Annotated in this window: 59 protein-coding genes, 3 tRNA genes and 1 pseudogene (1 of these 63 running past the window's edge); 29 read left to right on the top strand and 34 right to left on the bottom strand. The window is 54.8% G+C overall.

The features are described from left to right. The 17 genes from acs to ACILP4_RS07480 form a co-directional block, all read right to left on the bottom strand. Nucleotides 1-480 carry the beginning of an acetate--CoA ligase gene (acs, locus tag ACILP4_RS07560; protein WP_395620124.1) on the bottom strand. Its footprint begins 1458 nt before the window's first position, so the window shows 480 of its 1938 coding nt (coding positions 1-480); the start codon lies at nucleotides 478-480; its stop codon lies off the left edge, out of view. Between the two features lie 46 nt (nucleotides 481-526). Next, nucleotides 527-1261 carry a prepilin peptidase gene (locus ACILP4_RS07555; RefSeq protein WP_395620123.1) on the bottom strand — a complete coding sequence of 245 codons (735 nt, stop codon included), beginning with the start codon at nucleotides 1259-1261 and terminating at the stop codon, nucleotides 527-529. A 38-nt stretch (nucleotides 1262-1299) separates the two neighbouring features. Continuing rightward, complete coding sequence (gene gspN / locus ACILP4_RS07550; RefSeq protein WP_395620122.1) at nucleotides 1300-1995, bottom strand: type II secretion system protein N; 696 nt, start codon at nucleotides 1993-1995, stop codon at nucleotides 1300-1302. Further along, nucleotides 1992-2468 (bottom strand): type II secretion system protein GspM, encoded by a 477-nt coding sequence (gene gspM, locus ACILP4_RS07545; RefSeq protein ID WP_395620121.1) that lies wholly within the window; start codon nucleotides 2466-2468, stop codon nucleotides 1992-1994. The genes gspN and gspM overlap by 4 nt, the downstream gene beginning before the upstream one ends. Beyond that, entirely contained in the window at nucleotides 2465-3550 is a 1086-nt protein-coding gene (gspL, locus tag ACILP4_RS07540) for a type II secretion system protein GspL (RefSeq protein WP_395620120.1), read from the bottom strand. Before gspL ends, gspM begins: the two co-directional genes overlap by 4 nt. After that, nucleotides 3547-4533, bottom strand: a complete 987-nt coding sequence (gene gspK, locus ACILP4_RS07535) for a type II secretion system minor pseudopilin GspK (RefSeq protein ID WP_395620119.1) — start codon at nucleotides 4531-4533, stop codon at nucleotides 3547-3549. Before gspK ends, gspL begins: the two co-directional genes overlap by 4 nt. Then, complete coding sequence (gene gspJ / locus ACILP4_RS07530) at nucleotides 4530-5174, bottom strand: type II secretion system minor pseudopilin GspJ (RefSeq protein ID WP_395620118.1); 645 nt, start codon at nucleotides 5172-5174, stop codon at nucleotides 4530-4532. Before gspJ ends, gspK begins: the two co-directional genes overlap by 4 nt. Next, a complete protein-coding gene (gene gspI, locus ACILP4_RS07525) occupies nucleotides 5171-5554 on the bottom strand; it encodes a type II secretion system minor pseudopilin GspI (RefSeq protein WP_395620117.1) in 384 nt (127 codons plus the stop codon). Before gspI ends, gspJ begins: the two co-directional genes overlap by 4 nt. Next, a complete protein-coding gene (locus ACILP4_RS07520) occupies nucleotides 5544-6038 on the bottom strand; it encodes a GspH/FimT family pseudopilin (protein WP_395620116.1) in 495 nt (164 codons plus the stop codon). The genes gspI and ACILP4_RS07520 overlap by 11 nt, the downstream gene beginning before the upstream one ends. Continuing rightward, nucleotides 6010-6483 (bottom strand): type II secretion system major pseudopilin GspG, encoded by a 474-nt coding sequence (gene gspG, locus ACILP4_RS07515; RefSeq protein ID WP_395620115.1) that lies wholly within the window; start codon nucleotides 6481-6483, stop codon nucleotides 6010-6012. The genes ACILP4_RS07520 and gspG overlap by 29 nt, the downstream gene beginning before the upstream one ends. A gap of 3 nt (nucleotides 6484-6486) precedes the next feature. Continuing rightward, a complete protein-coding gene (gspF, locus tag ACILP4_RS07510; protein ID WP_395620114.1) occupies nucleotides 6487-7704 on the bottom strand; it encodes a type II secretion system inner membrane protein GspF in 1218 nt (405 codons plus the stop codon). After that, on the bottom strand, nucleotides 7697-9166 hold the full coding sequence (gene gspE, locus ACILP4_RS07505; RefSeq protein WP_395620137.1) for a type II secretion system ATPase GspE: 1470 nt from the start codon (nucleotides 9164-9166) through the stop codon (nucleotides 7697-7699). The genes gspF and gspE overlap by 8 nt, the downstream gene beginning before the upstream one ends. Nucleotides 9167-9252: 86 nt before the next feature. Further along, on the bottom strand, nucleotides 9253-11436 hold the full coding sequence (gene gspD, locus ACILP4_RS07500) for a type II secretion system secretin GspD (RefSeq protein ID WP_395620113.1): 2184 nt from the start codon (nucleotides 11434-11436) through the stop codon (nucleotides 9253-9255). Beyond that, entirely contained in the window at nucleotides 11436-12224 is a 789-nt protein-coding gene (locus tag ACILP4_RS07495; protein ID WP_395620112.1) for a type II secretion system protein N, read from the bottom strand. The genes gspD and ACILP4_RS07495 overlap by 1 nt, the downstream gene beginning before the upstream one ends. A 207-nt stretch (nucleotides 12225-12431) precedes the next feature. Beyond that, a complete protein-coding gene (locus tag ACILP4_RS07490) occupies nucleotides 12432-15110 on the bottom strand; it encodes a TonB-dependent receptor domain-containing protein (RefSeq protein ID WP_395620111.1) in 2679 nt (892 codons plus the stop codon). 79 nt (nucleotides 15111-15189) lie between these two features. Next, entirely contained in the window at nucleotides 15190-16482 is a 1293-nt protein-coding gene (locus tag ACILP4_RS07485; protein WP_395620110.1) for a hypothetical protein, read from the bottom strand. Nucleotides 16483-17088: 606 nt separating this feature from the next. Then, a complete protein-coding gene (locus ACILP4_RS07480) occupies nucleotides 17089-17469 on the bottom strand; it encodes a tetratricopeptide repeat protein (protein ID WP_395620109.1) in 381 nt (126 codons plus the stop codon). A gap of 425 nt (nucleotides 17470-17894) precedes the next feature. On the opposite strand from ACILP4_RS07480, the gene ACILP4_RS07475 reads away from it, so the two are divergent. After that, the gene (locus tag ACILP4_RS07475) at nucleotides 17895-18665 is read left to right on the top strand and encodes a UDP-2,3-diacylglucosamine diphosphatase (RefSeq protein WP_395620136.1); all 771 of its coding nucleotides are present in this window, start codon (nucleotides 17895-17897) and stop codon (nucleotides 18663-18665) included. After that, on the top strand, nucleotides 18662-19720 hold the full coding sequence (locus ACILP4_RS07470; RefSeq protein ID WP_395620108.1) for a glycosyltransferase family 4 protein: 1059 nt from the start codon (nucleotides 18662-18664) through the stop codon (nucleotides 19718-19720). Before ACILP4_RS07475 ends, ACILP4_RS07470 begins: the two co-directional genes overlap by 4 nt. Before the next feature lie 133 nt (nucleotides 19721-19853). Here the strand turns inward: ACILP4_RS07470 and ACILP4_RS07465 are convergent. Next, nucleotides 19854-19939, bottom strand: a tRNA-Tyr gene (locus tag ACILP4_RS07465). Nucleotides 19940-20084: 145 nt separating this feature from the next. On the opposite strand from ACILP4_RS07465, the gene rlmB reads away from it, so the two are divergent. From rlmB to ACILP4_RS07450, 3 genes are all read left to right on the top strand, one after another. Continuing rightward, entirely contained in the window at nucleotides 20085-20846 is a 762-nt protein-coding gene (rlmB, locus tag ACILP4_RS07460; protein ID WP_395620107.1) for a 23S rRNA (guanosine(2251)-2'-O)-methyltransferase RlmB, read from the top strand. A 9-nt stretch (nucleotides 20847-20855) separates the two neighbouring features. Further along, nucleotides 20856-21479, top strand: a complete 624-nt coding sequence (locus ACILP4_RS07455; RefSeq protein ID WP_395620106.1) for a DNA-3-methyladenine glycosylase family protein — start codon at nucleotides 20856-20858, stop codon at nucleotides 21477-21479. 77 nt (nucleotides 21480-21556) lie between these two features. Beyond that, nucleotides 21557-22375 carry an SDR family oxidoreductase gene (locus tag ACILP4_RS07450; RefSeq protein WP_395620105.1) on the top strand — a complete coding sequence of 273 codons (819 nt, stop codon included), beginning with the start codon at nucleotides 21557-21559 and terminating at the stop codon, nucleotides 22373-22375. On the opposite strand, the gene ACILP4_RS07445 is transcribed toward ACILP4_RS07450, so the two are convergent. Beyond that, nucleotides 22365-22658: a 4a-hydroxytetrahydrobiopterin dehydratase gene (locus tag ACILP4_RS07445; RefSeq protein WP_395620104.1), complete on the bottom strand. Its 294-nt coding sequence runs from the start codon at nucleotides 22656-22658 to the stop codon at nucleotides 22365-22367. The two genes, ACILP4_RS07450 and ACILP4_RS07445, sit on opposite strands and share 11 nt — an antisense overlap. A 49-nt stretch (nucleotides 22659-22707) precedes the next feature. Here ACILP4_RS07445 and ccmA point away from each other — a divergent pair, with 49 nt between their 5' ends. Together ccmA and ACILP4_RS07435 are read left to right on the top strand one after the other, a co-directional pair. Next, entirely contained in the window at nucleotides 22708-23319 is a 612-nt protein-coding gene (ccmA, locus tag ACILP4_RS07440) for a heme ABC exporter ATP-binding protein CcmA (protein WP_395620103.1), read from the top strand. Then, nucleotides 23316-23963: a heme exporter protein CcmB gene (locus ACILP4_RS07435; RefSeq protein ID WP_395620102.1), complete on the top strand. Its 648-nt coding sequence runs from the start codon at nucleotides 23316-23318 to the stop codon at nucleotides 23961-23963. The genes ccmA and ACILP4_RS07435 overlap by 4 nt, the downstream gene beginning before the upstream one ends. Nucleotides 23964-23974: 11 nt before the next feature. Here ACILP4_RS07435 and ACILP4_RS07430 read toward each other — a convergent pair whose 3' ends face one another. After that, nucleotides 23975-24799 carry an SDR family NAD(P)-dependent oxidoreductase gene (locus tag ACILP4_RS07430; RefSeq protein WP_395620101.1) on the bottom strand — a complete coding sequence of 275 codons (825 nt, stop codon included), beginning with the start codon at nucleotides 24797-24799 and terminating at the stop codon, nucleotides 23975-23977. A gap of 97 nt (nucleotides 24800-24896) precedes the next feature. Here ACILP4_RS07430 and ACILP4_RS07425 point away from each other — a divergent pair, with 97 nt between their 5' ends. The 11 genes from ACILP4_RS07425 (at nucleotide 24897) to ACILP4_RS07375 (ending at nucleotide 32802) form a co-directional block, all read left to right on the top strand. Next, complete coding sequence (locus ACILP4_RS07425; RefSeq protein ID WP_395620100.1) at nucleotides 24897-25472, top strand: NifU family protein; 576 nt, start codon at nucleotides 24897-24899, stop codon at nucleotides 25470-25472. Nucleotides 25473-25499: 27 nt separating this feature from the next. Then, nucleotides 25500-26090, top strand: coding sequence for a malonic semialdehyde reductase (locus ACILP4_RS07420; RefSeq protein WP_395620099.1), 591 nt, complete (start codon nucleotides 25500-25502; stop codon nucleotides 26088-26090). 21 nt (nucleotides 26091-26111) lie between these two features. Next, complete coding sequence (tsaB, locus tag ACILP4_RS07415) at nucleotides 26112-26720, top strand: tRNA (adenosine(37)-N6)-threonylcarbamoyltransferase complex dimerization subunit type 1 TsaB (protein WP_395620098.1); 609 nt, start codon at nucleotides 26112-26114, stop codon at nucleotides 26718-26720. After that, a complete protein-coding gene (gene rimI, locus ACILP4_RS07410; RefSeq protein ID WP_395620097.1) occupies nucleotides 26717-27172 on the top strand; it encodes a ribosomal protein S18-alanine N-acetyltransferase in 456 nt (151 codons plus the stop codon). Before tsaB ends, rimI begins: the two co-directional genes overlap by 4 nt. Nucleotides 27173-27272: 100 nt before the next feature. Beyond that, entirely contained in the window at nucleotides 27273-27707 is a 435-nt protein-coding gene (locus ACILP4_RS07405) for a MucR family transcriptional regulator (RefSeq protein ID WP_395620096.1), read from the top strand. Nucleotides 27708-27797: 90 nt separating this feature from the next. Further along, on the top strand, nucleotides 27798-28220 hold the full coding sequence (locus ACILP4_RS07400) for a Fur family transcriptional regulator (protein WP_295492172.1): 423 nt from the start codon (nucleotides 27798-27800) through the stop codon (nucleotides 28218-28220). Beyond that, nucleotides 28192-28992 (top strand): lysophospholipid acyltransferase family protein, encoded by an 801-nt coding sequence (locus ACILP4_RS07395; RefSeq protein ID WP_395620095.1) that lies wholly within the window; start codon nucleotides 28192-28194, stop codon nucleotides 28990-28992. The genes ACILP4_RS07400 and ACILP4_RS07395 overlap by 29 nt, the downstream gene beginning before the upstream one ends. 9 nt (nucleotides 28993-29001) lie before the next feature. After that, nucleotides 29002-30336 (top strand): tRNA (N6-isopentenyl adenosine(37)-C2)-methylthiotransferase MiaB, encoded by a 1335-nt coding sequence (gene miaB, locus ACILP4_RS07390; protein WP_395620094.1) that lies wholly within the window; start codon nucleotides 29002-29004, stop codon nucleotides 30334-30336. Continuing rightward, nucleotides 30337-31332 carry a PhoH family protein gene (locus tag ACILP4_RS07385; RefSeq protein WP_395620093.1) on the top strand — a complete coding sequence of 332 codons (996 nt, stop codon included), beginning with the start codon at nucleotides 30337-30339 and terminating at the stop codon, nucleotides 31330-31332. It begins immediately after the preceding gene. Then, the gene (gene ybeY / locus ACILP4_RS07380) at nucleotides 31325-31843 is read left to right on the top strand and encodes an rRNA maturation RNase YbeY (RefSeq protein ID WP_395620092.1); all 519 of its coding nucleotides are present in this window, start codon (nucleotides 31325-31327) and stop codon (nucleotides 31841-31843) included. The genes ACILP4_RS07385 and ybeY overlap by 8 nt, the downstream gene beginning before the upstream one ends. 20 nt (nucleotides 31844-31863) lie before the next feature. Further along, complete coding sequence (locus ACILP4_RS07375) at nucleotides 31864-32802, top strand: hemolysin family protein (protein WP_395620091.1); 939 nt, start codon at nucleotides 31864-31866, stop codon at nucleotides 32800-32802. 216 nt (nucleotides 32803-33018) lie between these two features. Here the strand turns inward: ACILP4_RS07375 and ACILP4_RS07370 are convergent, their stop codons facing one another. After that, nucleotides 33019-33687: an MOSC domain-containing protein gene (locus ACILP4_RS07370; protein WP_395620090.1), complete on the bottom strand. Its 669-nt coding sequence runs from the start codon at nucleotides 33685-33687 to the stop codon at nucleotides 33019-33021. Nucleotides 33688-33758: 71 nt separating this feature from the next. Here ACILP4_RS07370 and ACILP4_RS07365 point away from each other — a divergent pair, with 71 nt between their 5' ends. The 4 genes from ACILP4_RS07365 (at nucleotide 33759) to ACILP4_RS07350 (ending at nucleotide 37273) form a co-directional block, all read left to right on the top strand. Beyond that, the gene (locus tag ACILP4_RS07365) at nucleotides 33759-34925 is read left to right on the top strand and encodes a glycosyltransferase family 4 protein (protein ID WP_395620089.1); all 1167 of its coding nucleotides are present in this window, start codon (nucleotides 33759-33761) and stop codon (nucleotides 34923-34925) included. A 78-nt stretch (nucleotides 34926-35003) separates the two neighbouring features. Continuing rightward, nucleotides 35004-36329 (top strand): replication-associated recombination protein A, encoded by a 1326-nt coding sequence (locus ACILP4_RS07360; protein ID WP_395620088.1) that lies wholly within the window; start codon nucleotides 35004-35006, stop codon nucleotides 36327-36329. Then, the gene (locus tag ACILP4_RS07355) at nucleotides 36326-37177 is read left to right on the top strand and encodes a hypothetical protein (RefSeq protein WP_395620135.1); all 852 of its coding nucleotides are present in this window, start codon (nucleotides 36326-36328) and stop codon (nucleotides 37175-37177) included. Before ACILP4_RS07360 ends, ACILP4_RS07355 begins: the two co-directional genes overlap by 4 nt. Nucleotides 37178-37197: 20 nt before the next feature. After that, nucleotides 37198-37273 (top strand) — tRNA-Thr (locus tag ACILP4_RS07350). 52 nt (nucleotides 37274-37325) lie between these two features. On the opposite strand, the gene ACILP4_RS07345 is transcribed toward ACILP4_RS07350, so the two are convergent. Further along, entirely contained in the window at nucleotides 37326-37466 is a 141-nt protein-coding gene (locus tag ACILP4_RS07345; protein ID WP_395620087.1) for a DUF2256 domain-containing protein, read from the bottom strand. Between the two features lie 225 nt (nucleotides 37467-37691). On the opposite strand from ACILP4_RS07345, the gene ACILP4_RS07340 reads away from it, so the two are divergent. Continuing rightward, on the top strand, nucleotides 37692-40223 hold the full coding sequence (locus tag ACILP4_RS07340) for a TonB-dependent receptor (RefSeq protein WP_395620086.1): 2532 nt from the start codon (nucleotides 37692-37694) through the stop codon (nucleotides 40221-40223). 278 nt (nucleotides 40224-40501) lie between these two features. On the opposite strand, the gene ACILP4_RS07335 is transcribed toward ACILP4_RS07340, so the two are convergent. The 5 genes from ACILP4_RS07335 to infA form a co-directional block, all read right to left on the bottom strand. Beyond that, nucleotides 40502-40576 (bottom strand) — tRNA-Phe (locus ACILP4_RS07335). Nucleotides 40577-40643: 67 nt separating this feature from the next. After that, on the bottom strand, nucleotides 40644-40823 hold the full coding sequence (locus ACILP4_RS07330; protein ID WP_395620085.1) for a DNA gyrase inhibitor YacG: 180 nt from the start codon (nucleotides 40821-40823) through the stop codon (nucleotides 40644-40646). Next, entirely contained in the window at nucleotides 40807-41796 is a 990-nt protein-coding gene (locus tag ACILP4_RS07325; protein WP_395620084.1) for a ribonuclease E/G, read from the bottom strand. The genes ACILP4_RS07330 and ACILP4_RS07325 overlap by 17 nt, the downstream gene beginning before the upstream one ends. Continuing rightward, the gene (locus ACILP4_RS07320) at nucleotides 41789-42364 is read right to left on the bottom strand and encodes a Maf family protein (RefSeq protein ID WP_395620134.1); all 576 of its coding nucleotides are present in this window, start codon (nucleotides 42362-42364) and stop codon (nucleotides 41789-41791) included. Before ACILP4_RS07320 ends, ACILP4_RS07325 begins: the two co-directional genes overlap by 8 nt. Nucleotides 42365-42382: 18 nt before the next feature. Continuing rightward, entirely contained in the window at nucleotides 42383-42601 is a 219-nt protein-coding gene (infA, locus tag ACILP4_RS07315; RefSeq protein WP_125230427.1) for a translation initiation factor IF-1, read from the bottom strand. Nucleotides 42602-42781: 180 nt separating this feature from the next. On the opposite strand from infA, the gene ACILP4_RS07310 reads away from it, so the two are divergent. Beyond that, on the top strand, nucleotides 42782-45481 hold the full coding sequence (locus ACILP4_RS07310) for a TonB-dependent receptor (RefSeq protein WP_395620083.1): 2700 nt from the start codon (nucleotides 42782-42784) through the stop codon (nucleotides 45479-45481). Between the two features lie 76 nt (nucleotides 45482-45557). Here the strand turns inward: ACILP4_RS07310 and ACILP4_RS07305 are convergent, their stop codons facing one another. From ACILP4_RS07305 to ACILP4_RS07275, 7 genes are all read right to left on the bottom strand, one after another. Beyond that, the gene (locus tag ACILP4_RS07305; RefSeq protein ID WP_395620082.1) at nucleotides 45558-47654 is read right to left on the bottom strand and encodes a sodium-translocating pyrophosphatase; all 2097 of its coding nucleotides are present in this window, start codon (nucleotides 47652-47654) and stop codon (nucleotides 45558-45560) included. A 146-nt stretch (nucleotides 47655-47800) separates the two neighbouring features. Next, entirely contained in the window at nucleotides 47801-48718 is a 918-nt protein-coding gene (gene thiL, locus ACILP4_RS07300) for a thiamine-phosphate kinase (RefSeq protein WP_395620081.1), read from the bottom strand. Nucleotides 48719-48844: 126 nt separating this feature from the next. Beyond that, a complete protein-coding gene (gene nusB / locus ACILP4_RS07295; protein WP_395620080.1) occupies nucleotides 48845-49306 on the bottom strand; it encodes a transcription antitermination factor NusB in 462 nt (153 codons plus the stop codon). Continuing rightward, on the bottom strand, nucleotides 49303-50592 hold the full coding sequence (gene hisD, locus ACILP4_RS07290; RefSeq protein ID WP_395620079.1) for a histidinol dehydrogenase: 1290 nt from the start codon (nucleotides 50590-50592) through the stop codon (nucleotides 49303-49305). Before hisD ends, nusB begins: the two co-directional genes overlap by 4 nt. Next, a complete protein-coding gene (gene hisG, locus ACILP4_RS07285) occupies nucleotides 50579-51235 on the bottom strand; it encodes an ATP phosphoribosyltransferase (RefSeq protein ID WP_395620078.1) in 657 nt (218 codons plus the stop codon). The genes hisD and hisG overlap by 14 nt, the downstream gene beginning before the upstream one ends. A gap of 65 nt (nucleotides 51236-51300) precedes the next feature. Next, entirely contained in the window at nucleotides 51301-52215 is a 915-nt protein-coding gene (locus tag ACILP4_RS07280; protein ID WP_395620077.1) for an alpha/beta fold hydrolase, read from the bottom strand. A 28-nt stretch (nucleotides 52216-52243) separates the two neighbouring features. Continuing rightward, on the bottom strand, nucleotides 52244-52522 hold the full coding sequence (locus ACILP4_RS07275) for a BolA family protein (RefSeq protein WP_395620076.1): 279 nt from the start codon (nucleotides 52520-52522) through the stop codon (nucleotides 52244-52246). Between the two features lie 43 nt (nucleotides 52523-52565). Here ACILP4_RS07275 and ACILP4_RS07270 point away from each other — a divergent pair, with 43 nt between their 5' ends. From ACILP4_RS07270 to ACILP4_RS07250, 5 genes and pseudogenes are all read left to right on the top strand, one after another. After that, complete coding sequence (locus ACILP4_RS07270; protein WP_395620075.1) at nucleotides 52566-53162, top strand: J domain-containing protein; 597 nt, start codon at nucleotides 52566-52568, stop codon at nucleotides 53160-53162. A gap of 10 nt (nucleotides 53163-53172) precedes the next feature. After that, nucleotides 53173-54168, top strand: coding sequence for a cobaltochelatase subunit CobS (gene cobS / locus ACILP4_RS07265; protein ID WP_395620074.1), 996 nt, complete (start codon nucleotides 53173-53175; stop codon nucleotides 54166-54168). A gap of 39 nt (nucleotides 54169-54207) precedes the next feature. Beyond that, entirely contained in the window at nucleotides 54208-54744 is a 537-nt protein-coding gene (locus ACILP4_RS07260; protein WP_395620073.1) for a peroxiredoxin, read from the top strand. Then, the gene (locus ACILP4_RS07255) at nucleotides 54744-55940 is read left to right on the top strand and encodes an alpha/beta hydrolase (protein ID WP_395620072.1); all 1197 of its coding nucleotides are present in this window, start codon (nucleotides 54744-54746) and stop codon (nucleotides 55938-55940) included. The genes ACILP4_RS07260 and ACILP4_RS07255 overlap by 1 nt, the downstream gene beginning before the upstream one ends. Further along, nucleotides 55940-57041 (top strand): annotated as a pseudogene (locus tag ACILP4_RS07250) (cobaltochelatase subunit CobT); the annotation flags it as partial. The gene ACILP4_RS07255 and the pseudogene ACILP4_RS07250, both read left to right, overlap by 1 nt.

Genomic DNA, 57041 nt, shown 5'->3' with positions numbered 1-57041 from the left:
GACTATGGAATGGATGGCCCCAATACGCGTGCAGGCGAGCATAGCCATCGCCGCTTCGGGTATCATCGGCATATAGATGGTGATGCGGTCGCCCTTTTGTGCGCCTAATGCTTTCAAAGCGTTGGCCATGAGGCACACCTCGGCATGCAGCTCGCCAAAAGTGATCCGCCGTTGCTGCGACGGATCGTCACCTTCCCAGATGATCGCAATATCATCTTTGCGTTCCGGCAAATGGCGATCGATGCAGTTGGCGGAAACGTTCAACGCCCCATCCTCAAACCATTTGATGCCAAAATCGGCTTCGTGAAAACTCGTATTTTTCACTTTGGTAAAGGGCGTCATCCAGTCGAGCCGCTTTGCCTCTTCGCGCCAGAATGCATCCGGATCGCGTATGGATTGCGCATAAGCATCTTCATAGCCTGATGCAGTCACAAATGCTTTTTTCGCCCAGTCCGCGGGTACGGGATAAACGTCAGACATTTAGCTCTCCATAGTTCCTTGTAATGTGCGTAGACTATCCCAATAATCACGCCAACATGGCAAATAGATATGCCGCGCCACAAAGATAGCTCCCAAATGGCAATAAATTACGAGACTGGGTGAGCGTTGTCCGTGTCACTAAAATGAGGCACAAACCAATAGCACTAGCGCCCAGCAATATCATCGGCAGCGCCTGCCATCCGACCCATATTCCTAAAGCGCCAAAGAGCTTCGGGTCCCCGCCGCCCATGCCTTCATATCCGCGCCATCGTTTAAAGCCGACACGAATAGCTTCCAATGAAGCAAACCCTGCGACCATCCCCACGCCTCGATCGAACCAAGTGACTGATGGATTCAGCAGCAATCCCGCCAAAGGTCCAGCGATTGCCAGCAGGATAAGTAAGCGATCAGGTAGCCAGAAATGTCGCCAATCCAGGACAACAAGCGGGAGCAATAACCAACCAAAAACAGCCGCCCCAATCGCCTGAGTTGGCTGCAAAAACAGGATAGGAAAGGTGCCAACTAATATAGCCACAACTTCAACAATTAGAGGCATAGCTCCGATTTTCTCTCCGCAAGCCCTGCATTTTCCTTTGAGAAGGACGAAAGAGATAATAGGAATCAAATCATAGACGGCAATATTGCTGGCGCATTCGCCGCACCGCGAACGACCCGTACTGATGCTTTCGCCATTGGGCCATCGGCTGCATAATGCAGCGATAAAACTGCCCCAAACGGCGCCCAATAGCGCAAGATTTAAAGGCAAAAACCAGGACGGCATTGCCGTAATGGCATCGCGAAAATGTAACAGAACGTCGCTCAGAACCGACCCTTTTGGACCAGGCGGTAACCGCCCGCGACGGAACGAAATCCAGCGAGGTTCAACGCAGCCGCTTGGTCACCTCTGTCGCCGTTAAGCATAGCGGTCACGGTGTAGGAGCCATCTGCCGACAACCTTATGTCCGCGCGTTCCATCGCGGATTGGCTGACCAATGGCAGCAATAACTGTGCCCCATCGCAACGGGGTTGGCCCAGCATACCATTCTGTAAATTTAATCCTGGCATAGTGTCCGACAAAGTCAGTCGGACTTGCCCGCTTGCTTCCATGCAGCGGCCAGCGGCAAAACGCGCGGAAACGCCTTCAAATTGGATATTCTCAGCCGGAAACGGCGCAAACAGCGTGCCCACTGGCAAGGTTGCGGAAAGGTTGTTAACCGACACACCATTTAAGCCACGAGATACAGACCCGCTTATGCCGGGCACAAATTGTGCATTGCCCCGTGACAACAATATTTCTGCACGGCCCATAAACAGCGGGACGAACAATAAACGTGCATTCACGTCGCCCACGGGCAATTTGCCAAGGCGCAAGTCGCGGATAGACCCGTCCCAAATTATGCCATCAACTTTACGGGCCGTTACCCCGTCACCCGCGACTATTGTCCGCAAGGGCATGAATATTATCACAGCAACAGCCAATGCTGCGACCGAAGCAATCGCAAAGCGCCGTTTCATGGAGCGCTCATCTGCAACTGCGCATCCACCGTTACGGTGCTGTTTGCGCCCGGACGCAATGTTACGGCGCGCACCGCAACATTCTGACCCTCAAGCTCAGTCAACCACGAAAGCAATGCGGGCGCCCGCGCTTGATCAATGCGGAAACTTATTTGACCTGGGGCGCCATTGCCCGATTTAACGAGATCAAATCCCTTTTCTGCTGCACTTTGCGTTATCAACATGTCAATATCCGCCGTTGCTGTGGAACGCGGTCCCGTCTGCTGCTGCGCTGCATCCACCGAAGCGATTATCCGCCCGCGCCGCTGGACCGCCTCTTCATGATCAAGTCTTGCCTGATCAATGGTCGACAATATGGGCATTAAAATTCCAAAAATGGCCACCACAAGAGCGGTGAGCACGCCCGCCGTTCCGAGAAGCCATTGCTCGCGCCGGGTTAGGGCCGCAAACCATATGCCAATTGCCGCTATCATGGCATCCTCACTGTCATGTCGACCAAAGTCGCGCCAGTCGTGTCTTGACGGGGTGTTGCCGTAATGCGGAATCCGTCCTGCTGAATAGTGACAAGTGCTTTGTTGATGTTATCCGCCGTGGGAGCGGCCAAAACCACAGTCAAAATGCCGTCCGGCGTGTATCGTAATTCCCGCACGGACACATTCGGCGAAGCCTTTACACTGCGCCACAAGGCGGCAGATAGGGACGCAAAGCTACCTTGCGTTTTACCCTGACGATTAAGCGACGCGGTCAGCATGCTCTCGGCCTGATCAATATCTTGAATGGCTGGATCAATTTTTTGTGCCGCAGCCAAGGCGGTGTTGTTTTCAGATGCAGTTGCAATCCAGTATTTCGTTAAAGTCGCAAGGGCGAGCAGCATTGTCACGACAACAAGCGCAGTCAAAAGCCGCCGCACCCAAAACTTTTGCTCTGGGGTTATCCAAGCTGCCCGTTCCCGTTTTGCGAACACGCCTTCACGCAAGTTCAGCAATGGCGCGGCGCTCGCGGAAAGTAGCATGGACTGAAGCGTGTCGGCATCAATCGTTTCGATAGGCGCGTCGCCAATGAATAGATCGCGCAACACGGCGTCATCCGGGATCGCAAATTGTGCACCGCGCACGACGGACAGGCTGTCCATTTCTGCCAGGAATACGCCATCTGATTGGATAGCCAGCGACAAAGCAAAGGGCAGAACGATGTCAGGGTTTAACCCCTGCACGGCAAGCCTATCTAACCCGCGCTGCATAACCTCAGGCGCGATTGTTGCTGTTGCCACCATGTCGTCATAATCTGCACCGGCGCTGCAATGCACGAGGCCCAGCGATTGTTCGGTTGCACGCAGCTTCGCAATGCTTTCGGCCTGACGCCCTTGCACATCGGGTAGAGTGAACCAATGACACCGCACGTCCTCCGGCGCGACAACTGCCATCACAGTCCGGTCGTCAACCGCCGGCTCGAAATGGGAAAGCGCACCTGCATCCTGCCAAACGCCCTCGATGACCCGAAAAACAATTGGATCATCCAGCTCAGACGTCGGGAAACGTGTAATGACCAATGTCATTCCTCTTCCCCCCAACTGCGCCAGACAACGCGCGCAGGCGCAGGGGACGCGACAATCATCGACTGTCCGGCAAGCTTGAGTTCGCCAAATGATACTATTGTGCTCAAAAGGAAGTAATTGCTTGTCAGTTTTACCTGCCCTTGAACCAGAGAAGACGGTTGCAGCGCGGCAATTTCAGGTGCCGCCCAGAATCGAATGAGGCTTCCATAGCCGCTCGACGGCCTCTTGGCGAGATAGCTGCGCGCTAAGGTCAAATTCATTTTTCCTGGCGGAAAAAGCATCGCCAGCAATGGTGCTTGTTCGGGTAGCAAGGTGTTAACATTCAACGGCGATAAAACGGGATCGGGCAGCGCGCAGATCCAATCCTGCAACTTCGCATAGATGGCAGGGGTCACCCCGTTCACCGCGCGCAACTCGCTTGGATGCGCATACAGCCCGTTCGCCGCAAGATACGGCGTTGCGAGAGAGCGATAGCCATCATCCTCCACGCCATTTGGCAAAGGCATGACATTGCTATCCGCCCAATCGGCGCTCGCCGCTGCAATAATGCGCGCGGTGTTTTCGTTGATGCCCAACCCGACCATTAACGATATCATCTGTTCTTGCCCAGCTGCACTCGCAACATATTGGCCACCCGTTTCAGTTACCAAACTGTTCAGATTGAAGCAGTTACCAGCATCGCGCACCGAAGCGGTGGCAGACCCTATCGGAATGGGAATAGTCTGCGGCTTGCCCAACCAATCCCCCGCTAATGTCGTTTGCGCGGCATCGCGTGCCACCAGATCCTCAATACGCGCAGACGCAATCGCCTCCGTCGCGTATGTAAACATCCGCGCCTGCGCCAGCGCGTTGCCATTGCCGGACAATCTGTTCGATAAACTAAGGCGATCAAGCGTCGTTGCCGCAATCACCGCCAGCACCGCCACCATCAGCAGTACAGACAGCAAGGCCGCGCCGCGCTCTGAAGGTTTTTGCGGCTTCATTCTGCGGCGCCTGTTTCAACGCTCGGCGGTGGAACGCGTGTTTGTGGTCCAACCAGGAAAAGCATGCGTTGCTCGGGCTTACCCGCCATATTGACGTTTAAGGCGATGGCGCGCGGCAAAGCGTCCGCATCGGCCGCAGTCCAATCATCGCGCCAAGCTCCCGTATCATCACGAAATTCGACCGTTGCAGACGTTACATTCTCTAACAAGACCGCCGCATCTGCAGGCGCTGTTCCGTCCAGCATCGGCCAACTTAAACGCTTGAGCCCGCCGCCATCCAATACATAAGCCACGCGTTGTAGCCCTGCCCTTGGTGCCCCATCAAAGTTGGACCACCCTGCCCGCACAAAGCCAAATAGAGCCCCGGGGACGCTTGCCTCATTTTGGGTGAAGGCTGGGACGGGTTGACCGGATTGATCTCGCACAGGCCGCGCGATCGCCTGCGCTAGGTCGCCTTCCAAGCTATTGGTCAGGCGATTGGACAATGCCATTTCTTCAAGCCGATTTTTCACGGCAATTTGGGTGTCACTACCGGAACGGAGGAGCATCACGCCAGCTACCGAAATGAGCGCAAAAATCGCAAGCGCAACAAGCAACTCAATCAGGGTAAATCCTGCTTCAGAATGACGCGTCTGGGTCACTGTTCAACTGGCCTTGCAACCGTCAGGCGCGCCTTACGCAGTGCGGCATTACCCGTCCCGACCACATCAATTTCGACAGTTACCAGGCGGCTGTCATCGGTGGAATTTGCTGTAGCCGTCCATTTCCAATTTTGACCGCCGTTTAATTCTTCGCCGCGTGTTTCGCCGAGCGTTGGCGGCGTTGGGTTGGACAATATTTCCACGGCCACGTTTCGGGCCACTTGCCACGCCATATTGCTATCACCCAAATTGGATGTTGAACGCACAGAATATCCCTGCAGGCGTACCATAGCTAAGGCCGCGAGGCTGAAAATCGCCAGCGCAACCATGATTTCCAACAGCGTGAAGCCATTGCGCGGCAATGCAGATTTAACGGACAACGCGGATGTCCCCAGTTGCAGCGAGCTTTAGCGTGACCGTTACATTGTCACGCTTAATGGCAATATTGGCGGCGCTTGACGGCAGGCCAGTACTGTCGAAGGCGACCCGCAATTGCCGCGCGCCGGGCATCTGAACCGTTGTGCCACTTTTCCAGTCGGTGGTTGAAAATGGCGCCTCGGACAACGCAACCCAGTTCCCATTGTTGCGCGTTTCAAAACCATAGCCCGAAGGACGCACCGTGACGGCCATGGTGCGCGATTGCAATATGGCGTTATCGCGCAAGGCAGCAACGCGGGCGGCAAATTGCTCTGCCTCATCACGTACGCCACGTTCGGTCGAGCCAACGGACATAATAACGGCTGTGCTCGCTATGCCGATGATGAACAACACGACCATCAACTCGACTAAGCTGAAGCCGCGCGCATTATCCTGAACGATTTTAGGGACTGACGGCTTAGTCGCCGTAGATGTCGGCATTGTCATTCTCACCACCAGGCGCGCCATCGGCACCCAGTGAATAGATATCAAAGGCGCCGTTCTTTCCAGGCATGCTATACTGATAAGGGCGGTTCCAGGGGTCCATAGGCAGTTTCTTGATATAGCCTTCGCTGCGCATTCCCGTTGTCGGGGGCGTAACCAATGCCTGCAGACCCGCACCTGCGTCCGGGTAGGTTAGATTATCAAGGCGATAGGTTTCCATCGCCTGTCCCAATACGGCTATGTCTGCCCGTGCCTTTTGCACCATGGCTTTGTCCTGATTGGGTAGCACGTTAATAGCCACTACCGTCGTCAGCAGCGCCAAAATAAACAAAGTCACCATCATTTCAACTAAGGTAAAACCGTTGCGCTGCGCCTTCACTGCCTTGCGGCGGAACTTCGCTGGTGCCCGGCTGGTATCGGTGAAAAGATTAAAAAATAAGCGGAGCATATTCTATAGTCCCGTAAGATTCTGAAGTTGAAGAATAGGCAGCAATATTGCCAATATAATGACCGCAACCACGCCGCCCATGGCGACAATGATCAAGGGTTCCAGCAGCGACAAAGCGGTGCTGGTGAAGGTATCAAATTCGCGTTCCAGATATTCTGCAGCACGCTCCAGCATAATATCCAACTGCCCCGCGCTCTCGCCACTTGCCGTCAAATACACCAGCAAAGGCGGGAAAACGCCGCTGGCACGCATCGCACCGGACAGACTGCCGCCACTCCGCACAGTCTCCACTATCTCGTCATTAGCTGCCGACAGAATCTTGTTACGAATGGTGCCGCCCGTCAGACGCAAGCCCTCAAGCAACGGCAAGCGGCTTGCAACCATAGTGGCTAGTGTCCGCGCCATTCGTGCGGCATGCAGATTGCGCAACAGCTTTCCAAGTACCGGAATTCGCAAGATATTGCGGTCCACCGCCAAACGGAAAGCAGGCTGTTTTAACGCTTGCGTAAAAACCAACGCGCCCAGCACCGCGAGGATAATGAGCACCCAATAATAACTCGCCAAAAATGCCGAAATGCCAATCACTATACGTGTTATCAGCGGTAATTGTTGATCCACATTGTCGAATTGTTCAACGACGCGCGGCACGACGGACACCATAAGACCCATCACGACCAATAACGCCACAAGCGACAAGATTGCCGGATAAGCGAGCGCGCCAATCAACTTTCCCCGCATTTCCGCCTGCCGTTCGAGCAGCACAGCAAGCCGTTCGGTGATGAGCGGCAACGTGCCTGCGCCTTCCCCTGCAGCAATCATTGCGCGATACAGGGGGGGGAAGCTGTTGCTTTCGCGGCGCATAGCGTCGGACAATCGCTGGCCTTCAACAACGCCCGCGTGAACACCCGTCAAGATCTGGCGTACATGGGGTTGTTCGCTTTGCCTGCTAATTGTCCGCAGAGCTTCTTCCAAGGGTGATACTTGCGCCAAGGAAGACAATTGCCGCGTGAACAATGTCAGCTGCTTGGCGTTTAACCGTGGCTGCCGTTTCAGTGGTAGATTGGCAAGGACCGATACGCTCGCTTCGGCTGGCTGTACGCTCACAATATAGAGCTTTTTCGATACCAATTCTTCGCGTGCCAGTTCATCATTGGCCGCAGATATCCGCCCGCGCCGCTCGCGCCCGTCAGGGTCGATCGCGTGATACGCAAATTCAGGCATCAACGATGTCTTCACGGCGTGAAATGCGAATAGCTTCCTCTGGCGTGGTCTCTCCGCTCCGCACCAATTTACGCGCTGCGGCGCTTAAATTGGGTTGGTTCACAAACGCATGGCGCGCCAATATGGCTTCATCGCCACCATCATTGATCAAACGGCGGATGGTGTCGTCCACACGGACAGCCTCAAACACACCGATGCGGCCTAAAAAGCCGCTATTGTTACATTCAGGGCAGCCGACGGCTTTATAAACCGCCGTGCCCTTGTCAAAGCCAAGCAACGACGCGGCATTGCCATCGGCCTGAACTGTTTGGCGGCAATGCGGACACAGGCGGCGCACAAGCCGCTGCGCGATGACCGCGCGCAAGGTCGATGCCAGCAAGAAAGGCTCAACCTTCATATCGCGCATACGGGTAATGGCACCCAGCGCATCATTGGTGTGCACCGTGGTCAGCACCAAATGGCCGGTAAGTGCCGCTTGCACGGCAATATCAGCGGTTTCACGGTCCCGGATTTCGCCGACCATTACGACGTCAGGATCCTGCCGTAAAATCGCGCGCAAACCCGCGGCGAAGGTCATGCCTACTTTCGCATTAACCTGCGTCTGGCCAATGCCTTCAACGGCATATTCGACAGGATCTTCCACCGTCAATATGTTGCGGGAACCATCATTCAGACGCTTCAAGCCTGCATATAATGTGGTGGTCTTACCTGAACCCGTCGGGCCAGTGACCAGAATGATACCATTGGGTTCGGCCAACGCTTCGCGCAAGATTTTAAGGGTCTCTTCAGACATGCCCAGCAGATCAAGCGAAATTCCAGCGTTTTCGTTGTCGAGGATACGCATGACGACGCGCTCCCCTGCTCGGCTGGGTAAGGTCGACACACGAACATCGACCATCTTGCCGCCAAGCGTCAGGCCAATGCGGCCATCTTGCGGAATGCGGCGTTCCGCAATGTCTAGACGCGCCATGACCTTAATACGGCTAACGACAACAGGCGCGACGTTGGCGGGGAGCCGAAGCCGTTCCTGCAATACGCCATCGGCGCGCATACGGATCACAAGGCCTGTTTCATAAGGCTCGATATGAATATCCGAAACACCTTGCCGAACAGCCTCTGCGATGATGCCGTTAATCAACCGGATAACGGGCGCGTCATCGGCGCTGTCGAGCAAATCATCGGCGCTTGGTAACATATCGGACAGCAAATCGCCGTCGTTACTGCCGATTGAGCCTGCCATTGCGGCAGCACTTCCGTCCATGGCATAATGGTCAGACAGATACCGGTCGAAAGTCTGGTTATCAGCTATCTCTACATCAAATGGCATCGCCAAATAGCGCCGCACTTCGAGCAGCATCAGAGGATCCGCGCCTTCGCGCATCGCGACAATTAAACGCGCGTTGCTCTCATGACGCAACACCAGGCCGTGCGCCTTGGCAAAGGCATAAGGCAAATCCAGCATTGGCGTGATTTGGGCACCGGTGAGAGGAGCGCCTGCTTCGACGCCAGTTGCACCTTGTGGTCCTAACGCGCCCTGCGGATCGGTCATTATTGTCCATCCCCGCTGGGCGTTGATATGGCGCTCGCAGGCACATCCGCAGATTTGAGCGGACCAGCTGCTGGTTGTCGCGTCAGATTGCCGTCTGCGCCGATCATAATGTCGTTCGCCTGCGCCTTTGGTTCACTTGGCGGCTTAGCGCCCATATAGTCGCGCAACAATTCATCGATGCTTGGCTCCATATCGGGGTTACGCACCTTCTGCATATCGCGCACATAATCATAACGACGCGCGGTTAAACGATCGCCATCTTCGCGGCTGCGCAAGATTGTAGGCCGGATGAACACCATCAGGTTGGTTTTGCTGCGGCTGCGGCTGCGCGACTTAAACAGCTCACCAATCAGGGGAATGTCGCTCAGTAATGGAATACGCTCAATAGTGCGGCGTTCGTCATCATTAAGCAGCCCACCTATCGCCAACAATTGCCCGTCGCCGACCGTCAACGTTGTCTCGAATTCACGTTTGTTGAGGACAAGATCGTTCGACCGCGAAGACACAGGGCCCGCAACGCTCGATACTTCTTGCTTGAGGAAAAGCTTCACATCGCCTTGCGCGTTCACCTGCGGCGTGACCTCAAGCTTGATGCCGACTTCCTGCCTCTGCACGGTACGAAATGCGTTTTCAAAGTTTGCGGACAATTGCTCACCCGTGCTGACCGGTACTTCCTGGCCAACCAGAAACTTCGCCTTTTGGTTGTTAAGCGTTACAATGTGCGGCGTTGCCAAAAGGTTGGACTCCGTGTCCGCTGCAATTGCGTTGATGATGGTGCCAAAAATCGCATTGTTACCAATATCAAGCGCAAAGCCGCCAAATCCGCCCGTCGCGCTCAAAATAGATGCCGCAGCGGCTTCTTGCAGGCTGTCACCCAAGGCGCTGTTGGTGGCGGTAGTAGTGGTGTTACCATTCACCGTGGTCGTCGTGCGTGTCAGCTCCTCAGCCCCAACGGCCCCTGCTATGGTCAGTATGTTGGGCGAAGCGTTGGAGTAATTGGTCGCAGCAAACGGCGCATCTTTGCCCCCCACGAGGAATTGCACGCCAAGCTTTTTGGCGGCGTCATTTCCGATTTCCACCACAATGGCTTCCACCAGAACTTGCTCAGGCCGAGTATCCAATTGCCGGATCAATTCGCCCAAGCTGCGCTGCACGTCCGGATTGGCCGCGACGATGAGGGCATTTGTGCCTTCATAACGCGTCACAACAATAGGCCCGCGTCCGCCAATGCTGTTCGTGCCTCCGCCAGTTGTCGCAACGATTGGCGCGGACGAAGCAGCCTGCGTCGCGCCATTTGCAGCAGGAGCCACGGACGGCATGTCACTGCCTCGGGAGCCACCGCTTTGTCCGCCAATCAGCGACTGGACCGTTTCCAACAAAGTTTCGGCGTTCGCATGCTCAAGCCGATAGACGCGGATTTCCGCGCCAGATTGTGCACGGGCATCTAATTGTTTCGCCATTTCGGCAAAGCGCGCGACCGAATTGGGTTCGCCGCGCAAGGCAATTGCGTTACTGCTGTCGATGGCAGCAATCGACACCGGTGGTCGCGCGCCTTCGCCGCCACCTTGGCCGGCCAATCCTTGCAATGCCGTCGCAATTTCACGCGCACCCGCATTGTCCAGCGTCACAATCTGCGTAGCGGCGCTATCACGGTCAATCTGGCGGATCAGATCGCGGATCCGGCGGATATTGTCGGCATAATCCGCCACTACAAGGCTATTTGCGCTGCGGTTCGCCGTGAGAGAGCCTTCGCGGCTGATTAAGGGACGAAGCGTTTCCACCGCCGTTGTTGCGTCAATCGAGCGTAAACGGAACACTTCGGTTACAAACTGGCTGGCAGACTCGGCCCGGCTGCCGACGCGCGTTGGCTGCGTTGCCGCACCATCGGAAGGCTGAATGCGATATCCCCCGCCGCGCATGGGAATGGCAACAAGGCCATTGGCGCGCAGTGTGGACAAAAATACTTCAAAAAATTCCGAACGCGACAAGGGCCTGTCCGTCACAACCGACACCTTACCGTTGACGCGGCCATCGACGATGAACGTTTGCCCCGTCACGCGCGCAGCGTCCTGCACAAAGGCGCGGATGTCGGCGTCGCGGACGTTTAATGTCTGCTGCGCCGTCACTGGCGTTGTCAAAACAAGCGTGCTGCACGCCAACCATAAGGAGAATTTACGGATCACTATTGTTCCAGAATTAGAGCGATGGGGACCTTTGAGCCGCCGCGTTCGACTTCGACGCTAATACGGGCTCCAGGGCGAAATTGGGCAATGACATCTGTGGCTGATGAAACGGGGCGTCCATTGACGGCAACAACGACATCACCTGCTTGAAATCCAGCGAGCTTAAGCATCGTCCCGTCGTCTTGGGCTTTCAAGACAAGGCCGGTTACCCTGCCGCCTTCATTACGCGGGGCAAAGCCAATGGCCTTTTGCAGCGTTTGAGCGTTCAGTCCGCCCGAGGCAGGTGCAGCAGGTGCGGCCTGCGACGCAGCGCCGGATGGGCTAACGGTTTCAGCCGGCACCGACTGGTCCAGATACAGCGATTCTTTCACCCCGCCGCGCGATAAAATCACATGATCAAAAGCAACGGCGTCCAACGTTACGCCCGGCGCAACTTCTTCCCCCACGGCAAAGCTATTCTGGATACCATCTTCACCGGCAATGATGGCGGAACCACCGCCCGAGCTTTCATTGGAACGCACGCCAAACAACACCAGGCTTAAAGATGTGACATTTTGAGTGGTATCAACGGACGCTTCGGTGCGATAAAAAGGATCAAAGCTGCTGAAAAGCGTAAGCCGAGCCGATGGCGATAGAAGATTGACCGAAGGCGCGCGCCACCCAGCCAGCGGACCAACAGGTGTTACAACGACCCAAAAAAGCCGCGTCACTTGAACAGCCAGAAGGATAACAATCAAAACGATTAGGATATTGCCAATAGGCAACGAAGTTATCGTGCGAAATTGCACCCTAACCCTTTCTGCCAATGATCCAACCACAATACCCCCCTTGGCGACTCTACCGTTGATCTGAGAAGTAAGACCCCGTTGTGACCTAAAAGTGAAGTTAAAATGACAGTTTCGTGACCATCAATTCCTGTCACATGGATTTAGCACAAAACAACAGCGGCACGTTGATGACAACGCGCCGCCGAGAGTTAGGGGGCTGTGAATACCTTAAAAGTTAAAGCTTAGACCTATCGATGCGCTTACACCTGGGTCGTATTGGTTATAAATAATCCGGTTATCACCTGACTGTTGGAACTCGCTATATTTGGTCTTGGTCAAGTTACGCAATTCAAACTTTAAATCTGCTTCTTGTCCCGCCAGCTTCAAACCCTGACGTGCTACAAAATCAAGGCGGAAGCCTGGGCGCTCGATCACATCTGGCTGCGCAGGAGTGCCATTAATCCCTCGGCTGGTGACACGATCACTCGAATATGTCAGCAAAAACGTCATCTGCGAGAGCTTATCCATGTCCTCAATGCCGACCTGGAAGTTAACTATATGATCCGATTGTCCCGTAAGCGGCGAACCATCCTTGAAATAATCTGAAGCTATAGAGGAGAAAGCACCAAACACCGCGGTTTTATCGTCCGCGTTAACTTTAATGTTTGACTTGGTGTAGGTGTAGTTTGCAACCACCACCAACCGCCGTGTAGCAAAGAAATCGCTTCCGCTATAATTACTTAAATCGAAATATTTCTGTACATCGATCTCAGCCCCATAAAGCGAAGCCTCTGGTGCATTAGCAAAAGATGTTATGGAATCGCTCGAAACAAAAGCTTCAATCGGATTTTTTATCTTTTTGTAAAAGCCAGAGAAGGAAAAGCGCTGCTCGGGCGCAAAATAATACTCAAACCGTGCTTCACCATTATACAATTGGCTGTCGACCAAAAGTGGGTTTCCGCGATATCCGCGGTTCGTATCCGGATCGAAGAAAGGCTGGTTAATCAATTCACGGAACTGAGGCCGGGCAATCGTTTTGGAACCGCTAAGCCGCAATTTTATCTGGTCGGTCAAATCAGCAGTGATAGTAGCCGCTGGCAACCAATATTCCCGCATTAGTTCTGTCGCCGCACCAGATGCACCCGGTATCTTAAAAACCTGGATAGGTACGACGGACTGCTCCGCCTTTTCCCATCGAACGCCTGCGTCGATATTGAACTTATCGCCCAATTGCGCGTTCATTTTGCCATAGGCAGCCCATGTCTGCAATATGGCGGAAAACGCAGGATTACCTTCATCGCCCTCGAGAAAAGCAATATCATAAAAATCGATAATTTCTGGCTGCAATAAGAGATCAGCGCGCAGCATTCCTACGCCAGCGGGCAGATTACTTGCGTCATAGAAAAATTCACGACGTGAACTCACGCGATCTGTGTCAGTATAATTGCTGCCTACTGTAAAACTTACATCGGGCGTCAGCTTGTAGCTGACGTCGACACCGCCCGAGAGAAGCTCCTCAGTCAATTTTGAGAAAACTACGCGTGCATCGCCACGGTTACGGTTCAACACGTTTACGAAATAAGCACCAGTCGGGTCAGAAGCCGAATTGGTTCGGACATATTCAGTCGAAAGCTCATAAGGTGCATCACGTTGCGACTTTGCATATGCGGCACGCACGTCGATGTCCAAATCAGCCATCGGCTCAAATTCGCCAACCACCTGCGAATTGAACAATTGCCTTTCATACCAAGCCGTTTTTTGGCGCATGATGTCGGCCGGACGTTCGTCTATCTTGCCAATGCTAAGTCGGCCTTGCTTGACGGTATCGTGGATATAAAGGTTGGTCCAACGGACCTTGTTCTCGCCAAATTCAAATCCGAGACCGAGCAGGCCATTGGCAACGATGCGTTGGTCCGTGCTGACTTGGTGGAAATCTGAGTCAACGGACGAAATATCTGCACTCACCGAACGTTGCTGAATGGTGTCACGCGTCGACCATTTGTTGCTGAAGCCACCACCTGCGATGAAGCCTAGTTGTGACGCACCTACATCAAATGTTCTTCCGCCGGAAAAAGACAATGATGCGTTAACAGGAAGCTTCGTGTCGCTTTGCAAAATAGCGTTCCGGCCAGTGACAACGCCTTTACCCACATCCTGCACATTAACATTGCCGGAGCTGAGCCGTTCGCCACTCGCAATGAAACTATTCAGTGCAGGGGTCAAATCGCGGTTTGCATTGGTATAACCAGACCAATCGGTAGAACTACCATAATAGGTATACCCTAAACGCCCCGAGGTCTCGCTATCTCCCGACACGCTGCCACCGATTGTGAAAAATGGATCACGTGGTGTCGCTTTGGTGGTAAGATTTATTACGCCACCGCCAAATTCACCGGGATAATTTGCTGAATAGCTTTTTTGGACAAGGGATGATGCAATCACCCCGGTCGGAAATAGATCCAGAGGAACAACGCGCTTGAGCGGCTCGGGGCTCGGAAGCGACGAGCCGTTTAAAAGCGCGAGCGAATAGCGATCGCCCAGACCACGAACATATACATAGCCGCTTCCAACGACACTAAGTCCGGTTACGCGTCCCAATGCGCCAGCAATATTGCCTTCGCCCGTACGCGCAATATCTGCGCTCGACAGGACCGACACAACTTGGGGAGAAGATTTTGCGACATTACGGTCAAGATAGCCACGAACGACAATCTCGCCACCTGGTGCAGATATCTCGAGATCTTCTTCAGGCTGGGTTGCTTCCGTTGCCGCGGGTTCAGCTTCTACGGCGGCCGATTGCTCAACCTCTGCCGGTGTAGGCTCTGCTGTTTGCGCTAGTGCCATGTTTGGTGCGACGAACGCAGTTGTGAGAAGCAGCAAGCTTGCACGCTTAAGTGAATACGACATTGGATTTCCCTATTTCCGATTGAAAAAGGGTGGAGCGTGACCGGTTAGGCCGCGCTCCACCCATATCATGGCTCGCAGCTTAGTATGTAGGCAGCGACGTGCAGAGACCGGTCACGCTCGTGCCCAAAGTGGCGGTGGCACTATTGCAAGTCCAACCGGCGTACCAACTAGAAGCAGCGCTACCGTCCTTCACAGCACCGATATAGTCGGTGAGAGTAAAGGTCGAACTGAACGTAGTTGGATCCGTTGCACGAACCCCAGTTTCATTCGCGCCATTAATGAACAATGATGAGAAGCTCGTCGTAAACGCATCATTATTGTTATTCGAGCCGGACCCAAAGAAGGTAGCAACTTGCTGAGCTGTGTAGTTAGTTGTCCCGCCCGTGCTTCCAAGGAACTTAGCCGCATTACATTGCAGAACTACCGAACGAGCAGTCAAGGTTGCGGCAGAACGACCATCCATACGAATACATTCATTGTTTGGAGTAGCTATAACACCATTGATTAGTGTCGTGTCGGAGTTACCGCGAAACAACGTAGACGCTAGAGCGGCAGAATCATTGTCCGCCGAAGACAGCGACTGCAAACCAACGAAATTGGCAATCCGGATGGTGGTGCGTGGCGTATCACTACCGTTATCATTGCTATCCATTTCCATCAAAGCATCGCCCTTGCCAGCGCGTTGGATAAGCAAAGCGAATTGGATATTGGCTTGCGCACCTGTGTCGATGTCGATGCTGTCGTCATCAGCGCCGGTCGCAACATAATATTTCATGTTGACTGCACCGCCAAAGAATTCTGCACCATCGTCCGAACTGTTGTGCGATTGAATATAGTTGAGCTCGGTATTTGAGCCAATGCTGCCTGTAGTCAATGCCTGCAGCTCACTACCCGTCGCAAGCGAAAAGCCCGAATAACGAATTTGGACATATTTCATTTTGCCTGCATTGTAAGTGTTGTCCCTGCCGCCGAAGTTTGCAAGGTCTGGAGCACCCTCAGTTTTACGCTCACAAGTGTTTGCAGCCACCGTACCTCCTGCAGTACAGTCAGTGGTAATGCCGCGACCAAGAAGGACAACGCCACCCCACTGACCCTGCGACGAGTCAGTTGTGAAGCCAGCGACGTTGTCTTGGCTTGTGAAGATAATTGGGCGAGTTGCCGTGCCCTCGGCCGTTAATTTATTGCCGCGGTTGACCACCAACCATGACTGACCTGTGGCTCCAAACAAAATGACACCCGGTTCAATTGTCAAATTCACGTTTGTATCGGATGTCAGTGCCGTGGCGCAACCAATGGTAGTCGAAGTTACAGGCGATCCAGCTGTTGGCGCCGTAAACCCGCCGTCGCAACCCACGTTGACGCGGCCGTTCATGGAATAAAGCACGCCAGGAAGCTTTGGCAAAGTGCTCGATACCTTTATTAGGTTAGGCAATTGGCAAACGCGATACGAGCCAGTTGGCCCAGAAATAGTTCCAGCGTTCGTCAGGCCTTGTGGGTCTGCGATCGATGGGCAAGCACCTGCCGCGGTGACTGTTGCAACTGGCGGCGGAGGTGGCGGAGGAGGAGGAGGAGCTGGGTTATTGATGGTGATGTTACCACCAGTACCTGGCGACGCGATATCGTCTGCGCCACAACCAGTGACTAGGACTGCTGCTGCTGTAGCATATACGATCCCGCGCAATTTAGGGTCAAACATTCTTAATCTCCGCAACAAAAATGGCTTGCCCGATTATAGGCATTTGCAACGGACCAGCGACGAATCAACATGAGGCCCCACCCGTTGACGAGGTAGCGATTAAGGACCACCTGTGACACGAGTGTGCGCTTAAGATTGCAGTTGAGAGAATATTTTGCGTCAGTAATATGACAGTTAGCAGATCGGCTGCTATACTGCTGGCTTGTGCCAACCAAAATGAAAAAAGCGAGCCAAGCTGGCCCGCTCTTTAAGGACAAAATTTTAAACTGCAGCTACTATAAGTTAGCGCGTCGCAATCCGCGTTTGCAGATTGGCATATGCCTCGCGCGCTGCAACCTTAGAATTCATCACGCGACCATCGGCCAAAACCAAGTCGACGCTATCACGGGTCTGCATCGCCGCCTTGAAATATCCAGCCGCTTGTTCGGTGCGTCCAATTCGCGCGTAGGCACGGCCAAGATTAAGCAGCTTAGCAGGGTCATGCTTGCTGACCTGCGCATTGGACATGATTTGAGTGACAGCGTGCTCATTATCCCCGCGCATCAGCGCCTCATATCCTATCGAACCCTTCGGGTATGAAATTTCGCCAGCTTCGTCCGACTTAGCCTGCGCTGCCCCTGAAATAGTTCCAACGACCAAAGCGCCTAATAACAACATCTTCATAGCATCTCCCCTTATCCTCGCTTGAATATTACACTTTCATGACACCACTGCAATATTAATGTCATAAAACTGTAATGAACTGCGAGCTGGCGACCGCTGTCGAGCATTTGCGTCGGTTTTCCGGCCAATGGTCGTGTTGCTGGTTTAAAATCCTTGGGATTGACGCTGCCGGATGCAGAGCTTCCCGCAATCAAATGAACATGTTGGAATAAAATCGATGGCAAGAAAACTGTCATCGATTTGCAACGCACCTGACCCATCGGACAGCTACCCAAAATACATCTGATGGGGGGTAAAAGCAGATGACACATACTGCATTTAGCGACACGGACACGATTGATTCGCCACGTCTTGAGCGGGATAACAAGGGACCAAAGCTCCCAATTTGGTTTGATAAACCGGAGCCACGAAGCTTTCAGCCGAAGATGAAGCTGCGTACGGTTTGGATATCGGACGTGCATCTGGGAACTGCGGGTTGTCAGGCAGGACTGCTAAGTGATTTTCTGCATTCGATTGAGTGCGACACGCTGTATCTGGTCGGCGACATCGTTGACGGTTGGCGCTTGCGCAAGGGCTGGTATTGGCCGGATCAGCATAATGAGGTCATTCGCCGTGTACTGAAAATGGCCCATCGTGGTACCCGCGTTATCTACATTCCCGGTAATCATGACGAAATGTTCCGTGACTATGCAGGCCTCAGCTTTGGCGGCGTCGAGGTGCAGTTGGAGGCGATCCATACCACAGCTGACGGGCGTAACTTGCTTGTCACGCATGGCGATGCGTTTGACGGCATTGTTCTATATGCACGCTGGCTCGCCTTTTTGGGTGATCAGGCTTACACGTTACTATTGAAGGCCAATATAATCCTGAATGCCGTCCGGCGCAGGTTCAACATGCCATATTGGTCGCTTTCATCTTATTTAAAAATGCGTGTTAAAAATGCTGTCCAATATATCGGCCAATATGAAGAGGTCGTGGCACGCGAGGCAGCTCAGCGCGGCGTTGAGGGGGTTGTCTGCGGCCATATCCACTGCGCCGAAATCCGCCAATTTGGATCAATAACTTATTATAATGACGGAGATTGGGTCGAGAGCTGCACCGCGTTGACGGAAGCCAAGGATGGCGCAATGTCCATCATCGACTGGGCAGAGCATGTGCGGAGTCGCGCTTCAAAGCAAATGGCTGTCGAAGCATGAAACTCGCTATCGCAACGGATGCGTGGGCACCACAAGTCAACGGCGTTGTGCGCACTTTAACCGAAACGATAAGTCGCCTGAAAGCCCAGGGACATGAGGTTGAAGTTGTTGCACCCGACAGGTTCATGACCATTCCCTGCCCTGGCTATTCAGAAATTCGATTGGCATTGGCGCCGCGTTACGGCGTGCGAAAGACGCTGGGAACGTTCAGGCCCGACATCGTCCACATTTCCACCGAAGGCCCCATTGGCTGGAGCGCACGCGCATGGTGCTTAAAGCACAACGTCCCCTTCACCACTGCTTTTCATACCCGGTTTCCCGAATATGTTGCCGCACGCACTCGACTGTCGCCGGACTTTATCTGGCCAATCATGCGTACATTCCACAAGGGATCACGAGCAATCTTGACGGCTACGCAAAGCCTTCGTGATGAATTGGAAAGTCGGGGCATTCATCCAACACAGCTTTGGTCACGCGGCATTGATCATGCCGTGTTCCATCCAGACCAGCAGGTCCACCCAGGCTTACAGCATCTTACAAAGCCAATATTGCTATCGGTCGGCAGAGTAGCCGTTGAAAAGAATTTGGAAGCGTTTCTTGACGCAGATGTAACAGGAACGAAAGTCATCGTCGGCGACGGCCCTGCCCGCGCGCATCTTGAGGCGCGCTATCCCGACGCCGTTTTTCTTGGGACGCGTCATGGTGCTGAGCTTGCCAGCATTTACGCCTCTGCCGATGTTTTCGTATTTCCAAGCAAGACCGATACCTTTGGACTCGTCATGCTGGAGGCGCTGGCATGCGGCGTTCCGGTGGCTGGCTATCCCGTTCAGGGACCGCTGGATATCATTGGGGCTGAAGGTCGCGGAGCACATGGCACTTTAAACCAAGCGATTGGGTGCCTTAAGACTGATCTTGCCGAAGCAATAAAAGGGGCGTTGTCGCTTAGCCGTACCCATGCTGCTGAATATGGCGCCCAATTCTGCTGGAATATCTGCACTGACCAATTTGTGAATGGTGTTACAAAAGCTAGCAATTCTGAAGCATTAGCCGCTTAAGTAAATGCCCCGCCATCGCCGATCACAAGACCGATTGGGTGTTCAATCGATCAGATGCGAAGGCTAACTTTGATAAATCGGATAGCCAAATTTCGAATAAATCGTAATAAAATCTTATACTTAGTAGTATATGTGGTGGACAGGGCTGGATTCGAACCAGCGTACGGAAAACCGGGCAGATTTACAGTCTGCTGCCTTTAACCACTCGGCCACCTGTCCACATCTTCGTGCGGGGCATCATGTGTTTACATGAGGGCCGGTCCCGCAGAAGAAGCAGCCCAATGGCGAAACGGCCCTTGCCTGTCAATGCCTCAAGTGGGAAAGGGCACTAGAACCTTCTCTTTTTCATGCACAGGTACTTATAATGTCTTCACATAAGAGCCATCGACGCCGTGGCGCCGCCGTTACCAGCGGCAATCCAAAATTTTACGGGCGGCACGCCGTCTATGCTGCGCTCGATAATCCCGAACGCCGCCTCATCAATTTATGGGGCACGCGGGAAGAAATCGGGAAGATTGTCATACCTGACGGCCTGACAGTGCAATATGCCGAAGTGAATGATCTGGCGCGTTTTGTACCAAAAGACGCGCCGCATCAGGGCCTTGTACTTGAGGTTGCGCCGCTCGAAGATGTCTGGCTGACCGATGCACTCGCGCTTGCTAGTGACGATAACCGGCCGTTGCTAATTCTCGACCAAGTGACCGATCCGCACAATGTTGGCGCGATATTCCGCACAGCGGCTGCCTTTGATGCGGTGGCTGTTGTGACGCAAGACCGGCACGCGCCCCCCGAATCGGGAGCATTGGCAAAGGCCGCGTCTGGCGGGCTGGAAGTCACCCCATGGGTACGAGTCGTTAATCTGGCGCGCGCATTGGAGGAGATTGCCGAGGCGGGATATTGGCGAATCGGCCTTTCCGGCCATGCAGAGGTCACGCTCGATCAAGCGCTGACACCAGGGCGCAATGCGCTTGTATTGGGCGCAGAAGGGGATGGCATGCGGCGCAATATTGAGGAGCATTGCGACCAATTGGCGAAATTGCCGATCAGCGCACAGATGGAGTCGCTTAATGTGTCTAATGCGGCCGCAATCGCCTTATACGCGGCCACCGTGCGCCGGGGCGCATAAGTAACTCCTATGGGCATAACGACACAGCAGCTGCATAATGCTCTTGATGCATTGGCTGCGGTTGAGCCGGGCATCGCGGCAGCCCTCTCCGTCACCGGCTATCCGGACGCGCGTATACGTGCGCCCGGCTATGCCACCTTGTTGCGAACAATAGTCGGGCAACAGGTTAGCGTCGCAGCGGCAGCATCGGTCTGGAACAAGCTAGAGGCTCTGATGGGGACGGAATGCCCGCCGGAACAGTTGCTGGCGCAAGATTTTGATGCGTTGCGGGCCTGCGGCCTTAGCCGGCAGAAACAGAGCTATGCACGTTCACTGGCAGAACTTGTTCTTTCAGGCGCGTTGCCGCTCGACGCCCTGCCCGAAGATGATGAGGCGGCAATTGCCTATCTCACGCAGGTGAAGGGCATTGGTCGCTGGTCAGCAGAGATTTATTTGCTGTTTGCCGAGGGCCGCCCAGATATTTGGCCCGCAGGCGACCTAGCGGTGCAAGAGGGCGTTGGCCGTTTGCTAAAGCTTGACGCGCGGCCATCAGAAAAAGAGATCCGAGTAATCGCCGAACGCTGGCGTCCGCATCGCGGCGCCGCAGCGATTTTCACTTGGCATATCTACGCTAAGGGATTTCAGGCAATTTAGGGCCTGCAATAATCAGTTGACGTTTTGGGCAAATTGATGTCGCTGACAATCATGTGAGTAAGAGAGGAATCATCATCATGTCGACAGCACAAAAAAGCATTTTCATCACGGGCGCCGCATCCGGCCTTGGCCGCGAAGTCGCGCGGTACTTTGCAAATGTGGGCTGGTTTGTCGGTCTGGCCGACATTGATGAAAAAGGTTTGGACGCAACCGCGGCCTTATTGCCCAAGGGTGAATATTCGCGTCACAAATTGGATGTGACGGACCGCGCACAGTGGAAAAAGGCCGTTGCCGAATTTGCCAAGCACACCAACGGCCACATGACCGTTTTGTTCAACAATGCAGGGATCGGGGCTGGCGGCCCCATTCAAGACATGACCGACGAAGATATTGACCGCATGATCGCAATCAACCTGACGGGTGTGATTAGTGGTACCCGGGCGTGCTTCGACTTACTGAAGAACACCGATGACGCATGTGTGCTCTACACCAGTTCTGCTGCAGGCATTTACGGATCGGCGGGCTTAAGCGTCTATAGCGCCACCAAATTTGCGGTACGTGGGCTTGCCGAGGCGCATGACATTGAATGGCGTCCATATGGCATTAAATCCCGCAGCCTTATGCCTGGATTCATCGACACTAACATCATCAGCAATGTCGACGCTGGTAGCAACATGTCTGGTAAGGAAAGGCTGCAATCGGCAGGCGTTGAGGTCAGCCCCGTTTCGATCATTGGGCCTGCGGCATGGGAAGCTATTCACGGCGAGAAGGTGCATACGCCCGTCAACAAAATGGCGAAGCAATTGGCCTTTTCTGCACGCTGGTTCCCGAACCGCTTGCGGAAGCAGCTTGGACTATTGGGCGGGCTTGGGGACGTGGTGCAGACTAAGCCGTGATTGCATCGATTGCGGAGGCAAGTTGAACGTCGCGTTGTGACAGCCCCCCTGCATCATGCGTAGTCAACAAAATGTCGACGCGATTATAGACGTTGAACCATTCGGGGTGATGGTCGGCTTTTTCGGCGAGAATAGCCACGCGCGCCATGAAACCGAACGCTTCGGCAAAGTCGGTAAAGCGCAAATTGCGGCGAATGCCCTTGGCGTCTGCGTCATATGTCCATTGCGGCAATTGTTGCAGGGCGGCATCGCGGGCGGCGTCATCCAGTCGTGAAATGTGCATATCCTAATCCTGCTTTTGCAATTGAATGAATATCTGCCTAAGTCGCGATATGTCCTCGCGTCAAGCATCGCTGCCATCGCTTCGTCTTGATAATGTCGCAGTCATGCGCGGCAATCGCCTTGTGCTGCGCGGCCTATCGGTGGCAGTGCGCGCAGGCGACATCATCTGGATCAGGGGCGCCAATGGCTGCGGCAAATCGACATTATTGCGCCTTGTCGCCGGATTGCTGACCGTAACGTCGGGCTCGATCCATTCCGAAGGTCGCATCGCGCTTGCGGACGAAAATTTGGCGTTGGACGCCAATATGACCTTAGAGACTGCGCTCCGCTTCTGGGCGGACATGGACGGCGCATGCGCCGATGCATGTGACGCTGCATTAACGGATATGGATTTGCAAGACTTGGCCCATATCCCCGTCCGCTTTCTCTCCACGGGGCAACGTAAGCGGGCCAGCATCGCGCGCGTCCTTGCCTCGCAGGCCGAAATTTGGCTGATGGATGAACCTTATAATGGCCTAGACAGTGCAAGCTGTGCGCGGCTTGACCAAGCGATGCTTGCCCATGCGGCCTTGGGCGGGATCGTCCTTGTCGCCGCACATCAACCGCCCTCCATTAACGTCGCGCATAGCTTATTGCTCGACACGCAAGGCGCAGCGGCATGAAGGCGTTTCTTGCTCTGGTAGCGCGCGAAGTACGTCTGGCGTGGACCGGCGGCGGCCTATGGCTTCCGGTGGTGTTTTACCTCGCCGTCGCCACATTATTTCCCTTTGTAACAGGGCCCGACAAGGCCTTACTGGCACGCACAGGCGGGGGCATATTGTGGATAGCGGCACTGCTGGCGACGCTTCTTCCCATCGAACGCCTTATCCTGCCCGACCGCCAGTCCGGCGTGCTCGATCAGCTTGCCTTGCGCGGTTGGTCCGACGAGCTTGTCGCGACGGCCAAGATCGCAGGGCAGATTGTCGCCTTTGCCCTCCCCCTGCTTTTGGCGACAATAGTCGGCTCCGCGCTGATCGGCTTGCCGGAGTCGCAATTGGGCACCCTGCTGCTTGGCCTTGCTTTGGCTTTGCCTGCTTTGTCTGGTCTGTCCGTGATGATCGCAGCCCTGACCGCTGGCCTAAGCGGCGCAAGCGCACTTGGTGGGCTGTTGCTTGTGCCCATCACCATCCCGTTGCTCATCTTTGGCGCAGGCACCTTGGCCGAAGATCCCGGCAACGCGATGCAGTTGCTGGCCGCGACATCATTGGCGATAATGGCGCTGTCCCCCTTTGCTGCGGGTGCAGCTTTACGTGCAGGCAGAATTTAGAATCGGTCCCGTTATTGCGCGGAAATCTTCTGCGCATAGCCAGCCGCGACCATCGCTTCGACCATATCAAACAGCTTTTCTGGATCCTGCGCGCGTAGCACGGGGATATTGGCCTCCATCCCTTCGGCGATAACGATTTCGCGCTTACCCGTGCTGACCGCCTCCCAAATGAGGCTGGCGACCTTATCCGGATCAATACCATTGTCGATTGCTGCGTCACTTATCCCGCGCACAGAGCCATCGGCGTTGAGCGCGTTGCGCGAGACATTAGTTTTGACCGACCCAGGGGCAACGACAAGGACTTTCACCCCCTGCCCCGCAACTTCGCTGCGCAGCGCATCGGCATAACCAATTAAGCCATGTTTTGCCGCGCAATAAGCGGTGCGCATCGGTATACCCGCTTTACCCGCCACGCTGGAGATCATCACAATCTGCCCGCTACCGCGCGAGATCATATGCGATAGCAAGGCTTGCGTCAGCGCAATGGGCGCGAGCAAGTCAACATCGACAATCCGTTGATAGACCGACAAATCGGTATCGACTGCTGGCGACCGCTGCGAGATGCCCGCATTATTCACCAGCACGTCGACATGACCCTGAAACGCAATGGCTTCGGCCACTTTGTGAGCCAAGCTGGCATAATTCACTGTATCAAATGGCAAAATCAGACAGCGTTCCGCCGCACCCGTTTCCGTTGCGACGCGTTGCAGTTCGGCGACATTGCGCCCGGACAATATCGCATATCCTCCGCTGGCAACAAACGCCTTGGCCAAAGCTTCGCCAATGCCCGACGATGCCCCTGTGATCCACGCGGTTTTGTTTAGCTGATCTGTCAATTTTGCTCTCCTTATCCTCCATTCCGTCAACGCAGGTTTGGCCGCTGTCAAGACATTCTGGCTTGCACTTTGGCAGCGACCGCACCACATGCGAGAAATGCTGATAGAAACTGAACTGACACCCAACCCTTCGACCATCAAATTCCTGCCCGGCCGCGTGGTCATGGACACAGGAACGCGTGACTTTGCTGCGCCGGAAGAGGCCGAGGCCTCGCCCTTAGCAGAGGCACTTTTCGCGCTTGGCGATGTAACGGGCGTGTTTTTCGGGCATTCCTTTATATCCGTGACGGCAGCGCCCGGCGTTGAATGGGCCAGTCTAAAGCCCGATGTGCTCGGCATATTGTTGGACCATTTCAGCGCCAACATGCCTTTGTTTAAGCCAGCTGCCGCCGGCTTCTCGGTGCCATCGAGTGACGCTGACTATCCGTTGGATGACCCTGAAGATGCCGATATTGTGGACCAGATTAAGGATCTGATCGAAACCCGCGTTCGCCCTGCTGTTGCCAATGATGGCGGCGACATCATCTATCGCGGTTTCCAGAAAGGCGTCGTGTTCTTGCAGATGCAGGGTGCCTGTGCCGGTTGCCCATCTTCGTCCGCCACGTTGAAAAACGGTATCGAACAATTGCTGAAGCATTATGTACCTGAAGTCATAGAAGTACGCGCAGCTTAAAATTCCCTTATTTTGAAAGTAGATATCATGTCACATTCCCTGAATGATGCTGCCCTAGATCAGCTTTTTCGTGAAGCGCGCAGCTACAATGGCTATCTAGATACGCCCGTAACGCAGGAGCAGTTGGAGCAAATTTGGGACTTGATGAAATTTGGTCCAACATCGGCCAATTGCCTACCTGCACGGATCATTTGGTGTCGTAGCGACGATGCAAAGCAAAAACTGGCTGCCTGTTCCATGCCAGCTAATGCCGAGAAAATTCTTCAGGCACCGGTGACCGCGATTATAGGCATGGACCTCGAATTTTATGAAAATCTGCCTGAACTATTCCCGCATACCGATGCGCGGAGCTGGTTTGTCGGCAATGATGCGCTGATCGAGAAAACTGCTTTCCGCAACAGCAGCTTGCAAGGCGCCTATTTCATGCTCGCAGCGCGCGCCCTCGGTTTGGACACTGGCGCGATGTCAGGCTTCAACAATGCCGCGGTGGACGAGGCGTTTTTTGCTGGCACTAAAGTGCAATCCAACTTCATTTGCACCTTGGGCTATGGCGACAAAGCGAGCATTTTCGAACGCAGCCCAAGGCCAGCTTTCGACCGCTTTAACAGCATTCTTTAATCAAGCGGCCAACGAACGGTCATGCGGACATTGGTCATCGATACAGCGACGCGGGCGTGCTCGGTCGCTTTGCTTGATGACGACTATGTTGTAGCAGCTGAACATGAAGTCATTGGCCGCGGTCATGCCGAACGCTTGCTTCCCCTGATCGCCGCGTTGCCCGGCAACGGCAAGGCGGACCAGCTGTTGGTCAATGTCGGACCGGGTAGCTTTACAGGTATTCGTGTCGGCGTCGCCGCCGCAAAAGCTTTGGGCTTGGCATGGCACATTGATGTGCACGGCTATGGTTGCCTTGCCTTGGTGGCGGCCATGGCGCGTTCAAAGCTGCCCGAAGCCACTGCTTTAGACGTTGTCATGACTGGCGGCCATGGCGAGTATTTCTTTGAGGCATTTGATGCACATGGACATTCGCGTGCGCCTGTACGCTCCATCCTGCCCGATGACCTTCCGCGCCTTGCCACGGCCAATATGGTAGCTGGCGATATTGATCCCCAACGCGCCGACCGGCAATGGCTGGAACTGCTACCCAATGCGCGCCATTGGCCGCTTCTGTCAGCAATGCCCCCGCTTGCAGCGACGCCAATCTACGGTAGGGCGCCGGACGCAAAGCCCGCAACCCTGCCCCAATGATCCGGGTCGTCGAAGGGGGCGCCGCAGACATTGCGGCCATGATGACCATCATGCACGACGCTTTTGACCCCAGATTTGGGGAAGCTTGGACCGCCGCACAATGTCTATCCAGCTTGGTAATGCCCGATTGCGAGCTATTACTGGCGAAAGATAGTGATGCCATCTGTGGCTTTGCCATGAGCCGCTGGGTTCTTGATCATCAAGAACTGTTGATGATTGGCGTAGCCCGGCGATTTCAGGGCCAAGACATCGGCAAACTTTTATTGTCAGAGACAATCCACAGGGCGCGACAGGCGGGGCGGACCAAAATATTCCTCGAAGTTCGCGATGGCAACAACGCGCATGGTTTTTACCTAAAATCTGGATTTACTTCAATTGGACGCCGAAAAAATTACTATAAAAATGCCGAAGGTATAAGTCCCGATGCAATTACTATGCTGTTAGAACTATAATGTAACATATATTTTAGACCAATAGTTGACCATTTTTCTTTGATAATGTACATGATTCTACACTATAAAATCTATAGTGGATGGGTTTGGAGTTCATAAAATGTCACAAGAAAGTAACGATGTCACGGAATTGTTAATTACGTTAACTGCGGACATTGTAGCAGCACATGTTAGCAACAACAGCGTTGCCGTCTCCGACGTATCCACCTTAATCTCTAACGTGCACGCAGCGCTGTCTGGAATTTCCGGCCCCGCAGTTGTCCCAGAAACAACTTTGGAACCAGCCGTTCCTATCCGTAACTCTGTAAAGCGTGACTTCATCGTCTGTCTGGACGACGGTAAGAAGCTGAAAATGCTCAAGCGTCACCTTATGACGCATTATGGCATGACGCCGGAAGATTATCGCGCCAAGTGGGGATTACCTGCCGATTATCCAATGGTCGCACCCGCTTATGCGGAGCAGCGCCGCGAATTGGCCAAGGCCATTGGCCTTGGACGCGCACCGGGCTCGGGTCGCAAAAAGAAAGTAAAATAAGCTTCTCGCTTATCCGCAAGAATAGAAGGCCGGGACACCCCCGGCCTTTTTCTTTGACGAATCGCGGAGCGACACTAAATGTCTTATTCAATGGATATCAAAATTGACATTGAGGCGCTCTGCAACGAACGGGGCCTGCGCATAACCGATCAACGACGCGTCATCGCGCGTGTCATTTCCGATGCGACCGATCACCCCGATGTGGAGGAGCTATACCGCCGTTCCTCCGCCATTGACCCCAAAATCTCGATCGCCACCGTATATCGCACTGTGCGCTTGTTTGAAGAGGCAGGCATATTGGATCGGCATGATTTCGGCGATGGCCGTGCGCGCTATGAGGCATCGCCCGAGGCGCATCACGACCATTTGATTGATGTCGAAACCGGCAAGGTCGTTGAATTTGTCGACCCAGAGCTTGAGGCATTGCAGAAAATCATTGCGGAACGGCTGGGTTATCGTTTGGTCGACCATCGTATGGAACTTTATGGCGTCGCCATCGACCGCAAGGATTGAACGACGCAACCCGGTGGCGTTTGTAACAGGGCAGCTATTGTTTTTGACACGGCTGTTGCTGATGGCTGCAAGCCTGTCCTTAAGCCTGTTATTGCATAATATCTGGCGGATTATTCGCAAACCGTCGCCTTGGCCGCGCTTGTTTTTGCTCTCGATCAGCTGGACCAGCGGCATCGCAACCGCAACCACTGGCACCCGCGTGCGCAGCAATGTATTCTATGCCGCAAACCACCATAGCTGGATCGACATTCCCGTAATGTCAGGCGTCACTGGCTGCACGTTCGTAGCAAATGATGGCATCGAAAGCTGGCCGCTGATTGGCTGGCTGTGCAAAATCAATAACACCATCTTCGTCAATCGCGAAAACCGCACCAGCGTTAGCAATCAAGTCGATGATTTGCGCGCGGCCATGGCGGGCGACCAGCCGGTAACCATTTTTCCCGAGGGCACGACGCATGATGGATCGGGCCTGTTGCCGTTCAAACCATCTTTGTTCGCCGCATTAGTTCCGCCGCCCGCGGGCATGCTCGTGCAGCCTGTCTATCTCAATTATGGCAACCACACTCCACGTGTAGCTTGGGTAGGCGAGGAAAAGGTAACTGAGAATTTCTGGCGCCTTTTGTCTTATCTCAAACCAATTACCGCAACACTGCATTTTCTGGAACCATTTGACCCGCTCCATTATCCGGACCGTAAGGCCATTTCTGCCGAAGTGCGGGCGCGTATCGGCGCTGCGATGGAGGGTGGCGGCAATGCGGTGCGCCTTGTATAGGCACGCATTATGAGCACAGATTCCCCCAAAACCTATTCAATCAAAAATTACGGCTGTCAGATGAACGTCTATGATGGCGAGCGCATGGCTGAGATGTTTGAAAGCCAGGGAATGTCACCTGCGGATGACAAGTCTAATGCCGACTTGGTTGTCCTCAACACCTGTCACATCCGCGAAAAGGCAGCGGAGAAGGTCTATTCCGAGATTGGCCGCTTACGCCGCAAGGATGGTACTAGCCCCGTTATCGCCGTCGCAGGCTGCGTCGCACAGGCCGAGGGCGGTGAGATTAGCCGCCGCGCCCCTGAAGTCGACATCGTTGTTGGCCCGCAAGCTTATCACAACCTGCCCGACATGGTAGCTGCGGTCGGACGCGGCGAACGTGTCGTTGACCTCGACCTGCCCGGCCTCGACAAATTTGGTAAGCTGCCTGCCCGCCGCAAGCAGCCGCCATCGGCGTTTCTGACGGTACAGGAAGGTTGCGACAAATTCTGCACTTATTGCGTCGTGCCTTACACCAGAGGCGCAGAAATTTCGCGCGGCTGGGCCGATTTGATCGATGAAGCAAAGGCAATAGTCGACGCTGGCGCGCGCGAAATCACGTTGCTTGGCCAAAATGTCAACGCATGGGATGGTGAGGATGACACAGGCAAGCATCAAGGCTTAGACGGCCTCATCCGCGCACTCGACAAGATACCTGAGCTTCGCCGCATTCGTTACATGACCAGCCACCCGAACGACATGACCGAAGGCTTGATTGCCGCGCATGGCGATGTTGAAAAGCTGATGCCGTTCCTCCATCTGCCCGTTCAGTCCGGTTCAGACCGTATCTTAAAAGCCATGAACCGCAGCCACAGCCGCGACAGCTATATGCGTATTCTTGACCGCGTGCGAACTGTACGGCCCGATATCGCCTTTTCCGGTGACTTCATCGTCGGCTTTCCCGGTGAAAGCGATGCCGATTTCGAAGACACGTTAAGCCTGGTGCGTGAGGTCGGCCATGCGCAAGCTTATTCCTTCAAATATAGCCCCCGCCCCGGCACGCCCGCCGCCGACATGGACGACCAGATACCGATGGAAGTCATGGACGAACGGCTCCAAAGGCTTCAGGCGCAGATCGTGGCGGACCAGACGGCGTTTAATGATCGCACCGTTGGTCGCACCACCGATGTCCTGTTGGAACGGCCTGGGAAATTTGATGGCCAGTTAATTGGCAAATCACCTTGGCTCCAATCGGTACATGTGCTTGCGCCGGACCTGTCAATCGGCGATATCGTTACTGTACAGATTACCGATTCTGGACCGCTTAGCCTGAAGGGTGAACCAACGATGAGAGCAGCCGCCTGAATGGCCAAAAAAGCCCAAGCGCAAGCCGGTGACTTGTCCCGGCTGGAGATGAGCTTCGACAAACCGCATCTGATTAACGCGGTTTTTGGCGAATTTGACCGCAATCTGGTTACGATTGAGAACCGCCTTGGGGTTTATATCTCGGCCCGCGGAAACCGCGTACAGATTGAAGGCGAGGCTGGCGCCATTGGTCGCGCGCGCGATGTTCTCAACGACATTTATTCCCGCCTATCGCGCGGACAGGAAATCGACAGCGAAGCCGTGCAATCAATTATCGCCATGACTGCTGAACCTACTTTAGAAGGCATTGTCCGCAAGGACGCGACCGACGCGCCTGGTATCATGATCCGCACGCGCAAGAAAACGCTCGTACCGCGCTCCGCCACACAAATTCCGTATATGGAGGCATTGGCTCGCGACGAAATTATCTTCGCGCTTGGCCCCGCAGGCACGGGCAAAACATATTTGGCGGTGGCACAGGCTGTGGCCATGTTGATTACGGGCGCTGTGCAGCGGCTTATTCTTTCGCGTCCCGCGGTTGAGGCAGGTGAGAGACTAGGTTTCCTGCCCGGCGATATGAAGGAAAAGGTCGATCCTTATCTGCGGCCGATATACGACGCATTATATGACTGCTTACCGGCCGAACAGGTGGAGCGGCGGATTGCCTCTGGCGAAATCGAAATCGCACCCATCGCCTTTATGCGCGGGCGTACGTTGGCCGATTCGTTCATCATTTTGGATGAGGCGCAGAATACCACTGCGGCACAGATGAAGATGTTCCTAACCCGCTTCGGTATGAACAGCCGCATGGTCATTTGCGGTGACCCGCATCAGGTCGATATTCCCGGTGGCGAGCGCATGTCGGGCCTGAACGATGCGGTACAGCGCCTCGAAGGCGTAGACGGCATCCAGACCATCCGCTTCAACAGCAGCGATGTTGTCCGTCACCCACTCGTTGGCCGCATCGTCGACGCCTATGAGGGCGGGCATGATTGATGTCGAACTCGACATGGGCGTGGTATGGGGCAATAGCGATTTCGGGCAGAGCGAAGTTGAAAAGGCCGTAGACGCAGCTGTGCGGTTTGCGGCCATTGCTGAACTAGCTGACCCCGTAGTTCCGGTCAGCGTCAGCATCAAGCTTTCCGACAATGCGGAAGTCCATGCGCTGAACCGAGAATGGCGCGACAAGGACAAGCCAACGAATGTGCTGTCCTTTCCTATGCTCGATGACGAGGAATTGGACGCCTTGCTCAACGGCACCTATGATGCGCCTGAAATCATGCTCGGTGACATCATTTTGGCCCATGAAACCTGCGCGGCGGAGGCGAAAGAAAAAGATGTTCCGATCGCCCATCATGCCACGCATCTGGTCATCCACGGGATGCTCCATTTGCTTGGCCATGACCATATCGAGGATGACGAAGCTGAATTTATGGAGGCGCTTGAGGTAAAAGCGCTTGCATCTATGGGCCTTCACAATCCATATAAGGATGAAATAGATCATTAAGAGGCCAGTACGCTTCCATTATGCCTGAGGGTGACAGTTTTAGCGGTTCGAAAACCGCAACCGACGACGATAACGACGGACGAATATGGCAGCGGCTGAAGACTATGTTCTTTGGCCGCGATCACGGGCCGACTTTGCGCGAGCAGCTTGAAGAAGCAATTGCCGAGCATGAGGAAGATAGCGACGACAACGGACAATCAGACGCCGATGGCGACTTGACGGCCGTCGAGCGCACGATGTTGCGCAATTTGCTACATTTTAGCGAACACCGTGTCGATGACGTCATGGTGCCACGCAGCGAGATTATTGCAATTGAAGAAAGTGCTGGCTTTGCCGATTGCATCGCTGCCTTCGCCGAGCATGGCCATAGCCGCCTACCGGTGTACCGCGAGACGCTCGACAGCGTTATCGGCATGATCCACATCAAGGATGTGTTCGCAGTACTGGCCTTAGATCAGGAACGTCCGCAAAGCCTTGAATCCTTCATTCGCCAGCCACGTTTTGTGCCGCAAAATATGAGCGTGCTTGCGCTTTTAGACGAAATGCGGCGTACGCGCACGCATTTGGCCATCGTGCTGGATGAATATTCGGGGACCGAGGGCTTGGTAACAATTGAAGATTTGGTCGAAGAAATCGTCGGCGAAATCGAAGACGAACATGATGACGAACCTGAACTGCCGTTCGTTCAAATGGCCCCCGATTTGTGGGAAGCCGACGCGCGCACTCAGCTAGACGATCTCGCAGAGGCGGTTGACCCAAAGCTAGCGGAAGTGGATGAAGACGTGGACACGCTTGGCGGCCTCGCCTTCGTCATTGCCGGCCAAGTCCCCGACATTGGCCAAATGCTGGTGCATGAGGCGAGCGGCTGGACTTTGGAAATATTGGAAGCCGACGAAAAACGCGTAACCCGCATACGCCTCTACGCCCCAGCGTCCGAGAGACACGACATCAGCGAATAAACCCGCCAAATTTGGTCGCAGCAGGCAGAGTCACCCCGCCAACTCCCCTCAAAACGTCACCCTGAACTTGTTTCAGGGTCTATCGTGCAGCACATTCGGAGCTAGAATCGATAAATGGACCCTGAACCAAGTTCAGGGTGACCGCAGGTGACTTTTCAAAATCACAGCCTCCCAGGCCGTTTGTCAAGATCGTCGTCGAGCGCCGTCTATGAACAATCACTCCGCCAATTTAGCCGCCCTGCTCCGCCAACTTTCCGCCAAAGTCTCCAGTGCCGCAAGCGCGCGTAATTCTGACTTGGCGCCTTCCGCGCGATGCCCGCCGCCAATAAGAAGGTTGAAGGCTCGCGCAACGGTCCAGTCATGCCCTGCCGCGTGTACTTGTTCTATGCTGTCGCCGGGTGCCACTTCGCCTTCTTCAATGACGCGGAAATAGCCTCCGCAACGGCCACTTTTGATGACGGCACCTGACAGGCCATGCACACCGAAATGATGATCGAGCTTCCAGCAGGGTTGCCGGCCTTGCGCGACCTCGACTACGGCGCGCCCAAGGCGAAACTGGTCGCCAATACGCAAATTATCCTCCAGTAGCCCGCACGCGCCGATATTCTCGCCAAATGCGCCCGCTTGGTCGAGCAGCGGATGCACAAAATTTTCCGTCGCAAAATGCGCAATCCATTTGGGATAATGTTCCGCGGGGTAGAAATGCACTGCCTTATCCGCGCCGCCGTGCACAGTCGGATCGGCGACTTGGTCGCCCGCAAAGCCATGCTTGCCCAAAAAGACGGATCGGTCCACCGGCATGCGTGCCATAGCGCTCATCGTGCCGTCGGTGTGAAACGCTTTGGGCTGCCCTATCAGCAAAACATCGATCTGACTGATTATCATATCGGATACATAACGCACCAAATACACCATTCCCATTGGCATTTTGCGTTGTCACCGATAAAAGCCGATTGATGCAGACCAGCGACCTTCGCATTGCGCTATTCAGCGGCAATTATAATTATGTCCGTGATGGCGCAAATCAGGCTTTAAATCGGCTTGTCGGCTATCTTTTGAGCCAAGGCGCATCGGTGCGGGTGTATTCCCCAACGGTTGCTGAACCTGCTTTTGTCGCGACAGGCGACTTGGTTAGCGTCCCTTCATTCGCGATACCCTTTCGTCCGGAATATCGCCTGCCTTTATCCTTGTCGGCAAAAGTCCGGCGAGATCTGGAGGCATTTGCCCCCAATGTCGTCCATATCGCCAGCCCAGACCGCGTCGCGCGTCAGGCGGTCAAATGGGCGCGCCGCCGCAATCTGCCGGTGTTGTCGTCGGTGCACACACGCTTCGAAACCTATTTCCGCTATTACAACATGTCCTTCGTTGAACCCTTGGTGGAGGCGTGGCTGCGCCGATTGTACCGCAAATGCGACGCGTTGGTCGCGCCATCGGAGAGCTTTGCGCAGGTATTGCGTGAGCAACGGATGAATTATGACATCGACATTTGGTCACGCGGCGTTGACCGGGAGATTTTCAACTCTGGCCGCCGGGATCTGGCATGGCGGCGCGCACAGGGCGTCACTGACGAACCCGTCGTGATCGGCTTTCTAGGCCGCTTGGTCATGGAAAAGGGTCTCGACGTCTTTTCCGACGCGATTGACCAGTTGCGCCGCCGCAATGTGCCGCATCAGGTCATGGTCATTGGCGAAGGTCCGGCACGTGGCTGGTTTGAAAGCCGCCTGCCTCATGCCCGCTTTGTCGGTTTCCAAGGGGGTCAGGATCTCGGCCGCGCAGTGGCCTGCATGGACCTGCTGTTCAACCCAAGCGTTACCGAAACCTTTGGCAATGTAACGTTAGAGGCTATGGCCTGCGGTCTGCCCGTTGTTGCGGCCAAGGCCACCGGCAGCCAAAGCTTAGTAGAGGACAATGTATCCGGCCGGCTGATCACGCCAGGCGCCATTCAGAAATTTGCTGACAGTTTACAAATCTATTGCACAGATGCCGATTTGCGCACGCAGCATGGCGTTGCTGGCGAGCAACGGTCACTCGATTTTAGCTGGGATGCGATTAACCAAACCGTCGCCGACACCTATATCCGCCTCATCCGCCAACGTGCTGCGCGTGCGGCGTCTGCACGATAAACCTGTGGCAAGCCGTTCCGGAAACTGTCTGAAGCGCTTATGCTTATGCGATAACATACGGCGGAACAGGCGTTTCCCATGAGCGACCTTTTTGGTGACACCGCACCTTTTCCGGCATCTACGCCCGAAAATGCCCCGCTTGCAGACAAGCTTCGGCCGACAAAATTGGATGAGGTGATTGGTCAGGAGCATCTGACGGGCCCCGATGGCGCGATTGGCCGTATGGTCGCTGCGGGTAAATTATCCTCCATGATCCTGTGGGGGCCACCGGGTACAGGCAAGACCAGCATTGCACGATTGCTGGCCGACGCAGTGGACATGCATTATAAACCGATTTCGGCGGTCTTCTCAGGCGTGGCGGATCTTAAAAAAGCCTTTGCCGAGGCAGAAACAATCGCAAGAACGGGCAAGCAGACATTGTTGTTCGTGGATGAAATCCACCGCTTCAACCGCGCGCAGCAAGACGGATTTTTGCCCTTTGTTGAAAGCGGCGTGGTAACGCTCGTCGGCGCAACCACCGAAAACCCGTCGTTTGAGTTGAACGCAGCCTTACTCTCGCGCACGCAAGTGATGGTGCTGCAGCGTTTGGATGAGGCGGCATTGGCAACACTACTGACCCGTGCAGAAGCCGTCATGGAGCGTCCTTTGCCCGTCACCGACGATGCCCGATCCGCCTTGATCTCCAGCGCCGACGGCGATGGCCGCTTTTTGCTTAATCAGGCGGAAACTTTGTTCGCCATTCACCTTGAAAATCCGCTTGATCCACAAGCCATGGCCGCGTTGTTGCAGCGCCGGATGCCCGTTTATGACAAGGATCGGGAGGGGCATTATAACCTGATATCCGCGCTGCATAAAAGCTTGCGCGGTTCTGATCCACAGGCCGCCTTATATTGGATGGCACGTATGTTGGTGGCGGGCGAAGAGCCGCTTTATGTCCTGCGCCGCTTGGTCCGTTTTGCTAGTGAGGACATCGGCCTCGCTGACCCGCAGGCTTTGGTCCAATGTCTTGCCGCCAAACAGGCCTATGAATTTTTGGGCAGTCCAGAGGGCGAAGTCGCGATTGTGCAGGCATGCCTCTATCTTGCGACCGCACCCAAATCGAATGCGGCGTACAAGGCCCAGAAATCCGCATGGAAAATGGCGCGAGATACAGGGTCGATGATGCCACCGGCGCACATCCTGAATGCGCCGACGAAGCTGATGAAGGACATTGGCTATGGCGCAGGCTACGCCTATGACCATGATAATGCAGAAGGATTTTCAGGCGCGAATTATTGGCCGGAAGCCGTGACGCCGACGTCACTCTATCAGCCTGTAGAACGCGGCTTTGAACGCAAGATCATCGAACGGCTGCAATATTGGGATCGGCTGCGCGCGCGCAATGCAGGTCCAGACACACAATAATGCAGCGCTTTACGCGTTTTGCGTGCGCTGATTGGTCCGGCGCAAAAGGTAGCCGACACCCCGGCATCGCGCTGGCGGTCTGTGACGCAGGTAACGCCCCCCCGCGGCTGATATCCCCGCCCGGCAAAGCCTGGTCCCGCCAAGGCGTCGCAGACTGGCTTTTGGCGCAGGATGATGATTTGCTCATAGGTTTCGACTTCAGCTTCGTCCCGCCCTTTATGGAACGCGGCAGTTACTTGCCGGGCGATGACGTGCCCACCTCCGCGAGGGCTTTCTGGGCCTATGTCGACCATGTCTGCGACGATGCCGATTTGGGCGCAGCGTCCTTCCTTGAGCAACATCACCGCCGCCATTTCTATTTCGGCGCGGCAGATGGGACAAAATCGGACTATCTGTTTTGGCGACAATGCGAGTTGTTGAACAAAAGCAGCAGCGGCAAGGCGTCCACGGTTTACGACGCGATTGGCGCGTCGCAAGTCGCCAAGGCCAGTTTTGCCGGCATGCGCCTCCTGCACCAACTGCGCGATGCTGTGTCTATTTGGCCCTTCGATCCGCTTCCCAAGCGCGGCAAGGTCGCAGTGGAGATTTACACCACAATCGCCGCCCGCGCGGCTGGCGTGGCCAAAGGCCGCAGCAAGATACGCGATGCGATCGGTCTCGATTTGGCGTTGCAAGCGCTCGGTTCGAAACCCCATATGCCGTTAAACCGCTACACGGACCACGCAACAGATGCCCTAATTACGGCCGCATGGCTGCGCAATCTTGCCGGAAATCCGCAATTTTGGGCACCCGATGCACTAAATTTTGAAATTGCTGCAACTGAGGGCTGGACCTTTGGCGTCATTTGACGCTATGGGACCCGCCAAGTGCCGGCTTAGCTCAGTTGGTAGAGCACCTGATTTGTAATCAGGGGGTCACGAGTTCGAACCTTGTAGCCGGCACCATTTCCATTCAACGCGCATGATGTCTGGGGTGCAATCATACTTCTGTGCGCAGCTATCGCGCTCTGCGGCAGCGATCCGAACAATATAGCACCGCATCCCAATCCTTCGCCCATTTCTTGCGCCAAGCGAACGGTTTTGCGCAAGCGGCGCATATTTTTGAGGGCAAATCGCCCTTCTTGACCATTTTAGGCATATGCTATCCCGATTGCGATAGGGTTATGAAAAGGTCCGTTACATATATATCGCATATTTGACTATATTTTTGCGAATGACACTAAGCAATTGCTGCGCAACATTTGTCACGCTAGTATCGCAATATGCTTAACGGCGGCTCAGGGGGATGCTGGGGGCAATTTTAAATCTCATCCCTAATAAAAGCCGGGAAAACCGGGATCTAATGAACAACAGGAGAGTGAATATGAAATTGGGAAATCATATGCTGAAGGCAGCCATGCTGTCGACGATTAGCATCGCTTCGCTGAGCGTTGGTTCAGCTGCCTTTGCACAAGACAACACACCACAAGCCAGCGACGCAGCTGATGATAACGTCATCATCGTAACCGCGACCAAGCGCGAGCAGACGCTGCAAGAAATTCCAGTCGCCGTGACGGTAACAAGCGCAGAAACGATTGAGCGGGCACAAGTCCGCGACCTCATCGATTTACAGACTGTAGCTCCGACACTTCGCGTGTCGCAAAACCAGACCTCAGGAAACGCCACTTTCAGTATTCGTGGCTTCGGCAACGGCGGAAACAATACAGGCGTTGAACCGTCGGTTGGTATTTTTATCGATGGCGTTTACCGTTCACGCGCCGGATCGGGAATAAGCGATCTTCCAAATTTGAAACGCGTCGAAATTCTGCGCGGTCCGCAGTCGACCCTCTTTGGCAAAAATGCCTCTGCGGGCGTTATTTCAATCGTTACGCAAGAACCGAAATATGAATTCGGTGGCTCGGCTGAAGCAAGCTACGGCAATTACAATGCTATTGTATTGAAAGCCGATGTCACTGGGCCACTCGCTGAAAATGTTGCTTTCAGCCTCGCTGGCGGCATCAACAAGCGTGACGGTTATGCGACCATCATCAACACTGGTGAAAAATCGAACGAGCGTGATCGCTGGTTCACCCGCGGTCAGTTATTGCTCGAACCTTCAGATACCGTCAAATTCCGTATTATCGGAGATTTTGATCGTATTGATGAAAATTGCTGCGTTGCTGGCAACGTTCTAGATGGACCGACTGGTGGGATCGTGCGGCTATTGGGTGGAGCCGTTAATTCGAACAAACCATTTGACTATCGCGTAAACGCAAACTTCGCGACCACCAACGAAATGGATAATTACGGTGGCTCGGTCCAGGGTGATTTTGAACTGGGATCATTGTCCCTCACCTCAATCACGGCGTACCGCGGATCAGACTCCAGCTACGTAAATGACGCCGATTTCACCAGCGCTGCACTATTGGATAGTGTTACCGAAGATCGGAAGATCCGCACATTCACGCAAGAGTTGCGCTTGGCATCGGATTTTGACGGGCCGTTAAACTTCCTGCTTGGTGGTTATTATTTCAATGAAGATATTGAACAACAAGCCTCGGTCGCTTGGGGCGCCCAATCGCGCGGCTATGTCGATACTTCGGTCAAAATTGCGACCGCAAACGCACTTAGCATTCCACTGCTAGAGGCAACATTCGGTGCGCTAGAAGGCGCACCCGGACGTTACACTAATAAATTTTTGGCTAGTGGCCAAGGATTGGACGAAAACTACACATTGAAAGACGAAGCATGGTCAATTTTCGGAACGGTTGATTTCGAGATTTCCGACCGAGTTACACTAACGGGCGGCTTTAACTATACCAAAGACAAAAAGAAGTTCACGACCGACGTTATAAGCACGGACATTTGGTCAGGCGTCAACTTCGATGCGCCGCAGTATGCTCTGTTCCGGCAGCAACTCTTATATGGAGGTGCTTTGGCGAATGGGCTTCCGGCTCCTATGGCGTTGACCTATGCAACGGTTAACGCCAACAACGCTGCACTTAACCCGCTGAACACTCTAAAGCCACTTCAGTTCTTGCCTCCTTATTTGAATTTGCCCAATTCGGTTGAAGATGGCAAATCTGCCGATGATGATTTATCATACACGGCCCGCATTGCGTGGAAGGCAACCGACAGCATCAATGTTTACGCAAGCTATGCAACCGGGTTCAAAGCATCTTCCGTGAACCTGTCTCGAGACTCCAGACCATTGCTGTCTGATCGGGCTGCACTCACTGCAGCTGGTTTAACGCTGTCTAACCAGTCTTACGGCACGCGCTTAGCCAATCCAGAGAAAGCAAAAGTTTTTGAAGTCGGTATCAAAGGCAACTGGGATCAAGCCTCGTTCAACCTGACCGCATTCAACCAAGCGATTAATGACTTCCAAGAGAACCTATTCATCGGAACAGGTTTCGTTCTGTCAAACGCTGGTAAAAGAACGACAAAGGGTATTGAGTTTGATGGTATGGTTCGGCCAACCGAAGCTTTGTCATTCTCGGTTTCTATGGTCTATCTTGATGCCAAATATGATAGCTTTGTACAAAGCGCATTCGGCGACATCTCTGGTCAACGTGTTTCAGGTGTTCCGGAGCTTGCTACAACCTTAGGTGCTGTATTCGAACAGCCTTTTGGCGACGGCAATACATTTGTCCTAAGCGGAAGCTATCATTATGAATCATCAACGCCGCAACAAGATGGTGGCCTCCTGGCAACATATTCGCGGGAGGTGAATTCCATAGATGCGTCGGCAAGTGTGGAATTGAGCAACGGCGTTCAATTCTCACTCTGGGGCCGCAACCTTGGGAATCACAAGTATCTGACGACCATCTTCCCGTCGGTTGCCCAGGCCGGAAGTATTTCGGGTTATCCAAGCCTGCCACGCACTTATGGTGCATCGGTGAAGTATAAGTTCTAATCTCCTGAATTTCTCAGGGAAAAAGGAGCCGGGGCAGCCAACGCTGCTCCGGCTTTTTCTTTAGGGGCGGTATATGCTCACGCATTATCTCGAACGCGTTTGTCCTTGCGCATTTTTGGCTCAGGAATGATGCAATGCCATTGCCTGTTATCCTGAAATAAATTCAGGATGACGGAGGAACTATAAAGCTCACAACAATTCAAAAAATAACGATTTCGTTATCCCGAACGCGTTTCGGGATAACGCACCAAAGTCGCCTGATATCTTTACCGGGAAAATGGTGCCCGAGGGCGGATTTGAACCACCGACACGCGGATTTTCAATCCGCTGCTCTACCCCTGAGCTACTCGGGCTACGCGGTGAAAACCGCGTGGGAGCGCAGCCTATAGAGAGGCGATACGCCTCTTGGCAAGCGCAAAATCAGTCCGCGCCGTCGGAACCGATACTATCTTCATAATCCGCCAGCGGCCCTGGCACACTATAGCCTTCATCCAACCATTTCAGCAGATCGCGATCCTTGCATCCCTGACTACAAAAAGGTTTGGATTCCGCCGCTACCGGCTTTCCACATAAGGGACATTGATTAGCTTTGCGCGACATGGACATGGCCATAGCCCGTGGCTTTTTCATCCGCAACCACGACCATATCGGCACCCGCAAGGCGGACACCCGCCGCGCGCCATGCCGCCCATTTCGGTGAATCCAGTAAGATTGCAACGTCAGGACGCGCCGTGACGCTGCGCACACCGAAACCGCGTGACTCGGCAACCGTCCGCAACAACCAATAGGCCTGCGTCTCGTCCGATAAGGATGCGATGCGCGTGCCGAACAGTTGATCGAGGACAGACGGCCTTGGCCGCGCACGCACGACGTGCATCATGCCATAGCCGTTAATGGCCGTGCGCTCGAACGGACGCGGGTCAGCCAAGGACGCGGCATCAAAGGCTTCGGCAATCTGGGCGCGCTGTGCCTTGGACTCCATCGATACAAAATCGATCAAGACCATCGCCCCAACTTGATACAGGCGCAGCAGGCGGGCAATTTCGGTCGCGGCGACCATATTGATAGCAAAGGCATCGCCGATACCGTCAATGTCGAACACTAGCCCTGCCTTGGTGCGCTGAAAGCTTATGGTGACATCGCCGACCTGTGACTGGCCCGCAATGGCGATGTCAAAGCCCTCGGCGATGGACGCCTTGATGATAGATTGCCCCAGAGACGCCATACGAGCGTCCCAGAGGGCGTCTTTGCCCATCAGGGGTTCGTAGATACCCTCCCGCAATATGACCTCTGGTGGCTTATTACGGCCCGGCTCAGCGATGGCTTCACGCGTGACCTCGAACATTATCCGCGCGCCTTCCGGCGCACCCATTTTGCTACGCAGCAAAAGTTCACTATTGTCGTCGGCAATGACATAAGCGCCCGACGGGGTTTTGCGGTCAATGCGGCCCGCGCCACATTCGCCCAAGGCCCATAAGGCATCGCGCTGAATATGGATTTCAACGATGTTTCCGTTTTCGACAAAAGCCGCGCGGCGCTCGCCCGGCGCATCATCGCGCCATATATCAGTCAAGCGGATAGCCCGAAGCGCGTAATAAAGCGCGTGTTTCATATAAGGGCAGACCGATCACGCCCGAATGGCTGCCCGCCATCCAATCGATCAACGCCTCTGCCCTGCCCTGAATGGCATAGCCACCGGCCTTGCCCAGCCCCTCGCCGCTATCGATATAACTTTCAATTTCGTCAGCCGACAAACGTTTGAAACGCACGATACTGTCGCAAATCCGGCTACGCATCCGGCCATCTCCGTCAATCACGGCAACGGCGCTAAGGACATGGTGGCGGCGACCGCTGAGTAGGTTCAGGAACCCGCGTTGCATGTCGGCATCGGCAGCTTGTGGCAATATCCTGCGGCCAACGGCGACGGTGGTGTCGCCTGCGACAACAATCTCTCCAGCACCCCTAGAAACTGCAACCGCCTTTTCCTCGGCCATACGCAGCGCATAGACACGCGGAACCTCTCCCTTGCGGGGTGTTTCGTCAATATCTGGGGACGCGATGCGCGCAGGTGCAATGCCTAAGCGCGCAAGAAGGTCACGGCGGCGCGGGCTTGATGAGGCCAATATGAGCGACGGGTTCAGACCCAAGGTCTGGCGCCCTTATTTAAAGCGGTACGTGATCCGGCCCTTGGTCAGATCATAAGGGGTCAGTTCGCACAGCACTTCGTCACCCACGAGAACGCGGATACGGTTTTTGCGCATCTTTCCGGCAGTATGGCCCAAAACTTCATGGCCATTTTCAAGCTCGACACGGAACATAGCATTGGGCAGCAATTCACGGACTGTCCCACGCATTTCGAGTAATTCTTCTTTTGCCATTCGGCCCCTTATATCTTCAAAAATCGAACGTTGCTGCGCCTGTAAACCTAATGTTTGAAAAAGGGAAGCGCTACAGTGTAATCGCCCTATTGCGACTAAATGCGGCACAGTTTAGACGGTCGGCCTTGAAAATCGCGTTATGCTTCCGACGTAAGCAAGATGTAAACTGAGCTCCTCCCCATGAAAATATTCCGTTTGAGTGCAATTTTGCTGGCATCGACCGCTGTTCCCGCAATGGCAATGGATGACCTCCAAAGCACGGGCAGTACCGTCGCGATCGCCAATGAAAACATTGAAGATGCTGTTCAGGACGCACCTTCACGCGAAATCATTGTCACGGCTGAACGCATTAGGGGGTCGGTGGACACGGACGTCCCGCCCGTGGAGCAGCTGAACGAGGCTGACATTGCCTCTTTGGGCGCGTCATCATTGACGGATATCGTCGCGGCGGTCGCACCGCAGGCCAATTCCGGGCGTGGACGCGGCGGTGGCATGCCGATCATTTTGCTAAACGGGCAGCGGGTTTCGGGTTTCCGTGAACTGCGTGATTTACCACCAGAAGCGATCCGTCAGGTTCAGATTTTCCCGGAAGAAGTCGCGCTAAAATATGGTTTCCGTCCCGACCAACGGGTAATAAACTTCATCTTGAAGGACAATTTTGCCTCCTTCGCTTCTGAATTCGAACGTGCCCAGCCGCAGGATGGCGGCTTTGCGCGCAATGAATTTGAAACGACCCTAACCCGCATTGGCAAAAACACGCGCTTTAATTTGGATATTGAACTGGAACAGTCCACGGCGCTGACGGAATCCGAACGTGACCTGATATCGTCGGGTGGTTCATTATTGGCGCGTGGCGGCAATATCAGCGGACTTGGCGTCAATGGCGCGATTTCACCTGCCTTAAGCGCGCTTGCCGGAAGCAATGTCACCAAAGCTGGCGTGCCATTGGGTATATCTAACCCGAGCTTGGCGCAATTTGCCAGCACGGCAAACCGCCTGAATGACGGCGATATTGGCGATGTACGGACTTTGCTGCCGCGCACCGAACGGCTTGAAGTGAATGGCACATGGAGCAAATCGCTTGGCCCGCAAACAATCCTGTCACTGAACGCAAATTACGCGCTGACAGGCAACGAATCCTTGCTAGGCTTACCCGGCACAAGCTTTGTTCTGCCCGGCAGCAGCCCGTTTTCACCCTTCGGCCAGGATGTGACGCTCAGCCGCTATTTCGACAGCCCGCGCCCACTTGAACGGGAAAGCGAAACGCATGTTTTCCAGACAGGTAGCACATTCAACCACGCGCTGGGCGGATGGCGTTGGACAGTTACGGGCAATTATGCACGCTCTGCAAATGACACACGCACCACGCGTAACGCAGATTTCACCGCCTTACGCGCTGGCGTTTTGGCCGGAACGACGAACCCCTTTGCCGCCGACTTTGGCGCAAATCTTCTGTTCCTCGCGCCTGATCTTGCCAGCAGCCTGAACCAGAATATGGACATGCGCAGCACCCTTGCAGGAACGGCGCTCAAATTGCCTACGGGCGATGTACAAATAACGTTCGCATCGGGCTTTACCCGCCAAATGCTCGACAGCGAAACATGGCGTTCGGGCGTCACAACCGACATATCCTTGCGCCGGAATATCATGAACCATTCGGTCAATGCGGAATTGCCGCTGACGGGCCGCGATTTCGGCCTTGGCGCCGTGATTGGCGAATGGTCGGTCAATGGCAATATCGGCTATAGCGACCTGTCTGATTTCGGAAAGCTGATGGAGTATGGCGCGGGTCTGCGCTGGGTGCCGGCGCGCAATCTGACCTTCCAAGCATCAATCACGGGCGATGAAAACGCGCCGGGCATCGGCCAATTGGGTAATCCCACTTTAGTCACACCCAATGTGGCAACCTATGATTTTACCCGCGGCGAAAGCCTTTTCATCAACGTCATTACCGGTGGCAACCCTGCCCTGATCGGAGAAAAGCGCCGCGATCTGATATTGAATGCCAATTGGAACCCCGATTTCATCAAGGATTTCGCGCTTCAGTTCAGCTATTTCAAAAACAATAGCCGCAACACAACGGCGGCATTCCCCTTGCTTACGCCAGAGATTGAAGCAGCCTTTGCCAGCCGCGTCGTGCGCGATGTTAATGGCCGCTTAGTCAGCATCGACCAACGTCCGGTGAATTTCGACCGTGAAACGTCACAGCGTATCCGCTGGGGCTTTAACATATCGGGCAATATCGGCACGACCGCGCCTTGGCGTGGACCTGCCGGTGGCCCTCCTGCTGCTGCGGCAGGCGCTCCTAGCGCGCCACGGGCTGCAGGCGGCGGCTTTGGTGGTCGCGGCTTTGGTGGTGGCGGCCCCCGTTTTGGCGCACCTGGCGGCGGTCAGCCCAGCCGCTGGAACATCGCCCTCTATCATACCTACCGCATAGAAGACGAAATCCTTATCCGTCCCGGCGTGCCTGTGCTCGATTTGCTCAATGGTTCAGCCACCAGCAGCAATGGCGGGGCGTCCCGTCATGAAGTCGAGCTTTCGGGCGGTCTGTTCCACAAAGGTTTTGGCTTCCGGCTACAAGGGACGTATAAGAGCGACACCAGCGCCGACGGCACTGGCCTTGCCGGTAGCAATGACCTGCGGTTTAGCGACGTTGCCGTCATTGGCGCGTTCTTGTTCGTTAACCTGGACCAACAAGCCAGCGTCACAAAAGCCCTGCCGTTGCTGAAAGGTAGCCGCATTTCCTTCAGGATTGAAAATATCCTGAATGATATTGTCGATGTCCGCGACCAGAATGGCAATGTGCCGCTGGGCTATCAGCCCGGCTATATCGACCCGCGTGGCCGGGTATTTGAATTGAGTTTCAGAAAGCGTTTCTAACCAATCGGAATAGCGCATAAAAAACCCCGCCGGAATTGCTTCCAGCGGGGTTTCTAAGCTTAAAAATCTTTAAGCGTTACATGCCGCCATGGGCCAGTGCTGCCAAGAGGAGCAAGGCCACGATATTCGTGATCTTGATCATTGGGTTCACAGCAGGTCCAGCGGTGTCCTTATAAGGATCACCCACGGTGTCGCCGGTTACGGCTGCCTTATGGGCCTCCGAACCTTTACCGCCATGGTTGCCGTCTTCGATATATTTCTTGGCATTGTCCCATGCGCCGCCACCCGATGTCATCGAGATCGCAACGAAAAGACCGCCAACAATCACACCCAGCAGGAGCGCGCCGAGAGCAGCAAAGCCCTCCGCCTGACCTGCAACGGCCGTGATGACGAAATACACAGCAATTGGCGTCAGTACCGGCAGCAAGGACGGAATAATCATTTCCTTAATTGCTGCCTTGGTGACCAAATCGACGGTACGCGCATAATCTGGCTTTGACTTGTAGGTCATGATGCCGGGGTCGTTCGCGAACTGGTCACGCACGTCCTTCACCACTTCGCCAGCCGCACGGCCCACAGCCGTCATACCCATTGCCCCAAACAAATAGGGCAGAAGCGCACCGAGCAGAAGCCCAACGATGACATAGGGGTTTTCAAGGCTGAAATTCACCGCAAGCTCAGGGAAATATTCCCTAAGGTCGGCGGTGTAACAGGCGAACAGCACCAATGCTGCCAGGCCTGCCGAACCAATGGCATAACCCTTGGTCACAGCCTTTGTCGTGTTACCTACGGCATCCAACGCATCGGTCTTTTCACGGACGGAATCGTCGAGGCCAGCCATTTCAGCAATACCACCGGCATTGTCGGTAACAGGGCCATAAGCGTCAAGCGCCACGACCATACCCGCCAACGCCAACATGGCCGTTGCGGCAAAGGCAATGCCGATCACGCCAGCCAATTGATAGGCAATGATGATACCTGCGCAGATTACAATCGTTGGCATCGCGGTGGATTCAAGGCTGATTGCCAGACCTTGAATAACGTTGGTGCCGTGACCCGTTTCCGATGCCTTCGCAATCGAACGGACCGGACGGTAATTGGTACCGGTATAATATTCGGTGATCCAGATGATCAGGCCAGTGATGACAAGACCAAGCAACGAGCAATAGAATAATGTCCGGCCGGTGAACCCGCCAACATCATTTGTCATGCCGCCAAGTGCGAAGTCGATGGCAAACCAGATCGCCGGAACCGACAATATGGCCGTAACCAAAAAGCCCTTGTACATCGCGCCCATGATATTCTTTCCGCCGCCAAGACGGACGAAATAGGTACCGATGATCGAAGTGATGACGCATACGCCGCCAATTAACAATGGCAAGCTCATGAGGTTCATGAACAACCCAGTGTCTGTCACGCCCTGCACCAGCAAAGCGATCAACACCATCGTTGCACCAACGGTCACAACATAGGTTTCGAACAAGTCAGCGGCCATACCTGCGCAATCGCCGACATTGTCACCAACGTTATCTGCGATAACGGCGGGGTTGCGTGGATCGTCTTCGGGAATACCTGCCTCAACCTTGCCGACTAGGTCAGCGCCGACGTCAGCGGCCTTGGTAAAGATACCACCGCCCAAACGTGCGAAGATGGAGATCAGCGACGCGCCAAATGCCAATGCAACAAGCGCATCGATCACTGGGCGGCTGTTCGGGGCCATCATGGCTACGTCCGTCAGATACCAGAAGAACACGGCAATCGCGAGCAAGGCAAGACCAGCGACGAGCATGCCGGTAATCGCGCCTGCGCGGAACGCCATGGTCAAACCGGCCTGAAGCCCGGTTTGCGCCGCAGCGGCCGTCCGCACATTTGCGCGCACCGAAATGTTCATTCCGATATAGCCCGCAACGCCCGAAAGCACCGCGCCAATGACGAAACCAACGGTTGGAATGACGCCCAAGAACAACGCCACCAACACCGCAACCACGACGCCTACGATAGCGATGGTCCGATATTGACGGCCAAGATAGGCTTTTGCACCTTCTTGAATGGCCGCGGCGATTTCCTGCATTTTATCATTGCCGGCGGGTGCACTCAGCACCTGACGGCTGGTTACAAAACCGTACACGACGGCCAGTAACCCGCATAATATTGCGATAATTGTCAGAGACATGAAATTATCTCTCCCCTCCTGTTTATAAACAACAATTGATGCCACTCTCCTCCCGAGAAGCGCAAGCAGAGAGGGTATAAGGCGCGCTTATAAGCTATGGCAACCCATAAAAGCCGCCAGCGTCTCCGCCTGAGCCCCTGTTTGTATCATTGATGTTGATAACCAAGCGTGGGCGGTAGCTTTACCGGCGCCTCGCCATGTTTTAATGTCAGTCCACCGCCGGAAACCACGCGGCCAATAGCTGTTGCGCACGCGGATGTCGGGGCTTCCGGCGCTGCAGTGAATAGCAATTGATAGTCGTCGCCCCAGCTTGCCGCCTGCATACGGCTTTCAAGGCTGTCTGTGCGATAGCTGATGTAAAGCGGCGATAAAGGCACGCACGCAAGGTCGATTTCTATGCCAATCTGGCTGGCGGTTGCCAATCGCTCTGCATCGAGCAGCAAACCATCCGACACATCCATCATCGCGGTGACAATCGGCGCAAGCTTTTGGCCGTCGGCCACCCGCGCGACGGGCCGATTGAACGCATCCGCCAGCGGGCCAACTTCGTCAAAACCAGCGTCAATCAGCTCAAATCCCGCCAATGCATCGCCGAGCGTTCCCGTCACATATAAAATGTCGCCTATTTGCGCGCCCGACCGTGAAGGAACCGGACGATGCGTAGCCATGCCCAAGGCCGTCAGCCCAAGCGCACGCTTATCCCCGCGGTTGGCAACGGTATCTCCGCCAAGCAAAGCCACGTTATAATGCGCCAACGCATTTTCCAGCCCAGCCGCAAACGCCCTGTCCCACGCGTCATCGCCCAGCATGAAGCCAAGCAACACACCGATGGGTGATGCACCCTTTGCAGCCAAATCGGACAAGTTGGACGCCAATAGCTTCCACGCAACATCGGCGGGATTGGCGTTCGACCGGAAATGTACGCCCTCCGCCATCATGTCATGCGTGATAATCAACGACGCATCGCCAATATCGACGACCGCTACATCGTCCAGCAATCCCCGCGCCGCAGGGTCAGTGGCAAAGCCACGCAATAAGTTGATGAAGCCGGATTCGGTGGTCATAAAATCTCCGCTCCCTTCCCCCATGTTGTCATCGCGAACTTGTTTGGCCTCTGGTCATTTCATTCCGGGATAACAAGCAACCGCCGCATGGTGTCCTGAAACAAGTTCAGGACGACGATAGAACCGTTACCCCCGAACGTCCTTCGCAACGGCATCCAGCAAGCCATTGACGAACTTCGCGTCCTTAGTGTCAAAAAACGCATGGGCAACGTCGAGATATTCGTCGATGACAGTCGCCGTTGGCACATCTGGCCGCGCGATCAATTCATAGGTACCACAACGCAAAATCTGGAGCATCGTCTTGTCCAAACGATCCATCTTCCATTTCTCGCCCAGCTTTCCATCGACAAGCCCGTCGATTTCCGCACGCCGCGCATCCACGCCTGAGACAACATCATCGAAAAAATCGGGGTCGGCATCGGCATATTGCGCGTCTTCAATTTCCTGACCCAGCCGGTGCGAATGAAATTCATTCAAAAGCCGCGCAATGCCGATGTCTTCCATATCCATTTGATACAACGCCTGCACCGACGCCAGACGGGCCGCAGAACGGGATTTGGATTTGGCACTGGCGTTATTGGCACTCATAATCTTTTCCTGACACTCGCCGCATGGGCAGGTAAACCTTCGGCATCAGCGAGCGTTGCCGCCGCCGGACCAATTTTGTTGATAGCATGTTGATCAAGTGCGATGAAGCTGGTCCGCTTCATGAAATCGAGCACCGACAGGCCAGACGCAAAACGCGCGCGCCGCCCGGTGGGCAATACATGATTTGGTCCGGCGACATAATCACCAATCGCCTCGGGCGTCATGCGGCCCAAAAATACCGAGCCTGCGTGACGGACAAGGCCAAACAACTTTTCTGCGCGGTCATCATCGACGGCCAGCTCCAGATGCTCCGCTGCCAGCCGGTTGACCAAAGGCATTGCACCTTCCAGATCATCGACCACGATAATCGCGCCAAAATCCGTCCAACTGGCCCGCGCAACCGCGCCCGTGGAAAGCATCGCAATTTGCGTGTCAACGGCAGCCGCGACTTGGGTGGCAAAATCGGCATTGTCCGTGAACAATATCGACTGGCTCGTTGGATCATGCTCGGCCTGACTTAAAAGGTCCGCCGCAATCCATTCGGGGTCGTTTTGGGCATCTGCCACCACGACGATTTCCGATGGGCCAGCCACCATGTCGATGCCCACCACACCGTATAGCTGCCGTTTTGCCTCGGCCACCCACGCGTTGCCGGGGCCGGTTATGACGTCGACTGGACGGATGCGTTCGGTTCCATAAGCCAATGCCGCAATCGCCTGCGCCCCGCCGACACGCCAGATTTCGTCCACGCCCGCCAAATGCGCGGCGGCCATGACGGTCTGGTTTGTTTCGCCGCCGGGTGTTGGCGTGACCATGACGATCCGTTCAACGCCTGCCACCTTAGCGGGAATAGCATTCATCAATACCGACGATGGATAGGCCGCACGGCCACCGGGAACATATACCCCCGCCGCATCGACCGCCGACCAGCGCGCGCCTAAACGTACATTGTCGCTGTCCCGATAATCCCGGTCTTCGGGCAATTGCGCGGTGTGATAGGCCTCAATGCGCTTCGCCGCGAGCGTCAATGCATCGCGCAAATCAGGCTCCAGCGCGTCATAGGCCGCCTTGCACTGCGCCGCGTCAATCTGCCAACCAGCATTGTTAAGATCGAAACCGTCAAAGCGCTGTGTCATTTCCGCTAACGTCACATCGCCATGCGTGCGGACATCTTTTATGGTTTGCGCAACGGTGCTTGAGACATCGGCATCGGCCTCACGCCGGCCATTGACCAACGCGTCAAATGCATCCGCAAAACCAATGTTAGAGGAATCAAGCCGCTGCACGTGCGCCCGTCAATTCCCTGAAACGTTGCACCATCGCAGGAATAGTCCCGCTCATCATTTTATACGCCGCGCGATTGACGATCAGCCGCGCCGATACTTGGGAAATGACCGCCGTTTCAACAAGGCCATTTTCGGCGAGCGTTTTGCCCGACGATACCAGATCGACAATTCGTCCCGAAAGCCCAAGCGAAGGCGCAAGTTCCATCGCGCCATTCAACTTCACACATTCGGCCTGAATACCGCGCGCATGATAATAACGGCTGGTTGTGCCAGGATATTTGGTAGCCACACGAATATGCCCACCAGTGACATAATCGGGGACGCCCATCGGCATCGCCACCGATATGCGGCAACGGCCAATGCCCAAGTCAACCGGTGCATAAAGTTCAGAATAATCAAATTCATCAATGACATCCGAACCGACAATACCAATCTGCGCCGCGCCATGGGCAACAAAGGTCGCCACATCGAAAGCGCGGACGCGAATGATGCTGATTGCAGGATCATTAGTCGCGAACAAAAGCGCACGGCTTGCCTCGTCAAAGAAGGCGGCTTCAGGCTCTATGCCCGCCGCCTGCATCAACGGCAAAGCCTCGTCGAGTATCCGCCCCTTGGGGATAGCAAAGATGATTGGTTCAGTCACAATGACCGCGCTTTACGGGTCGCGGGCGGAAAGGGCAATATGGCAGAAAATATAGGCGACTATGATTAACTCAGAAACCTATCCATCGCTGCGTTCACCGCATCGTGTTGTTCCCAAATGACGAAATGCCCGCAATTCTCGACTGGCGCGATGGTGACGTCTGGCACCAATTGTGCGATGCCGTCGATATTGCTCGGCGGCAAAGCTAAGTCATCCATCGCCCAAATTACTAAGGTCGGGATCATCAACGGCGGAAATGCGCCAGCAGCAAAGGCCGGGATTTCGGCATCCTCGCCCATCGCCGGCACAACTAACGCAGAAGCGCGGTACCAGTTGAGCATGCCAAAACAGGTATCGCGTTTGCTCCAATCGTCCAGCAATGCAGCGCGCTCCTCCGGCTCCATCGCATTTGGCTTGTCCCATTTAATCGTCTTCAACAACAAACCGGTCAGCCCCTGTTCTTGCACCAAGGCGTCGTTCGCCGGATCACGAAAGGCGCGAATATATTGGCTGGATTCGCGCTGGTTCATGTCGGTGATTAACAACCGCTGGAAAATATACGGATGCGGCGCGTTAGCGATAATCGCGCGCGGCACACGCCCCGCCCAAGCGGGGTTAAGCGCGCCGGCTTGCCCATTTAACGCCACGCTCCACGCAATCGCGCCGCCCCAGTCATGGCCCGCAATGATGAATTGCTGCACATGCAACGCATCGGCCAGCGCGAAGATATCGGCGGTCAACTTATCCGCCGTATAGGCTTCCACTTCCTGTGGCTTTGACGTGCCGCGATAGCCTCGCTGATCCGGCGCAATGCAATAAAAACGGTCCGCAAAATGGGCAATCTGGTGCCGCCATGTGCGGTGCGATTCGGGAAAACCGTGCAGGAAGATAATCGCCGGATTTTTGGGATCACCCGCCGTAAACGCATCCATTTCTATACCCGTCGACAGCGACAGGCGGTGCGAAGAAAGTTCGATCATGTCATCACGCTTTTCTGTTATGTCTTATCTAGATCTCGCCGGGTGCATTAACTTTGATCGCCAGCGCATGGACGCGTGTTCCGGGAATGTCGCCCAGCGCCTTGTTCACCATACGCTGCCGCATCAGGCGGGAAACGCCGGTAAAGGCTGCGCTTTCAATTTCTATGGTGAAATGGGATTCGCCGGACCCATCATCGCCGCTATGGCCGTGATGTTTTGCGCTGTCGTTGATGACGGCAAGGCGGGTTGGCGCAAATGCTGTTTCAAGCAGCATTTCCATTTCAAGTTGTGCAGGACCTTTTTTCATGGCCTGCTCTTCCCATATGGCGGGTTTTTCGCCAAGGAAAAACATGGCCTCCGACCGCACCACTGACCGATTTCACGGCCGCGTTCACGCGTCAGGGCGGCCATGCGCCTATCCGCGCTGCGGCGAAGCGGGGGAATTTCGCGCACCTGATCCACAGGGGCAGGCGCCATCGGCGAACGGTCCCGGCGACTATCAATATCTCTGCCTTGACCATGTGCGGCAGTTTAATGCGGGCTATAACTGGTTTGCCGGCATGACCGCCGATGAAATTTCCATGGCGCAAAGCCCGGTGCAATTCTGGCCAAGCGAAACGCGCGCCTTTCGCGCCAATGGCAATGTCGATTCGCCGCCAAAATGGGCGGACTTTAAAGACCCGCTGGACGCTATCTCCACACGGTTCCGGTCGCGTCTACCCAAAGAGCGTGCCGATGGCCATTTTCTGTCGCCAGAGGACCGCAAGGCCCTGCGGACGCTAGGGCTTGGCGAGGATGCCGACCGCCGCGCTTTGCGCAGCGCCTATTCGGCAAAGGTGCGTGCCTATCATCCGGACAAAAATGGCGGTAACCGCTCTTATGAAAAGGCTTTGCAAGACGTGATTGCTGCCTATACGCACCTTAAAACTTCGCCCGCTTTCATTTGACGAGAATAACATGACTGACATCCCAAATATCCAACCCGACAGCCGCGACGCGACTATCCTCGCCTCCCCTGACAAAATGGTCAGCGTGCGGGAATTGTTCGGCATTGATGTGGATATGGAATGCCCCGCTTTCTCTATCGCGGACGAGCGCGTCCCTGACACCGACGAAAGCTATGTCTTTGACCCCGATACCACCCTCGCAATCCTCGCGGGCTTTGCCCATAACCGCCGTGTCATGGTGCAAGGTTATCACGGCACGGGTAAGTCCACGCACATTGAACAGGTTGCAGCGCGCCTAAAATGGCCCTGCATCCGCATCAACTTGGACGCACATATCAGCCGTATCGACCTTATCGGACGCGATGCCATTGTTTTGCGCGATGGGCAGCAAGTGACCGAATTCCGGGAAGGCCTATTGCCTTGGGCGTTGCAGACGCCAACAGCCTTGGTGTTCGACGAATATGATGCTGGCCGCCCTGACGTCATGTTCGTGATCCAGCGCGTTTTGGAAACCGAAGGCAAGCTGACCCTGCTCGACCAAAACCGCGTCATTCGCCCGAACCCCTATTTCCGCCTGTTCGCCACCGCCAACACCGTTGGGCTTGGCGACACAAGCGGGCTGTATCATGGCACGCAAGCGATCAACCAGGGCCAGATGGACCGCTGGAACATTGTCGTTGGCCTGAACTATCTGCCGGCGCAGGTTGAAAGCGAAATCGTTTTGGCTAAGGCTTCAGGCACCGACGCCGCCACCGTTGCCAATATGGTGAAGGTCGCCGAAATGACCCGTCAGGGCTTCATCAATGGCGATATTTCAACGGTGATGAGCCCGCGCACGGTCATTACCTGGGCCCAGAACACCGCGATTTTCAAAAATGTCGGCTTTGCCTTCCGCCTGTCATTCCTCAACAAATGCGATGACGCGGAACGCGCCTTGGTCGCCGAATATTATCAACGCGTTTTTGGCCAAGATTTGCCGGAAAGCGTCGTTGGCAAAGCAAAGTAAGCACGGGCTATTTCGCCACTTCAGTTGAAGGAACGCATTATGAAACGCTTCGCACTAGCTCTCGCGCTGATGATTTCTGCATCACCTGCATTTGCCGCGTTGAAACCCGGGACACGCGCAACCGATTTCACTACGCAAGCCGTGTTGGCCGGCAAGGCGGACACCTTCAACCTGAACAAGGCTTTGAAAAACGGTCCCGTGGTGCTGTATTTTTATCCCAAAGCGTTCACATCAGGTTGTACCGTTGAGGCGCATGAATTTTCCGAAGCCGCCGATGATTTTGCCGCCTACGGCGCGTCCATCGTCGGCATGTCAGCAGATAATCTGGAGACATTGAAGCGCTTTTCGGTCGAAGCCTGCCGCAACAAATTCATGGTCGGCATTGCGACCAAGCCTATGATCAAAAATTACAAGGTCGGTCTGCCGATGATGGGCGGCACTAACCGGACGACCTATGTCATCGCGCCCGATGGCAAGATATTGTTCGCTTATTCACAGTTGGGTGTGAAAGGCCATGTTTCCGGCGCGCTGAACGCGGTCAAGGCATGGCATGCGGCGAACCCCAAGCGGAAATAATGCGTAAAATCGTCGTCCTGCTTTTGCTTTCATTGCTGTCCGGTTGCACCGTGGCCGTCAAATATGGCGATGTGCTGCACAGTAAGCTGGCGGAAAACCCACGCTGCAATCCCGCGCAGAATGAGGACGCGGCGATAGCCGGAAAAGACCATTTCATTGTTACCAGCCGCCTACCCGACTGCCGCAGCGACACTATCCTACTGACCAATCACAGGGCTGATCGCGTGCGCTACGCCCGCTTTGCGCCGCCGCAAAAGATCAAGCCTGCAAAAGGCGATACGCAGGTGACTGTGCCACTTGCATTCCAACCGGAGGATGCATGGTGGGATAGTCTGCGTGATGCGGCGAACCTGCGTAAGGGCCGCGTACTGATATATGTCCATGGCTATCGCGAAACGCTGCAAACGACTGCCCGCGACGCGGTGCAGATTGGCGCAATGAGTAATTTTGACGGACCAATCATCCATTATAGCTGGCCCTCACAAGGCAATTTGCTGAGCTACGCCGTTGATGAAACCAACATGTATTGGGACCAACGCAATTTCAGCAATTTCCTGACAAAATTGGCGCGGACGGAGTGGGTCAAGGAAATCGTTCTTGTCTCCCATTCGCTTGGCGCACGGCTTGTTATTCCGGCGGTTGAATATGTTGACCGCACGTCTACCAACGCAGATTCGAGCAATATTTCCAATATCATATTGGCTTCGCCCGATGTGGATCGTGAAGATTTTGAACGCGACATCGCGGAAGAAGTCCTCGCCGCGCGGCGCGTCAATAATGACCGGCGGGTGACAGTCTATGCGTCACTTAGCGACCGGGCGCTGGCGGTATCACGCGCGGTGCATGGCTATCCGCGTTTGGGTTCGCCTTATTGCTTCAACCCATTTGAGGCGCAGGAATTAAAGGCAAAGGGCCTCCCGCAACGCTGCTTTGCGACGAAGACGACATATCAGACCGAGCCTGCCAAAACCGGCTTCACTATTATCGATACCACCGATGTTTCCGGCGGAGGCGCGGGCCATAGCGATTATTTGCGTAGCTTTGCCGTATGCAAGGATTTTGCGGCGGTTGTGAACGGTGCCCGCATGACCGAGGATCGTGTGGCGACCAAGGACGCGCATGTATTCACCCTGCGCGCGCCTGTGAAACCGACAAAAGAAGACATTGCCTTTATGTGCAAGAGGTTGCCCGATTAATGTCCAACGAAACCCCTCTTGAGCAATTTAAACAGGTCCTGACCGGTACCGCGCGCGCTCTCGCGCATGAGCCGGAGGTAGAATTGGCCTTCACCGCCGATGCGCCAAGCCAGGCGGGCAAAAATTTCAAAGTCCCCATGCCAGGTCGCTTGCTTCCGCCCGACCAAGTGGCCGAGGCACGCGGCTTCGCCGACAGCTTTGCGTTGAAGTTGAAGCATCATAATCCGGCGCAGCATGCCGCTTTGCGCCCATCCGAAGTGATTGCGGGCGCAGCTTTTGATGCCGTGGAAAATGCGCGGGTTGAGGCGCTGGGCTCGCGCAATATGGCCGGGATTGCCGCCAATCTTAGCCATGCACTTGAACTCAAAATGCGCACCGATCCGATTGCCCGCGCACAAGCCCCTGACGAAGTGCCGATCTCCACAGCCTTATCGCTGATCGTGCGCGAACGCCTGACCGGCGCAGCTGTGCCTGAGGGTGCCGCCGCTGGCGTCGATATGTTGCGCGGTTGGATTGAGGAAAATGCTGGCAGTGACTTGGACGCGCTGGCGTTGGCGTTGGACGATCAAGGCGCATTTGCCAAGCTGACGCAGTCCATGCTGGAGCATCTGAACCTCACCGAAGGTGATATCGATCCGTCTGATGCCGATGACGGCGGCGATGATGCAGAAGATGCGCAAGACCAAGACGGCGATAGCGAAGATGACGGCGACGGCGAAGCAGGCCAAGCCGAAGCCCGCGCCGAACCGCAGCAGGGCGAAGGCGAAGAAACTGAAGCCGATTATGACGGCGAAGATATGGACGACCAAGATGGCGCCGACGGCGAAATGGGCGATGACGGGATGCAGCCTGTCACACCGCAGCGCCGCAATTGGGACCATCTGCCGCAGAGCGACTATAAAATCTGGTCGACCAAATATGACGAGACGATCACCGCGACCGAACTTGCTGACGAAGAAGAACTGAACCGACTGCGCGCGTATCTTGATCAGCAATTATCGAACTTGCAATCGGTGGTCACAAAACTCGCCAACCGCCTGCAACGCCGCTTGATGGCGCAACAAAACCGCAGTTGGGATTTCGACCAAGAAGAAGGCATGA

This window comes from Sphingorhabdus sp., assembly GCF_044239045.1.
In the GTDB taxonomy this organism is placed as follows: Bacteria; Pseudomonadota; Alphaproteobacteria; order Sphingomonadales; family Sphingomonadaceae; genus Sphingorhabdus_B.
Note: the sequence above shows the minus strand (reverse complement) of the source record. Positions and strands in the feature narration are given on the sequence as shown.

Coding starts and splice junctions, on each gene's coding strand:
- ACILP4_RS07520 (WP_395620116.1), bottom strand. CDS start 6,038: ATGACAATGCCGACATCTACGGCGACTAAGCCGTCAGTCCCTAAAATC.
- ACILP4_RS07475 (WP_395620136.1), top strand. CDS start 17,895: ATGAAGCTGCGTACGGTTTGGATATCGGACGTGCATCTGGGAACTGCG.
- cobS (WP_395620074.1), top strand. CDS start 53,173: ATGACTGACATCCCAAATATCCAACCCGACAGCCGCGACGCGACTATC.
- ACILP4_RS07370 (WP_395620090.1), bottom strand. CDS start 33,687: ATGATAATCAGTCAGATCGATGTTTTGCTGATAGGGCAGCCCAAAGCG.
- nusB (WP_395620080.1), bottom strand. CDS start 49,306: ATGAGTGCCAATAACGCCAGTGCCAAATCCAAATCCCGTTCTGCGGCC.
- ACILP4_RS07425 (WP_395620100.1), top strand. CDS start 24,897: ATGCTGATAGAAACTGAACTGACACCCAACCCTTCGACCATCAAATTC.
- ACILP4_RS07420 (WP_395620099.1), top strand. CDS start 25,500: ATGTCACATTCCCTGAATGATGCTGCCCTAGATCAGCTTTTTCGTGAA.
- gspG (WP_395620115.1), bottom strand. CDS start 6,483: ATGCTCCGCTTATTTTTTAATCTTTTCACCGATACCAGCCGGGCACCA.
- infA (WP_125230427.1), bottom strand. CDS start 42,601: ATGGCAAAAGAAGAATTACTCGAAATGCGTGGGACAGTCCGTGAATTG.
- tsaB (WP_395620098.1), top strand. CDS start 26,112: ATGCGGACATTGGTCATCGATACAGCGACGCGGGCGTGCTCGGTCGCT.
- ACILP4_RS07375 (WP_395620091.1), top strand. CDS start 31,864: ATGCCTGAGGGTGACAGTTTTAGCGGTTCGAAAACCGCAACCGACGAC.
- gspF (WP_395620114.1), bottom strand. CDS start 7,704: ATGCCTGAATTTGCGTATCACGCGATCGACCCTGACGGGCGCGAGCGG.
- gspK (WP_395620119.1), bottom strand. CDS start 4,533: ATGAAGCCGCAAAAACCTTCAGAGCGCGGCGCGGCCTTGCTGTCTGTA.
- ACILP4_RS07480 (WP_395620109.1), bottom strand. CDS start 17,469: ATGAAGATGTTGTTATTAGGCGCTTTGGTCGTTGGAACTATTTCAGGG.
- ybeY (WP_395620092.1), top strand. CDS start 31,325: ATGATTGATGTCGAACTCGACATGGGCGTGGTATGGGGCAATAGCGAT.
- gspE (WP_395620137.1), bottom strand. CDS start 9,166: ATGCTGGATTTGCCTTATGCCTTTGCCAAGGCGCACGGCCTGGTGTTG.
- ACILP4_RS07255 (WP_395620072.1), top strand. CDS start 54,744: ATGCGTAAAATCGTCGTCCTGCTTTTGCTTTCATTGCTGTCCGGTTGC.
- ACILP4_RS07455 (WP_395620106.1), top strand. CDS start 20,856: ATGGGCATAACGACACAGCAGCTGCATAATGCTCTTGATGCATTGGCT.
- ACILP4_RS07260 (WP_395620073.1), top strand. CDS start 54,208: ATGAAACGCTTCGCACTAGCTCTCGCGCTGATGATTTCTGCATCACCT.
- rimI (WP_395620097.1), top strand. CDS start 26,717: ATGATCCGGGTCGTCGAAGGGGGCGCCGCAGACATTGCGGCCATGATG.
- ACILP4_RS07485 (WP_395620110.1), bottom strand. CDS start 16,482: ATGAACGGCCGCGTCAACGTGGGTTGCGACGGCGGGTTTACGGCGCCA.
- ACILP4_RS07305 (WP_395620082.1), bottom strand. CDS start 47,654: ATGTCTCTGACAATTATCGCAATATTATGCGGGTTACTGGCCGTCGTG.
- ccmA (WP_395620103.1), top strand. CDS start 22,708: ATGTCCTCGCGTCAAGCATCGCTGCCATCGCTTCGTCTTGATAATGTC.
- ACILP4_RS07450 (WP_395620105.1), top strand. CDS start 21,557: ATGTCGACAGCACAAAAAAGCATTTTCATCACGGGCGCCGCATCCGGC.
- ACILP4_RS07280 (WP_395620077.1), bottom strand. CDS start 52,215: ATGATCGAACTTTCTTCGCACCGCCTGTCGCTGTCGACGGGTATAGAA.
- ACILP4_RS07490 (WP_395620111.1), bottom strand. CDS start 15,110: ATGTCGTATTCACTTAAGCGTGCAAGCTTGCTGCTTCTCACAACTGCG.
- ACILP4_RS07270 (WP_395620075.1), top strand. CDS start 52,566: ATGGCCTCCGACCGCACCACTGACCGATTTCACGGCCGCGTTCACGCG.
- gspM (WP_395620121.1), bottom strand. CDS start 2,468: ATGATAGCGGCAATTGGCATATGGTTTGCGGCCCTAACCCGGCGCGAG.
- gspL (WP_395620120.1), bottom strand. CDS start 3,550: ATGACATTGGTCATTACACGTTTCCCGACGTCTGAGCTGGATGATCCA.
- ACILP4_RS07340 (WP_395620086.1), top strand. CDS start 37,692: ATGAAATTGGGAAATCATATGCTGAAGGCAGCCATGCTGTCGACGATT.
- ACILP4_RS07345 (WP_395620087.1), bottom strand. CDS start 37,466: ATGCCTAAAATGGTCAAGAAGGGCGATTTGCCCTCAAAAATATGCGCC.
- ACILP4_RS07405 (WP_395620096.1), top strand. CDS start 27,273: ATGTCACAAGAAAGTAACGATGTCACGGAATTGTTAATTACGTTAACT.
- ACILP4_RS07445 (WP_395620104.1), bottom strand. CDS start 22,658: ATGCACATTTCACGACTGGATGACGCCGCCCGCGATGCCGCCCTGCAA.
- ACILP4_RS07435 (WP_395620102.1), top strand. CDS start 23,316: ATGAAGGCGTTTCTTGCTCTGGTAGCGCGCGAAGTACGTCTGGCGTGG.
- miaB (WP_395620094.1), top strand. CDS start 29,002: ATGAGCACAGATTCCCCCAAAACCTATTCAATCAAAAATTACGGCTGT.
- ACILP4_RS07360 (WP_395620088.1), top strand. CDS start 35,004: ATGAGCGACCTTTTTGGTGACACCGCACCTTTTCCGGCATCTACGCCC.
- ACILP4_RS07400 (WP_295492172.1), top strand. CDS start 27,798: ATGGATATCAAAATTGACATTGAGGCGCTCTGCAACGAACGGGGCCTG.
- ACILP4_RS07310 (WP_395620083.1), top strand. CDS start 42,782: ATGAAAATATTCCGTTTGAGTGCAATTTTGCTGGCATCGACCGCTGTT.
- ACILP4_RS07365 (WP_395620089.1), top strand. CDS start 33,759: ATGCAGACCAGCGACCTTCGCATTGCGCTATTCAGCGGCAATTATAAT.
- ACILP4_RS07395 (WP_395620095.1), top strand. CDS start 28,192: ATGGCGTCGCCATCGACCGCAAGGATTGAACGACGCAACCCGGTGGCG.
- rlmB (WP_395620107.1), top strand. CDS start 20,085: ATGTCTTCACATAAGAGCCATCGACGCCGTGGCGCCGCCGTTACCAGC.
- gspN (WP_395620122.1), bottom strand. CDS start 1,995: ATGAAACGGCGCTTTGCGATTGCTTCGGTCGCAGCATTGGCTGTTGCT.
- ACILP4_RS07330 (WP_395620085.1), bottom strand. CDS start 40,823: ATGTCGCGCAAAGCTAATCAATGTCCCTTATGTGGAAAGCCGGTAGCG.
- ACILP4_RS07385 (WP_395620093.1), top strand. CDS start 30,337: ATGGCCAAAAAAGCCCAAGCGCAAGCCGGTGACTTGTCCCGGCTGGAG.
- ACILP4_RS07555 (WP_395620123.1), bottom strand. CDS start 1,261: ATGCCGTCCTGGTTTTTGCCTTTAAATCTTGCGCTATTGGGCGCCGTT.
- ACILP4_RS07275 (WP_395620076.1), bottom strand. CDS start 52,522: ATGAAAAAAGGTCCTGCACAACTTGAAATGGAAATGCTGCTTGAAACA.
- thiL (WP_395620081.1), bottom strand. CDS start 48,718: ATGACCACCGAATCCGGCTTCATCAACTTATTGCGTGGCTTTGCCACT.
- ACILP4_RS07470 (WP_395620108.1), top strand. CDS start 18,662: ATGAAACTCGCTATCGCAACGGATGCGTGGGCACCACAAGTCAACGGC.